We start from the raw sequence: 56963 nt of genomic DNA, 5'->3' as shown, positions 1-56963 counted from the left end.
GAGGTATTGCAGGTCGGTCCAGGCCGTGCCGGGTGCGACCGAGCCGACGCCGAGCCGGCGCACCTGGTGCGCCACGGCCGCGGCGCGCTCGCCGCTGACCACCGCCGGATCGGCCGGATCCCGGCGGGTGTGGGCGAGCTGCGGTCCGGGCAGGCCGTCGACGACGACCACGGGCCCGTCCGCCGCCAGGGCTCTGGCCACGTCCAGGGCGATGACGCTGGTGGTGCGCGCGCAGCCCAGTTCGAGCAGGGACACCGGCTCCGTCGAGCCGCGCACGACGCGGGCCAGCGTCGCGGTGAGCCGCTCGCGTGCCGCGCGGCTGCGGCGGCTGCGCCACAGCCGAGCGGGCCTGCGGCGCTGTTCGGCGATGACCGAGGCGCCCAGGTTCGAGGCGATCTCCCGGCGCAGCACGGGGCGTCCTGCCACCACCGCGCCGACGGCGGCCACCGCGAGCCCCAGGACGAGTCCGAGGATGGACCCGATCGCCGCGTTGGTGACGGCGGCTTTGGGCAGCGAGTGCTCCACCGCGCGGGGCGCGTCCACGATCTGCGTCCCGGCGATGATCTTCGGGGTGCCGGTGCGTGCCTCGGCGGCGCGCTGGTCGAAGTCGGCGATGCGCGAGTTCAGTTCGGCCCGGCGGGCGAAGAGCGACTCGACGCTCGCCGACTCCTTGGGATCGCTGTCCGGAGAGCGGTCACCGATCGCCTGGTTGACCTTGGCGAGCTCGTCCCGCATGCGGTCACGCTGGTCGAGCAGGGCCTTGGACTCGGCTTTCGCGGTCTCCCGCATCCGGCGTACGTGGTCGGCGACGAACGCGTCGGCCAGCGCCTTGGCGCGGGCCACCGCCTCGGCGTCGCTGTCGGCCGTCACGTCGATCTGCAGCAGGTTGTTGGTCAGGCCGGTGCCCCGGAAGTCCTGGAGGAAGTCCTCCGGTTTCTCGGGGGACTTGAGGGCCTTCAGCGCCTTGCCGGCGATGCGCGTGGTGCCCAGCAGTTCGACGTCGGTGCGGATCAGCGTGCCGGTGTCGTTGGCCTGGTCCTCCTGGTGCGTGACCAGGACCTTGGTCGTCGCGGTCGGCGGGGGCGGCATGAGGACCGCCACCGCCGCGCCGGCCAGCAGCCCGAGCAGCGCCAGCGAGGCCCACAGGCGGCGGCGCCTGCGCACCGCCACCACGAGGGCCTGGAGGTCGAGCAGGGGAGCGGTGGTCGAGGACTCGTCGGTCTTGTCGGTCTTGCTCGTGCTCACACCGCACCTCCCCTCGCGTCGCCGCCCACCGTGAGCGGTGTGGCGGTCTGCGGGGCAGGGGCGTCCGTGCGCGCGGGGCGGGTGCGGACCGGGCCGGCGACGACGGCGCCGACGACCTCGTGCCCGGCGTCCGCGCACGCACCGGCGATGCCGGCGAGCTCGTCGGCGGTCCAGCTGCCCGCGCTGAGCACGACCAGGGCGCCGGACTCGGTGTCGCGGTCGGGGACCATCGGCCGGTCCACCGAGACCTGCGCCAGGCTCAGCTGCGGATCGTTCTTGGCCTCGGTGAGCAGCTGTCCGGCCGCCCGGTGGGCGATCTCGTCGCCGTCCGGGACCAGGAGCAGGAGCCGTCGGGGAGCGGGCAGCTTGTTGCGCAGGCGCACGCACACCCGCCGGTAGCGGGTGCGCCGGCTGGCCTCGTCGCCGGAGGCCTGCGGGGCGGGCATGTCCCACCGCGCGTCCAGGGCCAGGAGCCGTCGCAGCCAGGCCCGCAGGCCGCTGCCCTCCTTCTGGTGCGCTCCGCGTTCACCGGGTACGTCGACGGTGCCGATGAGCGTGGAACCCAGCGCCGCGGCGATCTCCCCTTCGGTGCGAAGGCGGCGGTTCATCCGTGCGGCGACGAGATGGCCGATGACCGCGAGCAGGAAGCTCAGCAGCGCCCCGGCGACGACGAGTTGTGTGCGCGTCGGTGGTGCCTCGCCGGTCGGCCGTGCCGCCGACCCCATGACGACCATGTTGGCCTTGTTCGACGCCGGGTCGGCCTGGTCCAGCTTCTTCATCGCCTCGGCCAGCGCGGTGCGCAGCTTCTCCAGTTCGGTCCGGGCCTGCACGCTCTCCACGGTCTGCCCGGGGTCGGCGGCGTTGGCCAGGTCGGTGATCCTGCGGTTGGTCTGCACGACCTTCTGGCGCAGCGACTCGGGCCCGGTGGCCGATTCGGAGTCGGTGTTGTCGCCCGCGATCCGCGCGGCGAAGGTGACGAACTGGTCGGCCACCTCGTCGGCGAGCCGCTGGGCGCGCGCCGGGCTCTCGGCCGTGCCCGCGATCTTGATGATGTTCCCGTCGGCGGCCGTGGCGCTCACCTGATCGCGCAGCTCGGTGCCGTTGACGCCGCTCCAGTGCAGGGTGTCGGCCGCGCGGTCCACCACCTCCGAACTGCTCGCGATCTCCGCCTGGGTCAGCAGTTCGCGCTCTTCCCACTGGCCCGGCAGCAGCACCGAGGCCGTCGTCGTGTAGCTGGGCGGGAACAGCAAGGAGGTGCCGTAGCCCAGCAGCGCGCCCACCAGGGCGAGGGCGGCGAGGAGCCGCCAGCGCCGGCGGAGGATCCGCCCGATGGTGACCAGTCGAATCGTGTCGTCGCTCATGGGCGCGGCCTCCGTCCTGCCCGCGGCGGACGGCGCGGCGAGACCGGAGCCTGGTCCCGGGTGGCGGCGGCATAGGCGGCGAGCAGCGAACGCTGGGAGTTGCGCCAGGACAGCTCCCCGCCGATCCGCTCCTGGCCGACCTCGCCCATCCGGACCCGCTGCTCCGGGTCGTCCAGGAGCAGCGCGATGAGCTTGGCGAACTCGGCCTCGTCGTTGGCGGGCGCGTAGACGGCGGCGTCCCCGGCGGAGACGCGTGCCTCCCGGAGTTCGAAGGAGACGATGGGCCGGCCCATGACCATGTACTCAAGGACCTTGTTCATGGTCGACACGTCGTTGAGCGGGTTGTGCGGGTCGGGCGAGAGGCACACGTCCGCCGTGGAGAGGTAGCGCACCAGGTCGGCGTCCGGAATACGCCCGGTGAACTGCACCTGCTCGGCGAGCCCCAGCTGCCGGGACAGCTCCACCATCGCGTCGAAGGTGTCGCCGGCGCCGACGAACACCGCGTGCCAGTCGGTGCGCCCGACCTCGTCGCGCAGTTTCGCCAGGGCGCGCAGGGCGTAGTCGACGCCGTCCTGCGGGCCCATGACGCCGAGGTAGCACAGCAGATGCGGCTTGCCGCGCTTCAGCTCCGGCTCCGGCGGCACGGGGTGGAAGCGGTCCGTGTCGGGCGCGCTGCGCACGACGAAGACGTCCTCCCGTCTGCGGCCGCCCCGGCGCACCGCGACGTCGCGGTAGCTCTCGTTCGTGGCGAGCACGATGTCCGCGGCCCGGTAGGTGCGCCGTTCCAGCGCGCACACGGCGCGGTACAGCAGGTCCTTGCCGCGGCCGAACCGGGACAGATACAGCTCGGGCACCAGGTCGTGCTGGTCGAAGACGAACCGCGCGCCCTGCCGCTTGAGCCACAGCGCGGGCAGGAACAGCAGGTCGGGCGGGTTGCAGGCGTGGACCACGTCGACCGGACCGACCCTGCGGGCCAGCCGGATGGTGTGCCACAGCGCCGAGCCGTACTCCTTGAGATAGCCGGCCGGGCCCCCGGTGGCCGCGCGTAAGGGGTAGCGGTGGATCCGCACCCCGTCGATCTCCGCCTCTGGTTCGGTGTCCCGCTTCAGCCCCTGGGGGCAGATCACGTGCACTTCCCAGCCCGCGTCGCGCAGTGTCGTGCACTCTTGCCATACCCGCCGGTCGAACGGCACCGACAGGTTCTCCACCAAGATCAGCGCTCGCCGGCTCGGCCGGTCGTCGCTGGTTGCGCTATTACCAAGCAAGGCCTGTGTACCCCGGTTCGGTCCGGCGCGTTTCGGCGTCGGGTAGACGGATGAGATCGACGATCGCCGGGCCGTCGCCATGGGGCAGCGCGGAGAGAACGGCGGGATCCTTGGTTCCGACCAGGCACACCTCGGCGTGCTCGATCACCTCGTCGACGGAGTCCACGAGCAGCTGCGCGATGTGCGGCAGACGGGTCTCGATGTACTCGCGGTTGGCGCCGATCAGCCGGGACAGGCTGACGTTGGCGTCGTAGATCCGCAGGTCGTACCCCTTGCCGAAGAGTCTCTCCGCCAGTTCGACCAGCGGGCTCTCGCGGAGGTCGTCGGTGCCGGGCTTGAAGGACAGCCCGAACAGGCCCACCCGGCGCTTGCCGGTGCGCTCCACCAACTCCACGGCGCGTGCCAGGTGTTCGGAGTTGGAGGGCAGCACGTGCGCGAGGATGGGCACCGACACGTCGGCCCGCCGCGCCGCGTAGAGCAGGCTGCGCAGGTCCTTGGGCAGGCAGGAGCCGCCGAAGGCGAAGCCCGGCCGCAGATAGGCGGGGCTGATGTTCAGCTTGTGGTCGGCCAGGAACACGTCCATGACCTGGTGGGAGTCCACCCCGAGGGCCTGGCACACCGCGCCCAGCTCGTTCGCGAAGCCGATCTTGAGGCCGTGGAACGCGTTGTCCGCGTACTTGATGGCCTCGGCCGTGGGGACCGGCACCCGGAACACCTCGCCGGGCAGTCCCTCGTACAGCGCCGCGACCACGTCGCCGCTGGCCGGGTCGAACTCGCCTATGACGGTCTTGGGCGGGTCGAAGAAGTCCCGCACGCTGGTGCCCTCGCGCAGGAACTCCGGGTTGACCGCGACCCCGAAGTCCACGCCGGCGGTGCCGCCGACGTGCTTCTCCAGGATCGGTACCAGCAGGTTCAGGCAGGTGCCCGGGAGCATGGTGCTGCGGAACACCACGGTGTGCCGCCCGTCCCGCTCGGCCAGCGCGGCACCGATCTGTTCGGTGACCCGCTCCAAGTACGTGGTGCACAGGCTGCCGTTGGGCTCCGAAGGCGTGCCCACGCAGACCAGCGACACGTCACTGCCCATGATCGCTTCGTGGACGTCAGTGGTGGCGCGCAGCGCTCCGGTCTTGACGACCTCGGCGATGAGCTCGCCGATCCGCTCCTCGACCACCGGAGCCTTGCCGTCGTTGACCAGGTCGACCTTCACCTGGTTGACGTCGACGCCGATGACCTCGTGGCCCATGCCTGCCAGGCACGCGGCCGACACGCAGCCCACATAGCCGAGCCCTAAGACGCTGATCCTCATATTCCGTTCCTCCCCCCAGGCAGGCCCTTCCGGCCTGCCTTGCGTTCCCCGGCCCGGCGACGCCCTCCGGGCATCAATAGGCCCCTTGCCCCTGGACCACCGCGCGCAGCGTCTTCCACAAGATCACCGTGTCCAGGGCGAGCGACCAGTCCTCCACGTACCGCAGGTCGAGGCGGACCGCTTCCTCCCACGGCAGGTCGCTGCGCCCGCTGATCTGCCACAGGCCGGTGAGCCCGGGCTTGACCAGGAGCCGCCGCCGGATGTCCGGGCCGTAGGCGGCGGACTCCTCCGGCAGCGGTGGCCGCGGGCCGACGAGCGACATCGAGCCCGTGAGCACGTTGAAGAGCTGCGGGAGTTCGTCGATCGAGTACCGGCGCAGCACCGCACCCACCCGGGTCACCCGCGGGTCCCGGCGCAGTTTGAACAGCAGGCCCGCGCCTTCGTTGCGGTCGGCCAGCTCCGCGCGGGCCCCGTCCGCTCCGGTGACCATGGTGCGGAACTTGAAGATGGTGAACTCGTGGCCGTCCTTGCCGACTCTGCGCTGGCGATACAGCGCCCCGCCCCGGCTGTCCACCAGGACGAGCAGTCCGACGAGCACCATCAGCGGCGCGAACAGCAGCAGCAGGACCGCCGCGCCCAGTCGGTCGACGATTCCCTTGACCACCCGGCGGCCGCCGGTGAACGTCGGCATGCTGACGCGCAGCAGCGGGATCCCCATCACCGCGTCGACGTGCAGCCGCGGTCCTGCCACCTCCATCAGCACCGGGGCCACGACCATCTCGGCCTCGCTGCCTTCGAGGTTCCAGGCAAGGCGCTGCAAGCGGTCGGGTGACCAGTGCGGATCGGGTGTGACGGCGACGACGCGATAGCCGTCGCGGCGGACGTGGTTGGCCACGTCCGTCAGCTGGCCCACGACCGGCACCCCGTCCAGATGGTCGCCCTCCGGTCCGCGCCCGTCGGGTGTGCACACCGCCTCGACCCGCCAGCCGAGGTGGGAGAACTTGCGGGTCCGGGCGATCAGGTCGCGCACGGTGGCCGGGCTCCCGGCGGCGAGCACCGGGCGCAGGCACCGGCCTTCCGTGCGCTGTCGGTGCAGCCACAGCCGCAGCAGGTACCGCTCGGTCATGGTGACGATCGCGATCGCCGGGATCGCGACGAAGATCCAGAGTTTGATGTTGCGCGAGGTGAGCGCGATCCCGCCGAGCGAGAGGACGACGGCCGCCGTGAACAGCGAGCGTCCCAGGCGCCGGAACTCCTCGGCGCCCTGGCCCAGTACGGCCGGAGCCCAGGCCCGGCTCAGTGCGAGTGCTCCCAGCACCAGCAGTTCGGTGCCGAAGGCGAGGATGCGCCACTTCTCGTGCCAGTTGGCCGCGTCCCGTACTCCGAAGAAGCCGCCGATCGCCGCGACCACGAAGGCGGTGACCACGGTGTCACTGGTGATGACGGTACGACGGTAGCGCTGCTCCCAATCGATCGGTGGCCGGCTGATTGCCCCGTTCCCCGGACGCCCGCCCGCCGGTGGAAACGGGCTGACTAATTCCCCCTGCTGCACGGACCCCCCCAGGTCGCCAGTGGGCTCGACATGTTTGCTCCACACGGTTCCTCCCCCCGGGAGGCACCGCCCCCCGCCCTGTTGCTCCCCCGGGAGGCCCCCGCCCCCCGCGCCACGCGGTCATTCCCCGGCAGACTCCGACCCCAGCGGAGACGTCCGGTCATTGCAGCGCTACTTCAACACCCCACCCAAGCGGCAGCGACGCGCACGTCCTGCCGGTCCTTCGAAATGCACGGTGAACCCGACGAATCCCTGGGTGTTCCCCAACACCCACGGACCTTGCTCGGGCCCCAAAAAACCGATCACCCCCAAGATCGGCACGGGGACGCCGATACCGGCTGTCCACGGCGCCAGACCCATAGATCATCTTTTGTCGCCTGGTGTCCACATGTGAAGCACGGTCAATCTAGACCATTGGCGCCGGTCTGAAGAGGGGATGTGTGAGATTTGTGCTCAAGCTTTGAAGCACGTTCAACTGGCGGCCTTTGCACATGGGTGGCCGGAACCGGGGGATACACCGTGTGACCTGTGACGACCGGAGTTTTCCACTCCGCGATGACCGCCAACATTGCTGCTCCCAGGGGGAGTTGGTAAAGATCGTGGCGGAAATGTTTAACCCCTCCCGGAGCGGGATCGGTGACGGTGGGAGGGGTGTGGTCCGCGGGGCCCCGGCCCGGATGGGACGCCGATCGAGCCAATGGCCGAGGGCCGCCGGACGGCGGGATCGGACACCCCGTCAAGAGCAGGATGAGACACCCCGTCAAGAGTCCGAATCGGCCTTCGGGTCTCCCGCCCGCCCACGGGGGCGAGCGTGAGGTGCGCACCCCCACCCCCATCCACTGGCGCAAGGCGTGTCACTCGTGTGAGGGCGAGCGGCCGTTTCGCGTGGTCGCGAGCGCGGTGACGGGACAAGATCACTTGGCGCCCGGAGCGCAGACCCCCCGCCGACCGCCCCCGGAGGTGCACCCTCGTGGTCCTCGTCATCGTCGTCGCCGCACTCGCCCTGCTCATCGGAGTCGCGGCCAACCGATTCCTGCGGCCCCGGCTGCTCAGCGAAGACGACGACAGCGGCATGGCCGTCAAGGACCTCGTGGGGCCCCTGCTCACCCTCACCGTGCTGCTGCTGGCCTTCGTGCTGGTCACCGCCAACGGCTCCTACGGCAAGGCCGAGGTCGCCTCCCGCGGCGAGGCCCGCGCTCTGGACCAGCTGGTGTAAACCGCCGAGTACGCGCCCGAGGCCGCGCGGGCTCGGATCCAGGCCGACGCCGTCTGCTACGCACGTGCCGTCCGCGCCAAGGAATGGCCCGCGATGGCCGACGGCAACGGCTCCGCGGCGCCCAGCGTGTGGTCCACGGATCTGCGGCGCGGCTTCCGCGAGGTGGAGGGAAAGCCGGTGTTCGGCATGCTGGTCGCCGCCGACCACAAGCGCTCCGACGAACGCGAGGAACGCCTCACCCAGGCGACCGCCAGCATCCCGAGCGCCATCTTCTGGTTCCTGCTCGCCACCCTGGTCATCACCGTGGTGGCCCTCGGCATCTGCATGCCCCGCAGGAACAACCGCGGCCAGCTGATCACCCTCACCGTGATCACCGCGCTGCTCACCACCACGCTGTGCATCATCCGCGACGTCGACCGCCCCTTCGGCGGCATGATCGACGTCAAGCCCACGGCCATCACCGAAACCGAACGGCAGGCGACCCGCGACTTCCTCGCCCACCACTCGGCGGCCGAGCTGCCCTGCACCGCGGACGGCGCCCGTCGCGCCACCTGACGTCTCCTGGCGCGGTCGGCTACCAGCGCACCCGCAGTTCTCGCAGGCCGCGCATGAGGCTGGGGCGCCACCGCGGTGTGCCGTCGCCGTCGAAGGCCAGGTCGGGGAAGCGGTCCAGCAGCGCGCCCAGCGCCAAGGTCGCCTCCAGGCGGGCCAGCGGGGCGCCCAGGCAGTGGTGCAGGCCGTGCCCGAAGGCGAGATGGGCGCGGGTGGTGGCCGGATCACGGTGCACGTCGAAGCGGTCGGGGGCGGGGAAGCGTGCGGGGTCGCGGTTGGCGGCGGCGATGGAGAGCACCACGCGTGCGCCCGCCGGTATCCGGACGCCGCCGAGGGTGAGCGCTTCGGCGGCGTAGCGGTACGTGCCCGCCGGCGCCGGGGATTCCAGGCGCAGCGTCTCTTCCACGGCGCCCTTGAGCAGCGCGGGGTCGGCGCGCAGGGCGGCGAGTTGCGCGGGGTGGCCGAGCAGCAGCTGCACGGCGTTCGCGATGAGGTTGACGGTCGTCTCGTGCCCCGCGACGAGCAGCAGGAAGGCCATGCCGAGCAGCTCCTCCGGGGTGAGCCGGTCGGCGCCGTCGCCGTCGTGGCTGCGGACCAAGGCGTGCAGCAGGTCGCTCTCCGGCGCCTCTCGCAGCTGCCGCTTCTCCTCCGCGAGCCCCGCCAGATACACGGCCATCTCCTGTGAGGCGCGCAGGGACTGCTCGGGGTCGTCGAGGGCGACGACCTTGGTGGACCACACCCGAAAGGCGGCCCGGTCCGCCTCCGGCACGCCGAGCAGCTCGCAGATGATGGTGAGCGGCAGCGGATAGGCGTACGCGCTGACCAGATCGGCACGGCCGTCATCGGCCACGGCGTCCAGGAGCGCGTCGGCCGCTTCCTGGACGCGGGGCCGCAGCGCCTGGACGCGGCGGGCGGTGAACTCCCGGGCCACCAGCGTCCGCAGGCGGGTGTGGTCGGGCGGGTCGACCTGGAGCATGTTGCGGCCCACGGCGTACAGCCCGTCGTCCTCGAAGTCGGCGGAGTGCCGTACGTCGTTGCGCAGTCGGGGGTCGGCGAACGCGGCACGGACCTCCTCGTGCCCGATCACCAGCCACGACTCGTCCCCGGTGGGGAATCGCACGTGATGGACGGGCCCGCGGGGGCGCAGCGCGGTGAAGGCGGAGTAGGGATCACCGATGAAGTCCGCGGTGAGATCGGCGAGTTGGACGGTGGGTTGCTGCGTGCGCATGGGTGACTCCGGGAAAGAAGTGGGGAACACTCCCCGTTTACGTGTCAGGGGTGACCGTAACATGAACCGGGGAGGGCTCCCCGGTTTGGGTGGCTCCGTCGATCGATCGGAGGGTGGCCGCCGGCGCACGTGAGCACGTGAGCACGTGAGGATGCGAGGGCGCGCGAGCAGGCGAGCATGCGGGCGCACGAGGCCTGCGTGACGGCGCCGCGTGCGCCGTCACGGGGGCTTGTCCGCCTTAAGGTGAATATGTGTCAGATTCATCCGGCAGGGATCAGCCGCACTCACCCACCGCCGAGGAGCGCCACGCCACCTGGCTGGAACTCTTCTTCGACCTGATCGTCGTGACCGGCACGGCACAGCTCGCGCACGTGCTGCACGGCGAGCCGACCCTGGCCGACGTCGGGCTGTTCACCCTTCTCTACCTGGCGTTCTGGACGATCTGGATGTGCTTCACGGTCTACGGCAACGTCGCCGGCGACCGGGCACGCACCTGGACGATGCTGATCGGCATGCTGGGCATGGCCGTCCTGGCCGCGTCGGTCACCGGCGTCCACGAGGGCGAGCACCAGCAGGCGTTCGCCCTCACCTACGTGGTGCTGCGCTTCGTGGCGAGCGGGGCCTGGCGGCGCCGCCAGGAGATGCTGGTGGACTGGCCCGTCGCGCAGTTCTCCGCGGGCGTGACGCCCTGGATCGTCTCCATCTGGATCGACGGGCCGGCGCGCTACTGGCTGTGGGCGGCGGGTCTGGCCATCGACCTGTGGGCCACGCTCAGCATGTCCGCCGCCAGTCTTCAGGAGAACGCCGAGGCGCGCCGCACCGCGGTCAAGCGCCGTGCCGAACAGCGGGGCGGCCTCAGCGACAAGGACAGCGAGCGGCTCAACTTCACCCTTGCCCACATCGACCCGGTCCACCTGGGCGAGCGGCTCGGCCTGTTCACCATCATCGTGCTCGGCGAGAGCGTCGCCCAACTCGTGACCGTGGGCTCCGGCGCGGGCTGGGACCACACGCTGCGGGGACTGGGACTCGCCGGCTTCCTGCTGCTCGTGTCCATCTGGCGGCTGTCGCTCGTGCACGGGTACGGCGGGGTGCCGAACCTGCGCGAGTCCGCCGTCCCGCCCCGGCTCGTGCTGCTCTTGCACTGCGTCACCAACGGCGCGCTGACCGCCCTGGCCGCGGGCCTCGGCGCGGCGATGGAGCATCGGCACGGCGATTTGCCGCAGAACGTGCGCTGGGTGCTGGGCGGCAGCTTCGCCGCGTACGTCGTCATCGCCGCGATCTCCGCGGTCGTGTCGCGCCGGGCGGCGAACAGTGCGCCCGACTGGAGAGGACTGCTCGGCCATCTGCTGCCGCCGCTCCTGCTGGCACTGGCGATCGGAGCCTTCGGGGGCGGGCTGCCCGCGGTCGCGGTGGTGTGGCTGCTGGTCGCGGGGGCGGGCTGGGGCCTGCTGGGGTACGTGACGGGGTTGCGGCCGAAGAGGGCCGCGCGGAGCGCGTGAGCACGCGGGCCGGGGACTGGTGTCGATAGCCTCCCCCGGATGATGGTGGGCACTGAGAACACGAGACTGATCGTCGTGCGGGGCAACAGCGCTTCGGGCAAGTCGTCCGTCGCGGCCGGTGTCCGGGAGCGGTTCGGCCGCGGCCTGGCCTGGGTGGAGCAGGATCACCTGCGCCGGATCGTCCTGCGCGAGCGCGACCGGCCCGGCGCGGCGAACATCGGCCTGATCGATGCCACTGCCCGCTACGCGCTGGACGCCGGGTATCACGTTCTGGTCGAGGGGATCCTGTACGCCGACCACTACGGTGAGATGCTCGCCCGGCTGCGCGCCGACCACCGGGGTCCGTCCCACGGTTACTACCTTCACGTGCCCTTCGAGCAGACCCTCGCCCGCCATGCCACCAAGCCGATCGCGCACGAGGTCGACGAGCGGCAGTTGAGGGAGTGGTACCGGGACCTCGATCTGCTGCCCGGCGGCCTGGAGACCGTCGTCGAAGCCGGCAGCTCGCTCGCCGAGACGGTCGACCGGGTCATGCGCGACACCGGACTGGCGGACCTCCCCGCGAGGGAGAACTGACCGGGCCCCGCCCCTGGCGGTGCGGGGCCCCGCCGCCGCGTAAATGCGGATGACCTTGGACCGCCCCGCGGCTACGGTAGAGCTCGTTCAGGTGCGCAGGCTGCGGTTCCTTCTCCTGTCAAGAGAGCAACGCGGGTTCGAATCCCGTCGCCGGCTTGTGGCCGGTGTCGTCCAGCGGCCAAGGACGCTATTGTCCGCCGCCGATGGAGATCTCTGAACACCCGACGCGAGCCGTCCGCCCGGAAACCCGGACGGGCGGCTCCCGTCGTCGGCGGGGCATGCGGCGGGGCACCGACGGGACGTCGAACGGGGCCACCGAGGGCCGGTGGAGGGTTACCGTGTGCGCCAGTGACAGTGATCTGCTCTGCATCGGAGACGGCGTTGAAGGAACGGCTGGTCGGGCAGCGTCCGACGTTGGAGGACGTGGCGCGGCGGGCCGGGGTGTCGAAGTCCACGGTGTCGCGGGTGATCAACGGTGAGCCGCGGGTGCGGGCGGCGGTCGCCGAACGCATCCGGGAAGCCGTGGCGGAGCTCGGCTACGTGCCGAACCAGGCCGCCAGACGGCTGGTCACCCGCCGCAACAACGCGGTCGCCGTGGTGGTCACCGAACCGCAGAACCGCCTCTTCGTGGACCCCTACTTCGACTGCCATCTCCGCGGCATCCGCCAAGAGCTCGTGCGGCACGGGGTGCAGCCGGTCCTTCTCTTCATCGAGGAGCAGGACGACTATCCGCGTGTCAGCAATTTCCTGGGCGGCGGTCACGTCGACGGCGCGCTGCTGTTCTCCCTGCGTGCGGACGACCCGCTGCCGGGCATGGTGGAGCAGATGGGGCTGCCCGCCGTCTTCGGCGGACGCCCGGGTCTCGGCGCCGGACATCGCAGCGACGTCTACACGTACGTCGACGCCGACAACCGCGGCGGCGCCCGGGAAGCCGTTCGCCACCTCGTCGCGCTGGGCCGCCGCCGTATCGCGACGATCACGGGCCCGCTCAACCAGCCGTCCGCGATCGACCGCCTCGACGGCTACCGCGACGTTCTGCTCGACGCCCCGCCCCGACTGCTCGCCGAAGGTGACTTCACGCTGCGGGGAGGCGCCGATGCCATGGCCCGGCTCCTTGCTCAGGCACCGGATCTGGACGCGGTGTTCGTCGCCTCGGACCTGATGGCTTCGGGCGCCTTGCGCACGCTGCGGGAGCACGGGCGCACCGTGCCGGAGGACGTGGCCGTCGTCGGTTTCGACGACCTCACGCCCCTCGCCGAGACCACGGACCCGCCGCTGACGACCGTGCACCAGGACATCGAGGAGATGGGCCGGCTGATGGCGCGGCTCCTGTGTGACCGGACGGCGCACCCGCCGCTCGACGCGGACGACACTCGCTCCTTGCCCTCCGTGGTCACGCCCACGCGCCTGGTCCTACGGAAGTCGGCCTGAGTCCCGGCTCCCGTGCGGCGTCCAGACCCCGCTGCCGGGGCGGCCGGGATACGCGGCCGCGAGATGGCCACGCAAGGCGGCCAGGCAGGGGTGGGGGTTGTCGGCACGCCAGACCAGGGAGTGCGGGTAGAGCGGGGTCGGGTCCTTGAGGGGGATGCGGCGCAGGTCGTGCCCGGCGGGCCACACCAGCGGCGTCTGCTCGCTGACGAAGGTGGCCAGGGTCGTGGAGGCGGCGATGGTGTCGAGGAGGGGCTCGATGCCGAAGTCCGGGCCGACCGCGTCGATGGTGATGCCGAAGGCGGCACCGAGCGCGTCGTAGTAGGCGGCCCATTCGGTGCCGGGCAGATTGCCGGGCATCCAGATGCGCCGTCCGGCGAGCTGGGCAGGGGTGAGCGAGGGGGCGTCGGCGAACTCGTGCCGTGCTCCGGTGAACAGGTGCAGGGGCTCGTCGAAGACGGCGGTGGCCTCCACGCCCCGGGGGAGTTCCCGGCCCGGCAGGGTCACGGCACGGAACGTGGCGTCGATCGTCCCGTCCCGGACCGCGGCGAGGGCCGCGTCGGAGTCGAACAACGTCAGGACGTCCAGCTCGACCTCGGGGTGTGCGCGATGGAAGCCGCGCAGCAGCCCGGACAGGGACAGCTGGCGGCCGATCACGTCGACGCGCAGAGCCCGGTGCCCGGGCCGTACGGAGGCGATGGCGCGCTCGGCGGAGTCGAGGAAGGCGCGGGCGTGGGGCAGAAAAGCCTGGCCGTCGATGGTGGGCCGCGCGCCGCGGGCATCCCGGGCGAAGAGCCGCACACCCAGTTCCTTCTCCAGCGAGGCGACGCGCTTGGACACGGCCTGCGGTGTGATCCCCAGATCGGTGGCGGCCTCCTGGAACTGGCCCGCGTCCACGACGGCGACGAAGGTGCGCACGGCCATGACATCCATGCGGCTCATCCTAGGTGGACAACCAATGGTTGCTTCCGGGTGCCCTGTCCGTTGTTTGATTCCCGCGTGGGCCGATCGCTTTGATGAGGGAAGCCAACTCCTGGTTGTTCAGCCGTCGCGCTGCGGCGGACGCCTGCCACCTGACGGCTCCGCCCCGCGCGCCCCACCACGAGGAATTTCCATGCCCGATCAGAACCGTCTCTACGTCCGCACGCCCGAGTTCGCGCGGGTGGCCGAGCGCATCGAGCACGTCACCACACTCACGTCACGGCTCAACGTGCTGCCCTTCGACGACAAGGCCGCCCGCGCGGATCTGCTGGCCGAGATCTTCGGACGGCCGCTCCCGGACTCCGCCACCCTCTACCCGCCCTTCTACACCGATCACGGGCTCCGCACCGAGTTCGGGCAGCACGTCTTCGTCAACCAGGGCTGCACCTTCCTGGACCAAGGCGGTATCCGCCTGGGAAACGGGGTTCTGATCGGCCCCAAGACCAACCTGTTCTCCTCCGACCACCCGCTCCCGGCCGCCGAGCGCAGCGCCTTCATCACCCGGGCACCCGTCACCATCGAGGACAACGCCTGGCTCGGCGCGGCGGTGACCGTTCTGCCCGGCGTCACGATCGGGCGGGGTGCGGTGGTCGGCGCCGGGACCGTCGTCACGAAGGACGTGCCGCCCGACACGCTGGTCACCGGGCCGGCGGCGTCCGTGCGCAAGCAGTGGCAGGAGGGCACGGGCGGCCAGGAGACACGCTGAGCTCGCCGCCCTCCGCGCGCGCGACTGCGTCTACGCGCGCCCGGACAGGCCGTGGCGGGCGGCCAGCCGTTCCATCAGGGCCGCGCTGCGGGCCAGCAACTCCCGCTCGTCTTCGCTGAGTTCGGCCTCGATGGCCAGGGCGAGCCAGCCGGCCCTGCGGCCGCGCTCCGCTTCCAGCGCGGCCCGGCCGGCGTCCGACAGCTCGACCAGGGACTTGCGGCCATCCGTGGGGTGAGCCCTGCGGGTGACCAGGCACTGCTCCAAAAGGAGGCCCACCGCGCGGGCCATCGACTGCGGGCGCACGCGCTGATCCGTGGCGAGGTCACTGGTGGTCATGGCGCCGTCGCGGTCCAGTACGCCGAGCACGGCGACCTGCCCGTGCGGAATGTGGTCCTCGAGCTTCACGCGCCGGGAGAGCTTGCCCATCGCGGTACGGAGTTCGGTGGCGACGGCGGCGGCTTCCGGGGTGGGCATAGGGCACTTTACCCCGGAAGCGCCGCTGTGCAGCAGAACTGCGCAGCGCGACTGAACAGCGGAACTGAACAGCAATGCTGTACAGTTTCGTCGCGTCGGGCCGAGCGCCAGCGCTGCCGCAGCCGGGCCCGGCAAGCGACAACGGGAAGGAACTCCCATGCCCGCAACCACAGTTGAGCCGACCGCCATTCGCGATGTCACCGCCCGCGCCGTCCTCGACAGCCGCGGAAATCCCACCGTCGAGGTCGACGTCGTCCTCGCCGACGGATCCCTGGGCCGTGCCGCCGTCCCCTCGGGCGCGTCCACCGGAGCCCGTGAAGCGGTGGAGCTGCGGGACGGCGACCCCCGGCGCTGGCACGGCAAGGGGGTCGACGGGGCCGTGGCCCACGTGCGGGGCGAGATGGCGCAGGCCGTCACCGGGCGCGACGCCGACGACCAGGCCGGCCTCGACGCCGCGCTCGCGGCCCTGGACGGCACGCCCACCAAGGCGCGGCTCGGCGCCAACGCCTTGCTCGGGGTCTCCCTCGCCGCCGCGAAGGCCGCTGCCGCCTCGCACCGGCAGCCGCTGTACCGCTACCTCGGCGGGGCCGACGCACGCGTCCTTCCGGTGCCCATGATGAACATCGTCAACGGCGGCGCCCACGCCGACAATCCGCTGGACTTCCAGGAGTTCATGATCGCGCCGGTGGGTGCCGGAACCTTCGCGGAAGCCGTCCGGATGGGCTCCGAGGTCTTCCACACGCTCCGCCGCGACCTGCTGACCGCCGGCCACTCCACCGGCGTCGGCGACGAGGGCGGCTTCGCACCCGCGCTCCGTACCGCCGAGGAGGCGCTCGACTTCGTCATGGCGGCGATCGAACGGGCCGGATACCGGCCCGGCACGGACATCGGCCTCGTCATGGACCCGGCGTCGTCGGAGTTCTACCGGGACGGCGCCTACGTGTACACCGGGGAGGGAGTCCGGCGTACGTCCGCCGAACAGGTCGACTACTTCGCCCGGCTGATCGACGCCTACCCGATCGTCTCGGTGGAGGACCCCATGGCCGAGGACGACCTCGACGGATGGCGCGAACTGACGGCACGGATCGGCGGCAGATGCCAGTTGACCGGGGACGACGTGTTCTGCACCAATGAGGCCCTGGTGCGGGACGGCATTCGTACGGGGGTGGGGAACGCGGTCCTGGTCAAGGTCAACCAGATCGGGACGCTCACCGAAGCCCTCGGCACGGTGAACGCCGCGCGCCGGGCCGGATGGGCGGCGGTCATCTCGCACCGCTCCGGGGAGACGGAGGACACGACCATCGCGGACCTGGCCGTCGCCACGGGATGCGGGCAGATCAAGACCGGATCGCTGTCCCGGTCGGATCGCACCGCCAAGTACAACCAACTCATGCGCATCGAGCAGGAGTTGGGCGAGTCGGCGAGGTATGGACACGCCGCCGCATAAGTCCGGGCCCACTGCCGTGGCACACCAAGTCCCCCGTCACGACGAGGACCCGTAGCGCGTGGCGAGGGCGGTGGCGCGCCGGTGCAAGGACGCGCGCAGGGACTGCGGGGTCAGGGCCTCGGCCTCGGTGCCGAGCTGCCACACGGCCCACTCGGCGTGCCGCGCGTCCTGGAAGGTCACCTCGAGGCGCAGCCAGCCGTCGGCGTCCGGTTCTTCCGCGCGGACGGCCAGCGCCGTGCCCATCAACTCCTCACGCCGGGCCGGGCTGACCCGCATCAGGACGGTGAGGTGATCGCTGCCGTCGAGGAACCGCGCGGAGCGTTCACGCCAGATCCGGTCCAGATCGACGCGCTGGGGCCGCTGCGCCGGCTCGGCCAGTTCCTCGGCGGCCTGCATCCGTGACAGCCGGTAGGTGCGGTCCTCTCCGGCTCGCGTGGCCAGCAGATACGCCCGGTCGCGTACGGTGACCAGCCCGACGGGATCCACCGTGCGCCACCGCGGCGCCTCGCCCGTGGCCGCGTAATGGATGCGCAGTTTGTGTCCGCAGAGCACCGCGCGCCTGACTTCGGTCATGGTGGCGTCGGCCACCTGCTCGGTGACCAGCCGGCGGGAGAGCAGATCGCTCTCGGGGTCGATCAGGAAGCGCTGGGCCGCGTCGCCCACGGTGGTCCGGTGGCCGTCGGGCAGGGCGTCGACCACCTTGCGGAGGGCCGAGGCGAGCGCGGGGCCGAGCCCGAAGATCTGCTCGCCGCGCCCCGGCCCCGCGGTCAGCACGGCGAGCGCCTCCTCGTGGTTCAGGCCGGTGAGCTCGGTGCGGAAACCGGGCAGCAGCGCGAAGCCGCCGTGCCGTCCGCGCTCGGCGTGGACCGGGACGCCGGCCGCGGACAGGGCCTCGATGTCGCGGAGCACCGTGCGGGTGGACACCTCCAGTTCGCGGGCCAGCGTGTCCGCGGTCAGCCGACCGCGCTGGCGCAGCAGCAACACGAGAGAGACCAGCCGGTCGGCGCGCATGCCGGAAGTTTATCCAAATACATGACCAAGGATGTCGTGATTCGTTGGCAGGCTCCTGGTGACCGAGGAAGCCGATGGTCTCGATGAACCGAACGGAATGGATGTGGCGATGCAGCGAACGGCGGTCAACCCGGTGACGTGGTCGGTGGAGATGGGGTTCAACCAGGGAGAACTCGTCAGCGGGCACACGCGCACCCTGTACTGCTCGGGGCAGACGGCGATGAGCGCCGAAGGCAAGCCCCGGCACGAGGGTGACATGGCGGCGCAGTTGGCGCTGAGCATCGACAACGTGGAGGCCGTCCTCGAAGAGGCGGGCATGTCCCTCGCCGACCTCGTCCGGCTCAATGTCTATACCACTGACGTCGACCTGCTGTTCCAGCACTACGGCGTGCTGGCCGCGCGGTTGGGCGCCGCGCAGGTGGCCCCGGCCACGACGATGCTCGGCGTGACACGGCTCGCCCTGCCCGGCCAGATGGTCGAGCTGGAGGGAACCGCCGTGGCGTGAGCCTCACCGTCCCTGCTGCCCGCGCCGCGCCGGCCGGCGTCGGCAGCAGGGCAAGGGGGAAGGGAAGGCGCGGGCCGGCTTCGACACGGCAGCAGACCGCTCCCCTCCCACATGACCGGAACTGCGCCCCTCAATACGCCAGGTGACGCATTGACCCCACCATGCCGCCGCGATTGCATGCTTCTGGTCCTCCGGTGGGGAGCTGGAGGCGAACCGCGTTTTTCTTGGGGGGAAAATGACGGGACGTGTGAACCGGCGCGCCACCAGACGGGTGCGGGCCGCTCTGAGCACGGCGGTCGCGGTCTGCGCGATCACGGCAGTGCTGCCCGGGACCGCCTCGGCCGAGCCCGCGGGCGTCGCGGACGGCCTCGGAGCCGGCGTCGAGCGGATCAGCGTCGCCGCCGACGGCACCCAGGGCGACGACAACTCCGGCGGTGCCTCGATCACGCACGACGGCCGCCGCATCGTGTTCTCGTCGTCGGCGAAGAACCTCACGCCCGACACCGCGACCGGAGGCAACCGCGTCTTCGTCCGCGACCAGCGGACGAGCCAGAACCAGCGGATGGGGGATCTCGCCCCGACCCAGCCCCCCGTCATCAGCGGGGACGGGGAGTACATCGGTTACGCGCACCAGTGGATCAACGACATACGGATCCGCCAGTACCAGGTCAGCACGGGACGCACCGCGTCCCTCAACTGCTCCGCCTACACCTGCGACCAGCCGTCCCTGAGCACGGTCGGCCGTTTTACCGCGCACGTCATCCGCTCCGTCCGGCAACCGTCCTTCGGCCAGCGCGTCCTCGTACAGGACTGGGACAACGGCGGTGCCAACGTGACCGTCGCCGCCTTCGACCACACGCAGCCCTCCCGGCCGTCCCTGAGCGGCGACGGCCGCTACGTCGCCTACCAGAACGCCCAGACGAAGGACGTCTTCGTCTGGGACCGGACCGGCGCCACCACCACCGGCCCGCTGGAGGGCCCGGCCCAGGAAGCGACACTCGTCCAGCTCAGCGACGACGGCCGCAAGGTCGTCTACCTCTCGGGCGCCGACACCTACGTCTACGACGTGCAGGCCGGCACCACCCAACTGGTCCCGAACGCCCGGGCAGTGGCCATCGACCCCACCGGCCGGTACCTGCTGTACGCGCCGCAGGACACGAGCGGGCCGGCGCTGGTGCTGCGCGATCTGGCGGCGGGCACCGACGAGGTCGTCTCGAACCAGCCGGCCTCGGCCGGGACCGACGCGGTCAGCGCCGGTGGGCGCGACGTGGTCTTCCAGTCCACGGCCGACGACATCGTGCCCGGCGACACCAACGGCAAGTCGGACGTGTTCGTGCGCCACTTCTTCTGATTGCTTGACGCGCTTGTAACCGCTGCCGGGGCAGTACATGGAGATGCCGCGGTGGTTGCCCGGCCACGGCGGGGCGGGCCGGAAAAGTTACGCAGCGAGCGAGGGGCCGCGTCCCACGGAGGATCGACGTCACGGTCAGCCTTCGCGGTAGCCAGGTAGCCAGGTAGCCAGGTAGCGGGGTATCCAGGCAGCCGGGTAGACCTCGGGCGTAGGCCGGCGCGGTGGCGGCCGCGGTCGGTCGGAGGGGGGCAGTCAGCGCGTACGGCCGGGTGCCTCGTACACCAGGCGGCGGGTCTCGGCCGCGAGGGTCGGTACCGGCTTGTCCGGGGGCAGAACCGGTGCGAGGGCGTCGAAGACGGCCCGGACGTGGGCGGGCGTGTAGCCGTGAATGCGGTCGGTCGCCTTGAGCCAGGCGCCGCCGCCGGCCACCGGCGTCACCTCGGTGAACGCCTCACACGCCCGCAGCGCCGCGATGCCGCCCAAGGCCGCGAGCACGCCGGGGGAGCAGACCGTCAGCCATCCGTACCCGCGCAGCGTGGTCTCCAGTTCGGGCAGGGTGTCGCCCAGGAGCAGGCCTATGCCGTCTTCGAGGGCCGTACGCCCCGAGATGTGTTCGGAGTCGTCGGCCACATACGCGTAAAGGACGTTGCCGTGGCTCTGGACCTGGCTGTGCAGCAAGGACTCCCAGCGCTGCTGTGCCTCGTCCGCCGTGGCGGGATCCTCGAACTCCTCCGACGTGCGCACGGCGACCAGGGACACCACGTCCGGCGCGTCGTGGTCGCGGGTGAGCGAGACGTCGAGCCAGGGCTCACCGGGCTGGCCCTCGGCGTCGAGCAGCGCCAGTTGCAGCTGCGCGTCGAGGGGCCGGTGACCGAGCTGGGCGAGGAACTCCTGCCAGTTGGCGGGGGAGAAGTACGTCTCGACGAGCCGCTGCCGTCGTCGGGTGGTCTCGTAGTAGACGAAGGAGGCCCAGAGCGTTCCGGGTGGCCCGCACGGACCGGTGCCGTTGTTGGCCAGGGCCGGTGCGGTGAGGTCCAGGCCCTGGTGGAAGTCGTTCCCGAGCGGCCCGGCGAGCAGTCCCGTGGCCGCGGTGATCCACGCGTGGGCCAGTCGCCGGTAGGCGTCGCCCTCGGCGGGGCACGGCAGATTGATCTCCGCCCGCAGGGTCGGGTTCAACCGGATGCTCTGCTCAACTGCCATGCCTTGCCTTCCGGTCGATGCGGGAACCGGGGAAGAGTACAGCCCGCTCCCGGCCTCGCCGGAGCTGTGCGCACCGGGAGCGGACTTCGTGCGAGGGTCGGCTGCGTGCCTGCCTGCTTGCGCAACGCCGGTGAAACCCGGGCCACCGCCTGTCCGCTCGCTAGACTCCGCGCGCATGACAGCAGAGACACCGGCCCAGACCGTGCAACGCTTGTTCCCGCTGCTCGCCGAGGGGAAGACCGCGGAGGCGGCGGCCTTGTTCGCCGACGAGGTGTCCTTCTCGATTCCGCACCCCCCGGGTATTCCCTGGGTGCCGGAGGTCGACTCGGCGCAGGGGATGCACACGTTCTTCGAGCTGCTGGGGACCCATGTCCAGCCCAAGGAGTTCGACCTGCGTCAGATCATCGCCGAGGGCGACGATGTGGTGCTGATCGGACGCATGGTCTCCGAGGTCAAGAAGACGGGCCGGGACATCGACACGGCGTTCGCCCTGCACACCACGGTCCAGGCCGGAAAGATCACCCGCTATCACCTCTACGAGGACACGTACGCCGTCAGCAAGGCCTACTTCGGCTGACGACGACCGCAGTCGACCAACCACGACCACAGACGACCGGCCGCCCGGCGGTCCCGGTCATGACGGCCACGTCTCCTGCACCCCTGTGTGGTGGAGCTTCCACACAGAGGCCGGGAGGCGGGTGTCGTGCGCGGGGTTGAGTGGGGTGAGGTGTGGGAGTGCTTCGTGGGTGAGCCCCAGACTCTCGGCCAGGCGGCGAACCGTTGTGTGCGTGATTCCTCGTGTGGCGGCGGCCTGTTCGAAGTTCTTGATCTGGGTCGGGAGGTCGTGCGGGACGGCAGCGGTTGGCCGTTGCTCGCTCCGTCGTTGTGCCTTCGCGCGTTCGTAGTCGATCTCGGAGGTGCCGCAGATGGTGCGGCAGTGTTCCTCGGCTGCGTGGAGCGTGGTCGTGTCGGCCACGGCTTGGGCGAGGCGGTTGTCGGCGAACGCCCCCGCCATGTCGACCTGGTGGACGGTGGGGCCTTCGGCGGTGAGCGGGACCGGGAGACCGGCGTCACGGATCTCGCACAGGCCCCGGGCGCCCCATGCCGTCGCGGTGAGCAGGGCCGTTGCCTCCGAGGGGTGCCAGGCGAGGACCGGGAGGATGACTTGCGCGTGCTCCGGGGTGAAGGTCGTGAGCAGGGGGCCGAGGCGGGGGCGCAGGACGTCCGCGGGGAGTTCGCCGTCGAGACCGGGGCCCGCCACCAGGAGGCGTACGGGCGTCTCGGTGCGGGCGCAGGCGGCCAGGGTGAGGGCGTCGGCCAGGGGGCTGCGCAAGGTGGGTTCGTCGCCGTGGGCCAGGATGTCGCCGCCGACGTCCAGGAGGTCGATCGTCTCCGGGGTGAAGCGGGTGATCAGTTCGTTGAGTTGGCGGGTGATGCCTGCGGCCCCGGCGTACGGGTCGATCACTGCGAAGGTGTGCGGGAGCTCGGCCGCGAGGCGGGGGAGTGTTGCCGCGTGGGGTGGCTTCAGGGTCGCGGTGCCGGGGACTGCCCAGACGTGGGGCGTGAGTTGGCGCAGGCCGGTGAAGTCGGCCGGTGAGCGCGGGCCCGGGACCGGGTCGACGATCAGGCGGTCCCAGGAGTACGTCAGGATCAGCGCCGGCCCGCCGTCGTCCCCGTACAGCGCGGCGTGCAGCATCGCCGCCGCTACTGCGTCGCCGCCGCCTCCGGCTGCCACAATGAGCCGTTTCACGAGAACAGCGTAGGGGTCCGACTCCTGGGCGCGCACCTATAGTGGCTACTGGTATTAGCCAGTCGGTGAAGTCGGTGAAGGGAATGTCGCGTGCCCGAGATCGCTGAGGCCTTGCCCAAGTACCTGCAGATCGCCCAGCACCTGCGTGATCAGATCCTGCGCGGGGATCTGCGGGCAGGTGAAGAGGTGCCCTCCGAGCGGCAGTTGGCCGCCGACTGGAATGTCTCCCGGCCCACCAGTGCCCGCGCCCTGGAGGCGTTGCGGCATCAGGGTCTTGTGGAGAAGCGGCAGGGGTCGGGCACGTATGTACGTGACCAGCAGGTGCACCGGCGGGCCCGCGAGCGCTATGGGCGGGCGCGGCAGACCGGGCGGATCTACGGGCCGGGGGAGTACGCGGTCATCGCCTCGGCCGGGTACGCCGAGGCGCCCGACCATGTGGCCGAGGCCCTCGAACTCGGCAAGGAGCGCCGGGCCGTTCAGCGGCGTCGGGTGACCAACTCGGCCGAGGGGCCCGTCGAGACCTCCACGTCCTGGTTCCCGGCCGAACTGGGGCGCAGGGCGCCCCGCCTTCTGGAGCCCGAGCGGATCCGCGAAGGAACGGTCCTGTACGTCGAGGAGGTCACCGGCCGTCGCGGCAGCTACGGCGAGGATCGTGTCTGCGCCCGGCTGGCCACCGGGGAGGAGGCCGACGAGCTCGGGCTCGAACTGCCCGCTGCGGTCCTGGTGGTTCACCATGTCGTCTACGACCTGCAGGACCGCCCCTTGGAGTTCGCGGAGGCGGTGTATCCGCCGGGGCGCTGGGCGTTCGAGCAGGGCTACCCGTTGGGGTGAGTGGCGGGTGCCGCTTCCCCGAAAGTGCTTGCGGCCCGAAGTGGCCAATGCCACTATCCGGTAAGTGGCCTTAGCCACTTACCGGAAGGGGAAGCGCAATGACGCGCACGGACGACAACTCCGGCGACGACGCCCTACTCCGACCACTCGGCGGGATGGTCCTCTACCCTGTCCCGGAGTCGGTCGGGCGTGCTCGCCGCTGGTTCCGGAAGTTCACCGAGCCGTACCAACTCGGCTGCTCCATCGACGACTGCGAACTGATGGTCTCGGAGCTGGTCACCAACGCCATCCTCTACGGGGCAGCGGACGAGCCCTGGCGGGTGCGCGTCCGCTGGTATCGCTTAGGCGAAGCGCTGCGCGTGGACGTACACAATGCCGGCTGTCCGGCCCACGTCCGCCTGCGCTCGCCCGAGGCCACGGAGGCCCACGGACGCGGCTTGCTTCTGGTCGACGCGCTGGCCGATGAGTGGTGGTCCGGCCCGAGTCGGTACGGCGGGACGGCCGTGGTGTTCCTCATGCACCGCGCCTTCAAGCCTGACTAAAGGGCTGCTAAGGGCCTACCAGCGTGGGGCTCCGGCTTAGTCGCCCTCGCGTCGAGCGGGCCGCGGGCCGGGGTGAGGCGGCTGCCATTGTGTTTCGTCTCGGCGTCTTCGACGTGTGACGGATCTCGGGGATGCGGAATCGGGGCCCGGCGCCTGTGTCGGCCGGTTTGGTCGGTTCGTGGTCGGTTCGATCCGGTTCAAGAGTCGGTTCTGGGACGTTCAAGAGTCGGTTCGCTTCCGTTTGGATGCGGTTCAGCGCACAACCATCGGACGTTTCCACGTGTCTCGCACATGAATCACATTCGTGCGCACGCGTCTCGACATCGCTCGCGCTCTAGAGGAGGAACCGTGGGCATCCGCCGACCCGCCCTTTCGACCGCCGTGGCCGCCGCCCTGATCGGGGGTTTCGCCGTTCCGATCGCAGCGGGCACCGCAGCCGCGCAGGACGCCGCCGCCACCGTGCGCGAGGACTTCGACGGCGACGGCTACCAGGACGTCGCCGTCGCCGCCCCCGGCGCGAAGGTCGGCGGCCATGCGTCGGCCGGCTACGTCACGATCAGCTACGGCTCGGCGCAGGGTCTGGACCTCGCCCGCACCACGGTCATCAGCCAGGACACCCCCGGCGTGCCCGGGGCCTCCGGCGACAGCCAGGTCTTCGGGTACACGATGGTCTCCCGCGACCTCGACGGCGACGGTCTGACCGACCTCGCGGTGGTCGCCCGCGACTACCGGCCGGAGGACAACGTCAACGGATCGGTGATCGTCCTGTGGGGGCGCAAGACCGGCATCTCCGGCCAGGACGCCGTCCGCGTCGGCGCACCGGCGAACGCCCAGGTCGGCGAGGACATCACCGCGGGCGACTTCGACGGTGACGGCCACCAGGACCTGTTCATGAACAACGGTGACGACTACGACTACCACGGCGTGCTCTACGGCCCCTTCCGCCGCGACGGTGCCCCCGCCCGTGAGCAGCAGGTGAAGGTGTACAGCACCGACAACGCCATCAACTCCACCGCCGCGGGCGACTTCAACGGCGACGGCGTCGAGGACCTGGCGACCTTCTACGTCTACGAGAACCACGCCGAGGGCGGCAAGCTGTGGCTCGGCACCAAGGACGGCCTCTCCACCGTCCCGCAGCGCCTGAACTCCGCCGCCAGCACCGCGGTCGCGGACTTCGACCACGACGGTTACGCCGACCTCGCCACCCGGATCTTCGCCAACGGCGACACCGAAGGCACCGAGGAGGACCCCGGCACCGTGAAGATCTACTACGGTTCGTCGTCCGGTCCCAGCCAGACCCGCACGCAGACCATCACGCAGAACACGGCGGACGTGCCCGGCGTGAGCGAGAAGGGCGACCAGTTCGGCGGACGGCTGAGTGCCGGCGACGCGAACGGCGACGGATACCCCGACCTGGCCGTCGGCGTCCCGGGCGAGGCCATCGGCACGAAGAAGAAGGCGGGTGCCGTCGTGCTGCTCAAGGGCGGCAAGAACGGGCTCACCGGCAAGGGATCGCAGGCCTTCCACCAGGACACCGAGGGCGTACCGGGCGTCGCGGAGTCCGGTGACGTGTTCGGCGGGTCGGCGCGGCTGCTCGACACGACGGGTGACGGCAAGGCGGACCTGGTCACGGGCGCGCCCGGCGAGGACCTGGGCACCGTCGTGAACGGCGGCGCGGTGTGGCTGCTGCGCGGCAGCGCTTCCGGCCTGACGGCCTCGAAGTCCCTCGCGCAGAACCCGACGGACATCGGGGCACCGGCGGCGCGCGCCCTGTTCGGCGCGAACCTGAGCGGCGACAACGGCTCCGGAACGGTCATCCCCTAGCGTTCGTCCCCGAGCGGCGCACTGCCTCTCGTCCCAGGTCCGAAGCCCGGGGGCGTGTCCGCCTCGTGAACGAGGCCGGCGCGCCCCCGCGGCGTCGTCACCCACACACCTGCCCCCACGGCGTCGTGTCCCACGCCCAGACCCACGGTCCCAACCCCATGGTGTCGTGCTCCACGCCCAGCCTCGCGGCATCGTGCCCCACGCCCGGCCGCCATCCACCGCACTGCGGCGGAGTCTTCAGGCGGCCCGCTCGGTGCGCCCGGCGTGCCCGGCGTGCTCGGTCCGCTCCGCCAGGAACGCCTCCCAGCTCCGGCCGCCGTGCACGGCGTGCGCCGGGGAAGCGAGGTTCACGCCCTCGCGGTAGGCGCGGCCCGCCTTGCCGGGCATCCGCATCCCCAGGACCGGGCGGCGGCGCCCCGTGGCGCCCAGGTAGGAGCGGACCACGTCATCCATCGTGTACACCGTCGGGCCGGCCAACTCGGCGACCAGGCCCGCCGGTTCGGCGAGGGTCAGCTCGACCAGGCGCTGCGCGACATCACGGACGTCGACCGGCTCCAGGCGCATCCCGGGCGCCGGGACGAGGGGCAGCTTTGCCATCTTGGAGACCATCTCGTGCACCAGGTCGTGGAACTGAGCGGCCCGCAGCAATGTCCACGGGATGCCCGAACCGGTGATCGCTTCCTCCGCGGCGCGCTGGGTGGCGAACCACGCCATCGGCATCCGGTCCGCGCCGATCACCGAGATGTGCACGATGTGCTGCACCCCGGCTTCCCGGGCCGCCGCGACCAGGTGGGTCGCCACCACGTCGTCGCCCTTGGCGCCGCCGGCCAGGTGAAGCACCGTGTCCACGCCGGCCAGGGCGGCAGCGACGCCCTCGCCGGTCATCAGGTCCCCGGTGACGTACGTGACCCCGTCGGCGTCCGGCCGCTCGCTGCGGCTGAGCACCCGCACCGATCGTGTGGGCGCCGCCTGCCGCAGCAGCGGGAGAACGTGGCGGCCGAGCGTTCCGGTGCCACCGGTGACCAGGATCGTGGCGTCAACAGTCATCATGTACTCCTGAGTTGTTCGTCGTCGTGGTGTGCGAGTTGCTGTTCTGCCGCTCTGACACGCGACCGCCGGGGGATGTGACAGATGCACGAAAAGAATCTTGAAAAGAGACTCGGGGCCGAGGATTTCGAGGCCCACCGTCCGCACCTGCGCGCGGTCGCCTACCGCATGCTCGGCTCTCTGGCGGAGGCCGAGGACGCGGTGCAGGAGACCTGGCTGCGGGCCTCCGCCGCCGACACGGCCGAGGTGGTGAACATGGGCGGCTGGCTCACCACCATCGCCACCCGGACCTGCCTCAACGCCCTGCGCTCCCGGGCCACACGGCGCGAGGAAGACCTCCAGACCGCCCACGGGACCGACCGCCCGGACGGCCGCCCCAGCCCCGAGCAGGAGGTGGAGGCCGCCGACGCGGTGGGCATCGCCCTCCTCGTCGTGCTCGACACGCTCAGCCCCGACGAACGCCTGGCTTTCGTCCTGCACGACCTCTTCGCGATCCCCTTCGACGAGATCGCCGTGATCCTGGAACGCACCCCCGCCTCCGCCCGGCAGCTCGCCAGCCGCGCCCGGCGCCGGGTCCGTGGCACCACCCCCGCCGCACCCGACTCCTCGCGCCAGCGCCAGGCCGTGACCGCGTTCCTCGCCGCGACCCGCACCGGTGACTTCGAGGCGCTGGTGGCCCTGCTCCACCCGGAGGTGGTCCTCACCGCCGATCCGGCCGTGATCCCCACCCCGGAGCCGGTCGTCGTCCTGGGTGCCCACACGGTCGCCAAGGGCGCCATGGCGGCCACCGGGCGCGCCCAGTTCACCGGCCCGGCCCTCCTGGACGGCACGCTCGGCCTGGCCATGGCCCCGCAGGGCCGCCTGCGCCTGGTCCTGGCCTTCACCGTCGCACCGGACAGCGGACTGATCACCGCCGTCGACGTGATCGCGGAACCGGACCGCCTTGCGGCGCTGGAACTGGCGGTGGCCTGACGCACGACCCGGTCGGGCTGCCGCGCTTCTACGTCGCCTGACCCGCCCCGCCCCGGTCACGCCGGGGCGGTGGCGGTACCGGGGGCGCGGTCAGTCCGGCGGTGACGAAGGCGATCACGGTCGCCGTGCGGGGATAGGGGGAGGCCGCCGTGGGAGGTCCGGCGAGGGGGCGGCCGTAGGTTTCCAGGACGAGGCTGAACGCCAGGCCGCAGCGTTCCGTGACCTCCTGGACCGACAGCTCGGGCAGTGCCCGGCCGACCATGACCTCGAAGGGCGCGGGCAGGAACTGCGCCGAGACGTTGGGCAGTTGGCCCGTCGGCAGGGTGGCCCGGGCCAGCAGATGGCAGAGCATCCGCCCGTCCCTGCTGCGCGCCAGCTCGGCGAAGGGTTCGACCAGGGCGGCCACCATCTCGTGCACCGATGCCTCCCCGTCCGGGACGTGCAGCCGCTCGGCCATCCGGTCCACCCACAGCGGGCGCAACTCCTCTTCGAGCAGCGCCGCGATCAGGCCCTCGCGGGATCCGAAGTGGTAGTGCGCCGCCCCCGGGTTGAGTCCGGCCTCCGCGTTGACGGCGCGTACTGACACTCGGTCAGGACCCTGCTCCAGAAAGAGTTTCCTGGCCGCGGCGAGAAGCCGCTCCCGGGTGGAGGCATCGGACTGCTGGCTCATGCGCACATTGCAGCACAGCTCTTGGCGACAGCGTCCAATCGCTGATTGAATTCCGATGGGACGAGTGGGAGCAGACGCGTGAAGGGCAGAGCTGAGGTGGAGAGCGGCTTCCTGGACCTTCCCGCCCAAAACCCTCTGCAGAGGAGCATCGTCATGGGCAACGTCGTCGTCACCGGGTCCGCGTCGGGCATCGGCGCCGCCAGCGCGGAGCGGCTGCGCGCGGCCGGGAACCGGGTCATCGGGGTGGACGTGGGCTCGGCCGACGTCGTCGCCGACCTGGGCGCCCCCGAAGGAAGACAGCACGCCATCCGTGCGGTGCTCGACCTCTGCGGCGGCACCCTCGACGGCGTGGCCGCCGTCGCCGGAGTCGGCCCGGACACGCGGGACCCCGCCGCCGTCGCCTCGATCAACTACTTCGGTTGCGTCGAGCTGTTGACCGGACTGCACCCGGCGCTGCGGCGTTCGGGCGCGGGGCGGGCCGTCGTGATCAGCTCCAACTCCGCAAGCACCGTCCCGCTGATCGACGGCACACTCGTGGAACTGCTGCTCGCCGGGGACGAGGACGGCGCGCGCAAACAGGCAGTCGCCGCCCGGAACGCCCTGCCCGACCGGGCCCTCGCCACCAGCCCCAGCGTCTGCGCCTACGCCACCTCGAAACTGGCGCTCGCCCGCTGGGTGCGCCGCACGGCCGTCACCCCCGAGTGGGCCCGCCGGAACATCCTGCTCAACGCCATCGCGCCCGGGGCGGTCCTGACGCCGTTGATGACCCGCTCCACGGGCACCGACGCGGACGGAGACCCGGACGCCTTCCCGACGCCCATGCCTCTGGGGGCCTTCGGCGAACCGGCGGACATCGCCTTCTGGGTGGAACAGTTCCTGCACCCCCAAGCGCGCTTCACCACCGGCGCGATCCTGTACGTCGACGGCGGTACGGACGCCGCGATGCGCCCCGACTCCCAGCCTGCGCCCCTGGAGGGCTCATGACGCCCACCGTGCGGCGGTCCCTCTTCGAACCCGCCCGGCTGGGGCCGCTGACCTTACGCAATCGCTTCCTCAAAGCCGCGACCTTCGAGGGCATGACCAAGGGTGCCGTGGCCGGCGACGACCTGATCGCCTTCCACCGCCGGCACGCCGCCGGAGGCGTGGCGATGACCACCGTCGCCTACTGTGCCGTGGCGCCGGAGGGGCGCACCGAACGCCACCAGATCTGGATGCGACCCGAGGCGGTGGCGGGGCTGCGCCGCCTCACCGCCGCCGTCCACGACGAGGGAGCGGCAGCCTCCGCCCAGTTGGGTCACGCCGGGCCCGTCGCGAACGGCACGTCCAACGGCCTGCCCGCGCTCGCCCCCTCGCCGATGGTCAGCGCACAGGCCCTGGCGCGCGTCCGGGCGGCGAGCCGTCAGGACATCGCACGGATCGCCACGGCGCACGGCGAAGCGGCGCTGCTGGCCGTCGAGAGCGGCTTCGACGCCGTGGAGATCCACCTGGGCCACAACTACTTCGCCAGCTCGTTCCTGAGCCCCAGGCTCAACAAGCGCAAGGACGAGTACGGCGGCTGTCTCGCGAACCGCGCCAAGGTCGCACGGGCGGCGGCCCGCGCGGTGCGCGACGCCGTCGGTGACCGCGTCGCGATCCTGGCCAAGCTGAACATGGACGACGGGGTGCCCGGCGGCCTCTGGCTGGACGAGAGCCTGAAAGTCGCCCGGTGGCTGGAGGCGGACGGCAGCGTGGACGCGCTCGAACTCACCGCGGGCAGCTCGCTGTTGAACCCGATGTACCTTTTCCGCGGAGATGCCCCGCTCCAGGAGTTCGCCGCGGCCATGCGCAACCCGCTGGTGCGCCTGGGCGTGCGGATGGTCGGCAAACGGTTCATCCGCAGTTACCCCTATCAAGAGGCCTACCTCCTGGACAGCGCACGGCAGTTCCGCTCCGCTCTGCGCCTGCCACTGGTGCTGCTCGGCGGCATCGCGCAGCGGGAGACGGCGGAAGCGGCGATGGCGGAGGGCTTTGAGTTCGTCGCCATGGCCCGCGCGCTGCTGCGCGAGCCCGACCTGATCAACCGCATGCGGCGGGAGCCCGGCACCCGCTCCTTGTGCGTGCACTGCAACAAGTGCATGCCGACCATCTTCAGCGGCACGCACTGCGTCCTCGCCGAGGCGACCGACGTCTGACCGGTCACCACGAGCCGGGCGACCGACGCCTGAGCGGTCACCACGAGCCGGGCGGAATCACCGGAGGACGCACCGCACCGGTGAGCGTGCGGACCTCCAGAAGCTCGATCGGACGCGACCACACCTCCCGCTTTGTCCTCTGGCACCGACGCGCGGATGCGGGCACCATCGCTGTACTCCACCTGCACCACAGCCGTCCCATCCTCCGCACGGTCACCAGCAGGAAGGAACCACCATGCGCATCGGCTCCGCGCTCACCGCGCTCGCGCTCACCACCGGCGCCCTGATCGCCCCCGGCTTCGGCGTCCTGACCACGGCCACCGACGCCTTCGCCGCCACCAAGATCAGCCACGCCACCGCCACCTCGATGTTCCGCGACGTCGGCATCACCTGGTCGTCCTCCGGCGGCTGTTCGGACCGCAACCGGCCCACGTGCACGTCGTTCGACCAACTCAACCTGGCCACCGCCCAGGGCGCCCAGACCCTCAAGCGCGCCAGCGGGTGCGCCCTGAACATCACGGGTGGCACGGAGACGGGCCACGCGAGCGGCACGTACTCGCACTGGAACGGATACAAGCTCGACTACGGCAAGAACACCTGCGTCACCAACTACGTGAAGAACACCTTCACGTACATCGGCCCCCGCGGAGACGGCGCCGCGCAGTACAAGTCGGGCTCCGGCAACATCTACGCGGACGAGGGCAACCACTGGGACGTCCTCTACTACAACTGCGGCGGCTGCTGACGTTCACCGGCCGCACCAGGCAAGCTGGACAGCACGAACCGCACGGCACACATGAACGGTCCTCGATGAGTCTTCGTCAGTACGAGTACGCCCTGGCCGTCGCCGAGCAGGGCTCGGTGACGGCCGCGGCGGAGATGTTGCACGTCGCCCAGCCGTCGGTGTCCCAGCAGATCCGGGGCCTGGAGAGGGAACTGGGCGTGCAGCTGTTCGCCCGTACGCCGAGCGGCCTGGTGCCCACCGTGGTCGGGCGCGCGTTCCTGCGGGAGGCGGAGGTCGCGGTGAGTGCCTCGCGGCGGGCGCGGGCCACGGCGCGGGCCGGCGCCGATGACCTGGTCGGCGAGCTGGTGGTCTCGGTGCAGATGGGCTTCGGCACCCACCAGCTGCCGAGCGCCCTGGGCGCGTTGCGGCGCCGCTTCCCGCGCCTGGAGGTCACCGTCTTCGAGGAGCCGAGCTCCGCCGAGCTGGAACAGCTGGGGCGCAGGGGTGTGCTGGATTTGGCCCTGATGGCGCAGTGCGAGCAGAGCCCCGCCGACGCCCACCACCTCGGCGACGAACAGTTCGTGGTGGTGCTGGGCGCCGGACACCGGCTCCTTGCCGCGGACCGGGTCGAGCTGCGGGACCTGGCGGGAGAGGCCTGGGTGCGCTTCGACCGCGACAGCGCGCTCGACGCCGTCCTCCTGGACGTGCTGCGGGGCGGTGAACTGGCCCCGACCACGGCCGCCCGCGTCTCCCAGACGGCCACGGCCGTGCGGTGGGCCGCCCAGGGCCTCGGAGTCACGCTCGTCCCCGCCTCCGCGGTGCCCGGCGATCACGAGCACCTCGCTCGGCCGGTGTCCCCGGCCGTGTCCCAGCCCGTCATCGCCGTGCTCCGGCAAGGTGCCGGTCCGGCGGAGACGACTCTGCTCGAACTCCTGCGGAAAGAGACCTGGTCGAAAACGGCCGTCTCTCCGCGGCATTCCTGACGCACGTCCACTCTTCGCTTTCCCCCGGACTCCTGCGGATCCCATGGACTTGCGCGAATTCCCGCGGACCTGCGGAATTTCTCTGCTCAGCCCCTGGGGAATTCCCCGCCGTCCACCACGAGATTGCTGCCGGTCAGCCAGCTCGCCCGGTCCGACATCAAGAACAGCACCGCGTCGGCGATGTCATCGGGCAGGCCGTCGCGTCCCAGCGGGGGAGTGGTGGTGTCCTGGCCGGGGCCCGAGTCCAGGCGCGCCCACTGCTCACGGGTCGTCTCGCCCCCGGGCGTGGCGGTCCTGCCCGGCGACACGGTGTTGACCCGGACCCCGAACGGAGCCAGCTCGGCGGCCAGACCCCGGCTGTAAGCCTCCAGCGCCGCCTTCGCCGTCACGTAGTGCAGGAACGGCGGTGCCACGGTGGGCACCGCGGCCGACGAGACATGCACGATCACCCCCGAACGCCGTTCCCGCATCCCCGGCGCCAGCAGCGCGTCCAGCCGCACCGACGCCAGGAAGTTCAGGTCCAGCGCGTCCTGCCACTTCTCGTCGGGGATGGCCAGCGCCCCCTTGTACGGCTGGGCGCCACCGGCGTTGTGGACCAGGACGTCCACCCCGTCGAGCACCTCCGCCACGGCCTCGGCCAGCGCCTCCGCCCCGGTCCGCGTCCGCACGTCGGCCGCCACGAACGTGGCCCCCTCCGGTGTCACGCCACTCGCCGACCGGGCGATCGTGAGCACCTGGGCGCCCGCGTCCAGCAGCTGGCGCACGATGGCCGCCCCGATGCCGCGCGAGCCGCCGGTGACCAGGGCCCGCTTTCCCGTGAGGTCCCGCGTTTCCGTCTTTTTCTCGTTCGTGGTCATGCCACCGACTTTCTCGTTCGCCTATTCCTCTGCCAGCTCGTCGACCGTATGTAGGGAATGAAGCGCGGGGCAAAGACGAAAAGGCAGCAGCCGCCATAGGAGACTCCTATGGCCAGGAATGTGCGAAACTGGCGTGGTGACGGAAAGCGAGCGCGCCATGGACCGGCGCCTGGAGCGAGCCATCCTGGACCTCCTGGAGCGGCGCGATCCGGCCTCGACCATCTGCCCGTCCGACGCGGCGCGGGCGGTGTACGAAGGGGACGACGACGGCTGGCGCGAGCTGATGGAACCGGCCCGCCGCGCGGCCCGCCGCCTGGTCACCGCCGGCGAAGTGGAGATCACCCAGGGCGGCCACCGGGTCGAACCGGCCACGGCCCGCGGCCCGATCCGCATCCGCCGCCTCACCTAGTCCACCGCCTTGGGCGGCCGCGGACGGCGCCCATTGCTAGGCTGGCGCCCATGCGGATGGGTGTGAACGTCCCCAACTTCGGTCCCGGAGCGCATCCGGAGCACCTCGGCCGGTGGGCCGGGACCGTGGAAGGCCTCGGGTTCGATCTGCTGATGATGTCCGACCACGTCGCGATCACGCCGGACGTGGCCGAGCAGTACCCCGCACCCTTCTACGAGCCCTTCACCACGCTCGCCTGGATGGCCGGCATCACGACCAGGATCAAGCTGGGCACGACCGTCCTCATCACCCCCTACCGCCACCCCCTTCTCGTCGCCCGCATGGCCGCCAACCTGCACGAGCTCAGCGGCGGCCGACTGGTGCTCGGGGTGGGCGTCGGCTGGGCCCGGGAGGAGTTCGCGGCCCTCGGCGTGCCCTTCGAACGGCGTGGCGCGCTGACCGACGAGCATCTGCGGACGCTGCGCGCCGCCTGGGACGACGAAGCCGACTACCGATCCGGCCAGGTCCCGCTCTGGATCGGTGGGAACAGCGACGCGGCCATGCGCCGGGCCGTGCGGTTCCAGGCCCCCTGGCATCCGCTGCGGTTCACGATGCCCTGGTTCAGGGACGCGCTGGTCCGGCTGAAGGCCATCGCCGCCCAGCTGGAGCGGCCCCTGCCCGGCTTGGCGCCGCGGATCCGCCTGGCGCTCACGGAAAAGCCGGTGGACCACCCGGAGCGCCGGGCCGGAGAAGGAACCATCGAGCAGTTCCTCGAAGACGTCGAGGAACTGCGCCTGGCCGGGGCCGACACCGTGCTGCTCGACCCGTACCACGGGGATCCGAACGAGACCCTGCGGCCCGAGCCGGCCTGGCAGGCGCTGGCCACCGTGGCCGCACACCGGGCCTAGCCGAGAAAGGGAGCAACCGTGGCACCTCACGATCACGACGACCCTCCGGGGACCGACGCGTCCCCTGCCGCGTCCGTCACCGACACCGATCTGGTGCATCTGCGGCGCTGCGTGGAGCTGGCGGCCGAGGCGCTCGACGCGGGTGATCTGCCGTTCGGTTCGGTGCTCGTGGACGCCGACGGCCGGGTCAGGGCCGAGGACCGCAACCGCGAGACCACCGCCAAAGACCCCACGGCGCACCCGGAGCTGGCGCTCGCCCAGTGGGCCGCGGCGAACATGGCCCCCGAGGAACGGGCCACGGCGATCGTGTACACCTCGGGTGAGCACTGCCCGATGTGCGCGGCCGCGCACGGGTGGGTCGGTCTGGGGCGCATCGTGTACGCGAGTTCGTCCCGGCAGGCCCGGGAGTGGAAGGCCGAGTGGGGCGTTCCCCTCACCTCGCCGCTGAGTCCGCTGACCATCCAGGACGTCGTGCCCGGCCTGGACGTGGCCGGACCGGTGCCCGAACTCGCCGCTGAAGTCAGGGCGTTGCAGTGGCGCCTGCGTACGGGCGAGAGCGCGGGCGACTGACGGCGGGCCACAAGGCGACCCGCACGGGTACGGACGGTTCCGGGGCCCGGCAGCTGGTGCGCTGCCGGGCCCCGGCGTGTTCCCGTACCTGTGCGTGTGATGTGGCCGAGCGGATCGGACCGTGTGGCGGCAGGGCCTGCGACGGCATGCCGTGTCAGACCATGAACTGGTCGTACTTCGCCATGTGTTCGCGCAGCTCTTCCATGCTGGGGTTGCGGCCGCCCGCCGTGAGACGACCCAGGCCGCGGAAGTAGTCCTCGCGGTCGTAGATCGGGTAGAACATGATCAGCAGGGTGGCGTCCTCGGTTCCCCGGTTCGTGAAGCCGTGCGGCTCACCCTTGGGAATGTAGGCGAACGCGCCCGGCTCACCCACCACCTTGCGGTCGCCGATGGTGAACTCGATCTCGCCCTTGACCACGTAGAACATCTCGGTGGACTGCTTGTGGATGTGCGGGGACGCGCCCTTGGCCTCCGGTGCCATGTGGTGCTCGAAGAAGCCGAATTCCCCGTTGGAGTCGGGGGTGGTGAGCTTCAGATAGGTCCTCTTCGTGTCCCGGATGTCGACGTATTCGCCTTCACCGGCGGGGACGTACAGCGGTACGGACATTCTTTCCTCCTGGAGTGGTGTTCGTGTCGTGCGGTGTGGTGACGTGCGGGCCGCCGGCCCATCCCTCGGGCCGGCGGGCGGAGGTGATCACGTGGCCTCGGCCAGGGCCGGGTCCTGCCGCGGCCTGCTGTCCGCCTGGGCCTGCGCCCACCGGCCGATCGCCGGTGCCGCGAGACCGCAGAGGGCGAACAGCGCGGCCAGGACGGCCCATCCGGTGCTGCCGGCCGTGATGACCAGGCCGACGACGAGAGGTGCCGCGATCTGCTGGACGGCGACCCCGAGCCAGAAGACCGAGAGGTAGACGCCCTCCTGTCCGGGCGCCGCGAGCAGATACGACCCGCCCCAGCCGCCCGCGGACTGGAACAGCTCGCCGGCGGTCAGCGCGACCATGGCGAGGAGCAGCACGCCGACGGCCATGACGACGGGCGGCTTCGGCGCGGCGACGAGCAGCAGGCAGCAGACCGCGAGGGAGACCCCGGCCCGCACCAGGGCCCGCGCCGAGCCGGCGATGGTCTCGGTGCCCCGGCTCGCGCGCACCTGCAAGGTGACCGCGAGCACGGTGTTGACCGCCACCAGCGGTGAGATGACCGCCGCGGGGACTTTGGTGTGCTCGACGATCCACAGCGGGACGCCGATGCTCAGCAGGGTCATGTGCATGGTGAGGATGGCGTTGATGCCGGTGAACGACAGGAACGGTTTGTCGCGCAGGGCGTCGACGGAGAAGCGGCGCCGCAGGCTCTTCGCCGGCTTGCTGAGCACCGGCAGCCGGTGGGCCAAGAGCGCGAGTATGGCGAACGAGGCGGCGTTGAGCAGCAGGATGGCGCCGTAGCCGGCCCGGGTGTCGATCAGCAGCCCGACACCGCCGAGCAGGGCGCCGACGGTGAAGCCGACGTTGCGCAGCGACCGCAGGACCGCGACCACCCGGACCCGGTCGTCGGTCGCCGTCACCTGTCCGACCAAGGCCTGTTCCATCGGTGCCGCCGCCTTGTCGACCAGGCCGAGCAGGCACACCACCGTCAGGAACTGCCACAGGTTCTGGACGAACGGGTAGAGGACGAAGCAGGCGCAGCGCCACAGGCTCACCCCGACCAGGACCTTCTTCGGGCCGATCCGGTCGGCGAGAACGCCGATCGGCACCGCCGTGGCCAGCGCGATCGCGGCCGACAGGGTCAGGCCCAGGCTCAGTTCGCCCACCGACAGATGGACGGACCGGGTGATGAAGGGCACGGAGACGGCCAGGAAGGCACCGGTGCCGACGGCGTCGATCATCGCCATCACCGACAGCCGCATGCCGACCCGTCCGCCGGGGATGGACCGGGGCCACCCGCGGGCGCGCTGCCAGAGTCCAGACATCTGCTTCCTCATTCCGTGGTGATCCGGACGGTGGCCTCGGCGTCCAGGGCGCGTCGCCGCGCGGATGCCGCGTCAGGGCCGGTCGCGATGACGTGCCCGGCACGGTCCCAGGAGGACGTCCACGGCAAGACCTCCTGGCCGGCCTCGACGTCGACCTCCACGTCCCGGACACCGGGCAGGGCCCGTGCCGCGTGCGTCCCGGCGACCTTCGTGACGGTGCCCGGCTCGGCGGCCAGGAAGCGGATCGCGGCTACCGCGCGCGCGGAGCGCGGCAGGGTGACCGGGCGCCCGGCCAGCAGGTCGATCAGGGCCAGCCTGATCCGGGTGCCGTAGGCCAGGTCGTTGAGGTCGATCAAGTAGTCGCCGGGGCAGCGTCCCGCGCATTCCACCAGGGCGGGGCCGGAGTCGGTCAGGATCCACTCGGCGTGCAGGATGCCGGTGCGGTAGCCGGTCGCCCCGATGAGCGCGCGCATCGCGGTCTCGAACGCGGTCTGCGTGGCCCGGTCCAGCGGAGCGGGCAGCAGATGACCCAGCTCCACCGGGTAGGGCCCCGGAATCACGGTTTTGGCCGTGACGTTATGGAAGATGATCTCGCCGTCCCGCACCAGCGCCTCGACGCTGTACTCGGGTCCGCGCAGGCGTTCCTCGGCCAAGAAGCGCCACGTCAGGGCGCGGTCGGGTACCTGCTCGTACTCGTCGGCGGACGAGGTGCGCTCCCAGGCCCGCGCCGCCGACGCGGCGTCGACCGAGTCGAGGAGCTGTACGCCGACGCTGGCCTGCCGGTTGGCCGGCTTGACCACCACGGGGCCGTCGCCCGCGAAGTCGAGGATGTCCTCGGGCCCGTACACCTCGCGCCAGCGCGGGCCGCGGACACCGGCGGCGTCGCACACCTCGCGCAGCCGGGCCTTGTCCCGCAGGGCCTGCGCGGCGTGTTCGGTCGCGCCCGGCAGGCCGAGTTTCTCGGCGAGCGCGGCCGCCGCGGGCACCGCGTACTCCAGTCCGGGCACGACCGCGACGACCGGGCGCCGGGCCTCCAGTTCGGCGGCCAGATCGAGGGCGCCGGCCGACTGCTGGTAGCTCGTGGGCACGATGCGCTCCAGGCAGCCGAAGCGTCCTGCCGCGTCCCGCAGGTCCCGCTTGCGGATGATGTCGGGCTCTTCGAGCACCACGACGGACCCGTCGGGCACACTCCCGTCGATGGCCCGTAAGTAGGCCGCGTTGTAGCCGACGAACACCACCTGCGCGTCGGTGCGGTGGGTGGTCATGGCCACCTCCTGGTGGGTCATGACGACCTCCTGGCGGGTGAGGCGGAGCCCTGCACGGTCGTTGCCTTTCTGCGGGTGGGCAGGTTCGGATGGGTCGAGGGGTGCGGGGGCGCGCCGGGTGACGGCGCGCGTGGGGGTGTCGGACGCTCCAGGGCCAGCCCGTCGGCCCGTACGGGCGTCCCGTCGATGACCAGCTCGATGGTGGCCAGGACCTCGGCGCACCGGCTGCGCGCTTGGGCGGGCGTGGCGCCCGAGACGATGACGTGCCCGTGGCGGCCCTTGGAGTCGCGGACTTCCCGCACCCGGTCGCCGGGGCGCGGCCGCAGGGCCAGCTCGTCGACGTAGGGCAGCCGGCGGGCCCTTTCCAGGCCGCGGATCGCGTCGAGCCGGCCGGGCGGGAAGGTGAAGAACCGGACGGCTGCCGTCGCCGTCGGTGCGGGCACGTCGGCCGGTGTGCCCGCCAGGCCGGTGAAGATCGCCTGTTCGATGTCGAGGCCGCAGGCCAGTTCGACGAGCCGGGGTATCCGGTCGCCGCCGAGGCGGGCCTGTGACTCGACGATGCGCGGGCCGCGGGCCGTCCAGATCACCTCGGTGTGCGCGGGGCCGGAGCGGTATCCGCACACGGTGAGGAAACGGACGGTCAGCTCCTCGACGGCACGCCGGCGCTCGGGGGGCAGGGGCGCCGGGTGGACGTGTCCCACCTCCACGAACAGCGGCGGTGGCCCCAGCAACTTCTCGGTGATGCCGACGACTTGGTGGTCGCCCTCGTGGCTGAGTGTCTCCACGCTGTACTCGGGACCGCGCAGATACTCCTCCACGAGGAAGGGACCGTCATAGCCGTAGGTGTCGACGAGTGCCGTCCAGGCCGTCAGGTCTCCCGGCTCCTGCCACAGGAACACGCCCCGGCTGCCGGCGAGCGCGACCGGTTTGACGACGGCCGGGGTGCCGATCCGCCGGACCGCGCCCGGCACGTCCTGCCGCGTCGGAGCCGCGGCGAAGGAGACCGGGGACACATCGTGCCGGGCGAGCAGGTCGCGCATCGCGTGCTTGTCGGCGAGGAAGCCGATCGCCGCGGCGGAGTTGACCTCGGCGTGCAGGGACTCGGCCACCTCGTGGGCGAGGACCATCGTCTCCTCCCGGCCGATGTGATAGATCACCGAGGCGTGGTGCTGCCGGGCCACCGATCCGATGGTGCGGCGCAGCAGGTCCCGGTCGCTGAAGTCGGCCGTCACGAACAGGTCCGCCAAGTCCCGTACGTCGGAGAGGTAGTCCGGTGTCTCCAGTCGCGGATCCCAGATCGCGCCGACCCAGAACCCGGCGGCCCGTGCCTTGCGCACGAACTGGCGGTAGGGCATGACCATCAGCAGGCGCGGCCGGTCGTCGGCCAGGAGCGCCCGGGGCGCGGGCGCCGTCATCGCGCACCGCCAGGGACGGTCGCCGTCGCGGGCGCCGGGGCGGCCTCGCGGCCGAGCAGGCTCAGATACCGCTCGCCGGTGTCGGGCAGGAGGGTCACGATGCGCCGGCCCCGGTACTGGGGGCGGGCGGCCAGGACGCCGGAGGCGTGGACGACCGCGCCGCCCGAGACACCGGCCATCAGCCCGGCGTGCACCGCGAGCCGCCGGGTGGTGTCCATGGCATCCGCGTCGGACACCGTGATCACCTCGTCGATGAGGCTCTGTTGCGTGGTCGACGCGATGAAGCCGCCGTTGAAGCCCGGGATGCCGTGCGTGCCTGGCCTACCGCCGGACAGCAGCGGCGATCCCGCGGGCTCCACCGCCACGATCCGCACCGCGGGGTGGCTCTCGCGCAGATACCGCCCCGCGCCACTGAGCGTACCGCCGGTGCCCACGCCGCAGACGAACACGTCGATTCGTCCGTCGGCGTCCTTCCAGATCTCGGGGCCGGTCGTCTCGTAGTGCGCCCGTGTGTTGTCGGGATTTTCGTGCTGGCGGCAGAACCACGATCCGGGGGTCTGCCGGTGGAGTTCCTCGGCCTTGTCGACCGCCGCCCGGTAGCCGCCGGAGTGCGGGGTGGTCACCACTTCGGCGCCCAGCGAGCGCAGCATCGCCACGCGCTCCCGGGTCGCGTTGTCCGGCAGCACGATGACGCAGCCGTAACCGCGGTGTGCCGCCAGCGCGGCCAGCGAGATCCCGGTGTTGCCCGAGGTCGCCTCGATCACGGTGCCCGAGCCCGGGGCGAGCAGGCCCCGCTCCTCGGCGCCGCGCAGCATCGCCAGGGCGGCCCGGTCCTTGCTGCTGGACCAGGGGTTGAACAGCTCCAGTTTTGCCAGCACGTCGGCGTCGGCCGGGGCGCCCTCCACGATGCGGTCCATCGGCAGCCTCAGCAGCGGGGTGTTGCCGATCAGGTCGACCAGGGAGGCGGCCACCGGGCGCCGGGAGACCGGCTCGGTGCGGATGGCGATCTCCTGGACGGCGGCCTCCGCGGTGCGCGCCGCCAGCTGCGCGGTCTCGGCCACCACGAGCACGTGCCCGGCGCGGTCGCCGTTGCGGCGCAACTCCCGCACCACGGCGCCCGGCGTGGGTTTGACGACGACCTCTTCGACGCCGGGCAGCGCGGCGGCCCGCTGCCGGCCGGTGACCGACACCACCCGGCCGGGCTGCGCGGTCAGATAGCGGATGGCGGCCCCGGCCACCGGCCGGGGCGGCAGTGCGGGCACCGGCAGCGGCTGGCCGAGGTACTGACGGGCCACCAGCTCCAGGGACTTGACGCCGAGCGCCCGGTCGACCAGGTGGGTGATCTTCCCGCCGGCGGGCCGGGGGTTGATCTCGATGAGGCGGGGGCCCGAGGAGGTCACCTTGACCTCGACGTGGGCCATGCCCAGGTCGAACCCGACCGCGCGCAGCGCCTGGACGGCCAGCTCGCCGCAGGCGGTCACGAGGGGCTCGGGCAGAGCGGAGGGGAAGGTGTGGGCCAGTTCGACGAAGTAGCCCAGGCCCACGACCGACTTGTCGGTCACGCCGAACACCTCGTATCGGTCGCCGTCGGCCAGCACCTCCACGCTGACCTCGGGGCCGGTGAGGTACTCCTCGACCATCAGCTCGTGGTGGCGGGCCTGGCCTCGGGTGTTCTGTGCGCGGGAGCGGATCAGGGCGACGTGCTCGGCGGCCTGTTGCGAGGTGTCGACCAGGCGCACGTCGGCGCTGCTGGTCTCGTCGGCGGGCTTCACCACGCAGGGCAGGCCGATCTCGGTCGCGGCCGTGGCCGCCTCGTCGGGGGTGAGCACCGTGCGGAACGCCGGTATCGGTACGCCGCGTTCGGCGCAGCGGCGGCGCATCAGCGCTTTGTTGCGTGCGGTGGCCACGCCGTCGACGCTGACGGTGGGCAGGCCGAGGTGGACGGCGACCTCGGCGGCCACGACCACGTCGTACTCGGCCAGGGTGAGGAAGGCGTCGAAGGGGTGCTCGGCGCCGGCCGCGTGGACGTGCGGCAAAAGTTCGTCGAAGACGTTGGTCTCGCACCGGACGATGTCGTCGACGTAGCGGTCGAAGTAGTCCGGGCCGCCCGGGACCGCGAGGTAGCGCTCCAGGTCGCGGGTGAAGAAGGTGACGCGGCAGTCGAGTTCCTTGATGATCTGCAGGCCCTCGAAGCCGGAACCGGAGAGATTGCTCTCCAGGACTCCGACGTGAATCATCTGTGCCTCCGTTGGCGTGCCGGCGCATGGCCGGGCGTCGAGAGAAAAAGGGTGGGGACGGTTTGCGGGCAGGACGGTGGGCGCTCACCAGCACCCGGCGGTGGCCAGGGTGCGCAGCAGCTGCTCGGACTCCGCGCGTTCCGCGTCCGACAGCGGTACGACGGTGGTGGCCGCGGGGGCCGTCACCCGGGCCCGGGGCGGCACGTCGCCCAGGACCAGGGAGCCGGCGCCGATCAGTGCGTCGTCGCCGACGGTGACCGGGCCGAGCACGAGCGCGTTGGTGCCGAGCACCACGCGGTCGCCGACGACCGGGTGCCGCCGTGCGCCGGGCTCGCGCCGTGCGTCGCGCCACCAGCCGACCGCGCCCAGCGTGACCTGGTGGTAGATCGTGACGTCGTCGCCGATCTCGGCGGTCTCCCCGATGACGACCGCGGCCCCGTGGTCGATGAACACGCGCCGGCCGAGCCGCGCACCGGGGTGGATCTCGATGCCGCCGGTCGCCGCGCGCGCCCCGTAGGCGATGAGTCGCGCGAGGTGGCGGTGCCCTCGGGTGTAGAGGACGTGTGCCGTGCGGTGGGCCCACAGGGCCGGCAGGGCGGGATGCAGCAGCGCTTCGGCGCGGGTGCGGATCGACGGGTCCCGGGCCACGATCATGGCGAGGTCCTGCCGCATCCTGGTGACTGTCTTGCGCATGCGGTCCTCCGCCTCAGTAGTCGGGACTCTTGACGAGATGGCCGGGGTCTTCGACGATCTCCGGGATGTAGACCCGCTCGTTCCACACGTCCTGGGCCACCGGTTCCAGGGCGATGGAGACGACGCCTTCGTCGACCGAGAAGGCGGTCCTGACCGCGCTGGTGATCGCGTCCACCAGGGTCGATATCTGGGTCTCCTCGAGGTTGTTCGGGAAGTGCTTGATGTTGACGTGGGGCACGGGAATGACCTTTCGGGTGAGTCGTGCGGCCCGCACGGCGGCGACGAGTTCGTCCACCCCGTGCGCACGCAGCAGTGCGTAGTGATCGCCCCGCAGCCGTTTGGTCCGGGGCGGCGCGCTCGTCAGGGCGTGGCCGTGTTCGATGAAGGAGTCCTGGTCGCCCGCGGCCCGCAACACCGTGACCGGTGCCGTGACCCGGCGGCCGGCTTGCTGGTGCGGGGCGTACTCGAACAGGAAGGTCTGGCGCACCACGCCGACGATCCTGCGGACCAGTTCGCGGTCCAGGTGCTCGAACCGGCCGCAGACGAAGCGAATGAAGGATTCCTCGTCGTGCGTCGATGCCAGGCATTCGGCGACCGCCGCGCGCCGGATGTTCCCGGCGAACACGGAGTAGAGGATCGAGACGAAGGTGGGATCGGTGAAGTGCGTCGTCGCCTCGGTGGGCACGTGTGCGCCGGCCTCCACGGGCGGCTTGCCGGGCGCCAGGAGCAGCACCTCGTCGACGCGCTCTCCGGAGGCTTCGAGCTGGCGGGCCACCGCGAAGGCCAGCCGCGCGCCGAAGGAGTACCCCCACACCGTGTAGGGGCCGGTCGGCTGGACCTGCCGGATGAGCTCGATGTCCTTGGCGACCATCTCCTCGAACGTCGGGTAGGCGCGCTCGCCGGGGTTGATGCCGTGGGCTTGGACGCCCAGGAAGGGCCGGTCGAGATCCAGCCGCCCGGCCAGCAGGCGCAGGCTCATGGGGTAGCCGCCGAGGCCGGGCCAGCAGAAGACGGGCCGCCCGCCGTCGGCGCCGCGCAGCCGCACCAGCCGCGACAGTGCGGTGGCCGGCGTGCGGTCCACGAGGCGCGCGAGTCCGGCGACCGTCGGGGCGTCGAACAGCACTTGCAGCGGCAGGGAACTGCCCAGCTCCCGGTTGATCCGGCCGACCAGGTTGACCGCGGTCAGCGAATGGCCGCCGACGGCGAAGAAGTTGTCCCGGATCGACACCCGCTCCTGGCGCAGCACCTGGCCCCACAGTGCGGCGATGGCCTCCTCGGTGGGCGTGCGCGGGGGGACGACCGGAGCGTCGGCGTCGTCGACGGCGGCCTTGTCCAGGGCGCGCAGGGCGTGCTGGTCGACCTTGCCGTTGGGCGTCAGCGGAAAGGCGTTCAGGACGGTGACCCGGTTGGGCACCATGTACGGCGGCAGGGATTCGGCGAGGTTGTCCTTGATGATCTCGGCCGGGCCCCGCATGTGCACGGAGTCCTCCTTCATGCCCTCGCTGAGCCGCTGCTCGGTGCTGACCCGGCCGCCCACGGCGAAGTAGGAGGCCGTGTCCGGGCCGGTGCCCAGGAGGTCCGCGATGCGGCGGGCCGAGGCCAGGGGGTTGCCGGTCTGCGAGCTGTAGCCCGAGGACATCAGGCCCAGACCGAGGTCGTTCAGCTGGAGGCGCTGCAACTCCCGGCCCAGGTCGACATAGCGCTGCCAGGGTGCGGTCGCGCTGCCGAGCATGCTGATCCCGAAGCTCGACCGGGCGTAGACCTCCTGGTTGATCGCGATGACGTCCTGCTTGCGGATCAGACCGTCCGACACCCGCACCAGATCCCCGGCGTGGTACCGGTATTGGCCCTCGGCGAGATCGGCGATCCGGCCGGGGTGAGCCTGGACGTACAGCTCGACCGGGTGCGGTCCGGCCGGGTCGGTGGCCGTCCGCACCTCGTAGGTGCCCAGGTGGAAGTCCTCCTGCGGGCAGCGCAGCACGTCCTTGACGCCGGGGCTGTCCGCGAGGGGGCCGACGCGCAGCCCGTACTCGGGGAGCACCTGGTCGAACAGGCCGAGCATGTGGCCCGCTTCGAACCGGAGGACTTCTTGGATGTTGTTCTGGTAGACCGGCTCGATGGCCGAGCGGCGCCCGATGAAGTGGAGGCGCAGCCCGGGCGGGCCTGCGGCGGGGGCGGGGCGGATCAGTGTGAGGTGGTGCTCGACGGGGTGGTAGTAGTAGTGGCCCGCTTCCAGGCCGGCGACGCCGGACAGCTCCAGGTAGAGCTGGGTGGCGTACAGGGAGCCGGGCGAGGCGTACCCGTACTTGGGCAGCAGGCGCTCGCCGCTGGGGAATTGGCCGAAGTAGCGCAGCAGGGAGCCGAGTTCGGCCAGGGTGAGGCTGCTCGGGTCGCGGGGTGCCAAGGAGCGGCGGGCGGGCGGGGCGAGCAGGGCCAGGACGTCGTCGCGGGTGACGGGGCCGCCCTCGTAGAACCGGTAGGTCTTGCGGCCGAACACCGTGCGCCGCTGGCGGGCCGTGGGGGTGCGTCCGGGCAGCTCGACGAAGGGCAGCCCTGCGTCCTGCCGGGTGCCCAGGTTGCCCAGCTGTGCCTTGAGCTGGAGCCTGCTCTGCTTGGATTGGTGGTGGGCGCCGTGGTTGCCCTGGTCCATCAGCGCGGCCCGTTCGGGGTCGAGTTCGACGAAGGCCACGAGGTTGGCGCCGGTCCGCGGGTCGTCGCGGACCAGGACGGCGGCGGACTTGACCCAGTCGTGCTTCTCGACGGTCACCTTGATCTCGTCCAGCTCGACCCGGAAGCCGCGCAGCTTGACCTGGCTGTCGGTGCGGCCGAGGAACTGCACGGTGCCGTCGTCGTTCCACCGGGCCAGGTCGCCGGTGCGGTAGAGCCGGGTGGGGCCCTGACCGCCGGGGAGCGAGGCCGTGACGAAGCGGTCGGCGGTCATCTCGGGGTTGTGCAGGTAGCCGCGGGCCAACTGCGGTCCGCCTATGTACAGTTCACCCGATGCGCCGGATACGACCGGCCGGCGGGCGGCGTCGAGGACATGGAAGGTCGTGCCGCGCACCGGCCGGCCGATGGAGAGGTGGTCGGGGCCGTGGTGCACGGCCGTCCGGTCCACGCGGTGGGACGACGCGTTGATGGTGCATTCGCTCGGGCCGTACAGGTTGACCAGTCCGGCGTGCGGCAGCGCGTCGAGCAGCTCGATCGCCAGGCTCTTGGTGAGGGCCTCGCCGCCGCTGAAGACCTGGGTGAGCGAGGTGCAGTCGGCCAGCCTGCCGGTGTCGGCGAGGGCCTGCAGCAGGGTCGGTACGCCCTGGAGGGTGGTCACGCCGTTGGCCTGGATGAGGTCGATGAGCCCGCCGGGGTCGGCGTAGACGCCTGGTTGGCTCATCACCACGCCGGCGCCGCACGCCGGGGCGAGGATTTCCCACTGGGCGGCGTCGAAGCTCAGCGGGGTCTTCTGGAGCACCGTCTTCCCCGGCCCGAGACCTTGCTCGTCGGCCAGCCAGCGCAGCTGATGCACGATGCTGCGGTGCTCGATCCCGATGCCTTTCGGATTGCCCGTGCTGCCGGAGGTGTAGATGACGTACGCGAGGTGGTCGCCGCGTACGCGCGCCACGGGCGGACAGGCCTGGGGCCTGGCGTGGGTGTGTGCCCGGGACAGGGTGAGGATCGTCGTGTCCGGGGGCGCCAGCGCGGTCACTCGCGTGACCAGGGACTCGTCCGTGAGGATGACCTTGGTGCGGGAGTTCGCGATCATGTGGCGCACGCGCTCGTCCGGATACTCGGGCGACAGCGGCAGGTAGGCCGCGCCCGCCCGCAGCACGCTCCAGACGCCCACCATGAGGTCGACGGAAGGCTGCATGAAGATGCCGACCGGTTCGTCCGCCGCCGCACCGAGGTGCCGCAGGCGGTCCGCCGTGGTGGCGCTGTGCTCACCGAGCTGCTGGAACGTCAGTCTGTCCGGTCCGCACGAGACGGCGGTCCGCTCCGGTCGGGCGTGTACGGCCGCGCACAGCATGTCTGGCAGGGACAATTCCTTGGGACCCGTGGGGTTCGTCATCATTCTCTGACCTAGAATCCGTCAACTTTTGGGTGCGTCATGGGAATGGATTCGCTCAATCACGTGGAAGTCGCGGCGGAAATGGCCATGCTGAATAGGCAGCCGGAATCGACCGCCGGCCGTTGCGCGTAGACCGTCGTGCGAGAGCAGCCGGGGAGGCTGGAGGTGAAAAGGGATCGACGAGGGACCGGGTGCGGTCCCGTCTCATCCGGAAGGCGCCCGGGTGGGCGGTGGCCTGCGATGGAAGGACGGTCCGCGGCTGCGCGCGTCCTGCACCGTCAGGGTGTGGAAGGCCTCAGCACCGCGGAACGATGCGTCGATCGACCTCAAAATACTTCTCGAACATACCTTTACACTCTCCCCCGTTTTGACTGGCCGGTCTGCGATCAATGCGATCGAGCGAAACGCATCATCGGTCTGATCGTGAATTCCATACCGGCGAGTCTCTCTTGCTGAGGCGCTCACCTTAATTCCTGAGAAGACGCCTTGTAAAACATTAACTTTGTTACAGAGCAGGGGAGTTGGCCTGACTGCGCGAGGTGGGCGCGGTCGATCGGCATCCGCTTTGCGCTGTCCTGACGACCGACGCGGGCGCGCCTGCTGGCGAAACGGAGCGCCCGCTTTACAGGCGCCGGGTTCCGGCAAGGAGGGGCCAGTTGGCCGAAAATGAGGGTTGACCTGCCGCGTGGGATCGTTCACCGCGGTCACCTCTCACCCAAAGGCCATCAGAGCGCCCACCCGTTCCAGACCCGGGAGGGGCCCTATGAGGGGAGGCGGGCGGGTGCAAGAGACCGCGGGAGCCGTCCGGCGGCGTGGCACGGGCAGACCGTACGCGCCGGGCCCGCCCACCGGGCCGACCGGTGGACAGAGGGCCACTGACCTCGCCGAACAGGGTGTGTCGTGCAGTTCGCTTGTCGGGCGCGGCAGTTGGGCGGACAGTGGAGCGCAAGGCCTGCTCCCCTCGCCCGCCCCCGGCCCGCCGAGGGCCGGGCGGTCGCTCCCCGCCTCGCACCGGCTGGGGCCGCCTGATCGAGCCAGCCCGAATCAGGTACCGGGCAGGCCCGAACCAGGTACAGATTCGGCCCGAACCGGGTATCGGGCGGCTCTTGCACGCTCCGTGCTCCGCCCTCCGTGCCCCGATCTGCTGGATGAGGCCCGAACGCCGTACACCAGCGCCGGCCGCACGCCACGATGCCCCTGTGTCAGAAGCGATCTATGGACTCATCGGCGCCCTGGGCGGCGCCGTCCTGGGCGGCGCGGCCACGATCACGGCCCCCGCGCTCACCGGCCGCCATGTGCGGCGCCAAGAGCAACGCGTGCGCAACGAAGTCGAGTTCGACCGGATGATGGACCTGCGGGTCGCCACCCGCGACCTCCTGCTGATCCTCGACGAGGCACGGGAGGCGGTAGGCCGGGGCGAGCCCGCCGACCTCAGCGGATTCCGTGACGCGGTACAGGCGACGCGCAAGGCCGCGGACCGCTGCGCGATGTACGGGCTGCACTTCTCCCACACCCCCAGCACTCCGGAGATGCGCGGTTGGCAGCGGCCGTCACCGGAAACCGTGGCCCTGCGTGAATGCATCGACCTGGTGCGACGCGTGCTGCGCCTCATCCGTGACGACGTCCCGCGGGCCCGTGGAGCGGTGGACCCACAACTGCTGCGGCGGATCGACATCACCTTCGAAGGGGCCGAAGACTGCCGGCGCCAGGTCCTCGGGGTGCTGATGGACCGGATGGAAGAGCTGAGAGCGGAGATGGAAGGGGCGCGCCCCTGAGCAGCCCTGCCGGTCAGGTCCGTCCGCTGCGTACGGCGTCGGCCAGCGCCCGGCCATAGGCGCGGGAGCCCGCGGCGGTGGGATGCAGCGGGAATGCGTCGCGGGCGGAGAGGGCGCCTTCGATGTAGCGGTCGGCCGGTTCGGCGCAGGAGTCGTGGCCGGCGCCCAGGGCCCCGGTGTCGACGAAGGTGGCCCCGTGGCGTGCGGCAGCGGTGCGCAGCGCCGTGCCGAGCTGGTCGACCTTGGCCTGGATGTAGTCGGCGTCCTGGCCCCAGTAGGGCTGGCGGGGGAAGCAGCCCCCGGCGCGGAAGTACTGGCCGTACCCGACGACGTACACCCGTGCGTTCGGGGCGCGCCGGTGGATGGCGTCGAGGACGGCGTCGAACGTGGGCGCCCAGGTGTCGATGGCGGTGCCGTACCGGTCCGTGCCGCCTTCGGTGCCGGCCGCCGCACAGCTCTTGCCCAGGGGCTGCGGCAACGCGTTGAGACAGTCGACGGTCAGGCGGGACAGGGCCACGTCGTTGGCGCCGATGGTGACGCTGACGAGGTCGGTCTCGGCGGACAGCGCGTCGTACTGGGGCGCGGTGCCGGAGTGCTGCGGGGCGGTGAAGTCGTCGGCGGTGGCGCCCGAGCAGCTCACGTCGGTCAGCGTGGCGCCCAGCGCTCCGGCCGCGACATGCGGGTAGTCGGCGAGGGAGCGGACGCACTTGGGGTCGGCGGGATCGGCGGGGCGGACCAGCGGGGCAGCGGCAAAGGAGTCGCCGAGCGCGACGTAGTGGAGGCGGTCGCCTTCCGCCGCGACGGCGGGCGGCGCCGCGAGGGCGGTGGCGCAGAGCAGGCCGGTGACCAGCAGGGTACGCAGAGGCGTTCTCATGGGTGTCCCTTTCGTGGCGGTGCGGATTCGGCCCGGGCGCGCGGACATGCGGGGGAGCACGGGCAGGGGCGTGCCCTCAGGACCAGAGGCGGCGTTCGCGTTCCCGGGGTGCGTGCACGACGCGGGCGCCGTCGGCCCCGTACGTCATGACGGGCCGCTCGGTGTTCCACCGGGGCCAGCCGGGGTCGCCGCCGGATGCGAAGGCGACCCATGCCCGGTGCATGGCCTCGGCCAGGCTCCGCGGCGCCGCCGGGCCCGTCAGGAGCAGGCTGTCCGGGGTGCCGAGATTGTCGAAGACGAAGCCGATCTCCAGGGCGTGGCAGGCGCGGAGATCGTGCTGCGGGGACGGCCAGGCGAACTCGTAGACGAAGGTCCGGCCGGGCCGGTCCGCGCGGGCGTCGGCCAGCCGGTTGAGGGGGACACGCAGCACCTTGTCGGTGACCATGGCGCCGAGGATCTCGCCGGGTGACGCGCCGGGTCTGGCGGCGCGGTAGACGCCCGGAGCCCTCCAGGGCGCCCGGCCCTTGAGGACGGCGGCCCACAGCGCGGCGTTGCCGATGCGGTCGACGAGGCCGCCGGGCACGAACCAGAGCCGGTACTCGTCGGTGTTCCCGCCCAGCAGGACGTCGATGCCGTCGGAGGATCCCTGGGCCAGCGCGGCGGCAGGCGCCTGCGGCAGGATGTCGCCGTCGACGACGAGGTGGAAGCCGCGCCCACCGGTCAGCGGAGTGCCGCCCGCGGTGGCAGCCCGCTGGGCGGCCAGCAACTGGGCGCGGTCGACGCGGGCGAAGTCCCGTGCGGTGGCCGGGACTCGAAGATGCCGGGCGATGGCGGTCGTGGTGCGCGCCGCTTCGGTCCTGGTGACGGCGGTGGGGGCGCCGCTTTGGAGGATCGCCCGCCGGAACAGGCCCTTGGCCCGCGGGCTGGCCAGCAGGGCCGCGATGCTGAGGGCTCCGGCGGACTCGCCGAAGACGGTGACGTTGTCCGGATCGCCGCCGAAGGCGCGGATGTTGGCGCGCACCCAGGCGAGCGCGGCGATCTGGTCGCGCAGCCCGAGGTTGGCCGGGGCGTCGGGAAAGACGCCGAACCCTTCGATGCCGAGGCGATAGTTGAGGGAGACGAGGACGACGCCGTCGCGGGCGAAGGCCCGGCCGTCGTAACTGCCCACGGCGGACGAGCCGCCCCGCAGGGCACCGCCGTGGATCCACACCATCACGGGGCGGGCGCCCTCGCCGGGCGTCGCGGTCCACACATTGAGGTTCAGGCAGGCGTCGCCGGGGATCTCCGGGTCGGGCAGGAGCGCGTCCAGGGGAGGCGGGTAGGGGTTCTTGGGAGCGGTGGGCCCGAACGCCGCGGTTTCCAGGACGCCGTCCCAGGGCGGTACGGGCGCCGGGGGAGCGAACCGCAGCGGGCCCACGGGCGCCGCGGCGTAGGGGATGCCCCGGAAGGCGGCGATGCCGCCCTCGACCGTGCCGCGCACCGGACCGCACGCCGTGTCGATGACGCTCACGCGCACACCTCCTTCAGCTCCCGCTTGAGGATCTTGCCGCTGGGGCCGAGCGGCAGCTCGTCCAACAGCCGCACCACACGCGGGTACTTGTGCTTGCCGAGGTGCGCGCGTGCCCACGCCACGATCTCCTCGGGCGTGGCGGCGGCGCCGGGCCGCAGGACGACGGCGGCGCAGATCTCCTCGCCTCTGGCCTCGTCGGGCAGGCCGAGGACGCTGACCTGGGCGACGGAAGGGTGGCGGGCCAAGATCTCCTCGACCTCGCGCGGATAGACGTTGAAGCCGCCGCGGATGATGAGGTCCTTCTTGCGGTCGACGATGCTCAAGTAGCCGTCGGCGTCATGGACGCCCAGATCGCCGGTGCGGAACCAGCCGTCGACGACGGCGGCCGCAGTCGCCGCGGGGTCGTCGAGGTATCCGGCGAAGACGTTGTGGCCGCGCAGCACGACTTCGCCCACCTCCCCGGCCGCAAGCAGCACGATCCGGTCCTCGGTCTCCGGGTCGGCGACGGCTGCCTCCACGCCCCAGATGGGGTGGCCGACGGTGCCGGGCCGGCGGCCGGTGGCGAGCTGGTTGAACAGGGCGGCCGGTGAGGTCTCGGTGAGCCCGTAGCCCTCCAGTACGACGGTGCCGAAGGCGGCCTCGAAGCGCTCAAGGAGTGCGGTGGGCAGGGCCGCGCCGCCCGAGACGGCCATGCGCAGGCGGCCGGGACGCTGACCGCCGTCCTCGAGCGTCTCGGTCAGGGCGTGGTACATGGTGGGCACGCCCATGAAGACGCTCACGCCTTCGCTGGCCATCAGTTCAAGTGCGCCGGGGCCGGTGAAACGTGCGCTCAGGACGAGGGCCGCACCGGCACGCAGGGCGGCGTTCATGGCACAGGACTGGCCGAAGCTGTGGAAGAGCGGCAGACAGCCGAGGACGACGTCGTCAGGGGTGAGGGCGAACAGATCTTGGGCGCAGACGGTCGCGTTCATCACCAGGTTGGCGTGGGTGAGCAGGGCGCCTTTGGGCCTGCCGGTGGTGCCGCTGGTGTACAGGATCACGGCGGTGTCCTTTGCCTCGCGCGGCTCGGCGGCCGCCAGAGGCTCGCCGTCGGTGGTCACGTGCAGCACCTCGACACCGGTCTTCGTCGCCGCGGCCTGCGCGATCGCTTCGAGGGGCCCCGCGGTGACGATCGCGCGGCATGCGCTGTGCCGCAGGACGTGGGCCACTTCGTCGGTGACGAGCAGCGCGTGGACGGGCACGGCCGTGCCGCCGGCCGCGAGCACCGCGTAATAGGCGCGCGGGAAGTCGGCGGTGTTGGGCAGCAGCAGCGCGACCCGGACGCCCGGTCCGACGCCGTGGGCGCGCAGCCGGGCCGCGAAGCGCAGGACGTCGAGCCACAGCGTGCGGTAGGAGACGCGGACGTCGCCGTCGACGACCGCGATGCGGTCGGGATGGCGGACGGCGGATTCCTTGAGGATGGTGGCGACGCTCAACTGCACGGTTGCTCCCTTGCGCGTACGAACGGTGGTGTCCGACGGCCTCAGCTTCCGGCACCCTGCCGTCGCGGAACCATGTGCAAGAGCCCAACGTCGCAGCGTGCGGGGTGGGCAGGCGCCCCGTGCCCCGGCCGGGGCGGAGGGCCGGGGCACGCGCCCGCGCGTCCTCAGTGTTCGAGCTCCAGGGCCCGCAGAGCGAGGGCCCAGCCCAGGCGGGCCTCGCCGGACTCGGCGGGCCAGCCGGTGAGTTCGGCGACGCGGCCGATGCGGTTGAGGATCGTGTTGCGGTGGCAGAAGAGGCGTGTGGCCGCGCCGGACGCCGAGCAGCCGGAGTCGAGCCAGATGCGCAACGTCTCCAGGAGCACGGGGCGTTCGACGCCGCTGCGCAGGACTCCGCCGAGGTAGCGGATCGCCAGCCTCTCGGCGATCTCCGGCTCGGCGCCGAGAGCGGCGTGCACCAGGCGCTCGTCCAGCGAGGCGACCTCGCCGCCGGTCGGCGGCAGGGTGTCCAGGGCGCGGCGGGCCAGCCGTAGCCCCTGTGCGGCGGCGGACAGCTCCTCGAAGGGCGGCGATATCCCGGCCCGGCAGACGCCCTGGGCGCGCAGCACGTCGCCGAGCGGGGCGCCGTCGCTCGCCTTGACCCGTACCAGGCCGGCGACCGTCTCCGCGCGCGGCCGCCAGAACGACCACATGCCCACGGCCTTGAGGGCGGGGCCCGGATCGGGCGGGGACGCCGGGTCATGGGCGTCCTGGGCAATGACCACGACCACGTACCGGCCGTGCCGGGGCACGCCCAGGGCGGTGGCCGCCGCGGAGGCGACGGCGGGCTCGTCGCCCCGGCCGTCCAAGAGGGCCTCGAACAGGGCGCCGCGCCGGGACGCCTCGCGGTGTTCGAGCTCCAGGGTGCGCAGCCGGTAGGCGTCCGCCATCGCGGAGGAGAACCGGTCGATGGTCTCCCACACCGCTCCTGCCATGTCTCCCACCAGGCGCTGCTGGGCGGGCGAGCGGTCCCGCATCCAGTCGGCCATCGCCTGCCACAGGACCCGCCCGCCGCGACGGTAGGCCTGGAGGACCGTGGCCAGCGGCATGCCCTGCTCGGCGCGCAGCCGTCCGTTCTCGGCGGCGACCGCCTCGAAGCGGTGATCGGTGGTGGCCATTCCGCCGAACTCGTACAGGGCCAGCTCCATGTTGCCGCGCAGGACCAGTCGCAGGTCCTCGCGTGAGACCGGGCTGCCGCTGGCGTAGCTCGTGCTGTGGGCGCAGATGTCGGCCGCCAGTCTGTCGACGAGCCCCTCGATGTCGTCGATCAGTGTCACGGCCAGCTCATGGCGCAGCGCCAGCTCCTCGTCCATGGCCGAAGGATAAGCACGCGCGGCGGTGGCTGAAATCGTGCGACTGCCCACGCCGCGCGACGGGGCGGTGGGCAGTTGCACAGCGGGCGCGGTCAGTCGGCGATCGCCGGGACCCGGCCCGGCAGTTTCTCGTCCTCGCGGCCGACGGTGTGCTTGAGCAGGCAGGCCAGGGCGATGCCGGCCAGGCCGGCGACGAGGATGAAGACGAACGGGGTGTGGTCGCTGCCGGTGCGGTCCTCGATGAGGCCGAAGACCATGGGGCCGAAGAAGCCGCCGAGCAGTCCGACGGTGTTGATGAAGGCCAGTCCCACGGCGGCCATCAGACCCGACATCCGCGACATCGCCACGGACCAGAACAGCGGCAGCGTGCCGGTCAGGAAGAAGTTGGCGACGAAGAGCAGCGCATAGCGGGCCCCCGCGGACCCGGCGGGCAGATAGGCGCCCATGGCCGCGGTCCCGGCGACGGCACAGAGCACGATCAGCCCGGTGTCGTTGCCGATGCGGCCGTGCAGCCAGGGGAAGAACAGCACCCCGGCGAGGATGGCCACGCCCATGCTGCCGGTGACGAGCCCGATCGTCATCGAGCCCTTGACGCCGAGGCCTTCCACGATGGACGGCAGATTGAAGCCGACGGCGGAGGCGACGAGCTGGTTGACGAAGTACGTGCCGGCCAGCAGCAGTACCACCGGGCGCCCGAAGGCCGACCCGAGGTTGCCGCGCAGCCGGTGCGGCGAGGGCTCGCCGCCTGCGGCGGCGTGCTCCGACAGGGCGGCGGCCTCCTCGGGCGAGAGCCACCGGGCATCCTGCGGGCGGCTGGGCAGCGCGACCCAGACCAGGGCGCCGACGGCGACCGTCACCAGGCCCTCGACCAGGAACATCCACTGCCATCCCTGGAGTCCGGCGACGCCGTCGAGGGTCATGAGCCCACCGCCGGCCGGGGCGCCCAGGATGGTCGCTGCCGCGGGCGCGGTGTAGATGAGGCCGACGACGGTGACGCGGTGCCGCTGGGAGAACCAGAGCGTGACCGTGTACATCAGGGCCGGATACAGACCGGCCTCGGCGGCGCCGAGGGCGAACCGCAGGGCATAGAAGGACCTCTCGCCCTCGACGAACATCATGGCGGCCGAGACCAGACCCCAGGTCACCGCGATGCGCGCGATCCAGGCGCGGGCGCCCACCCGGTACAGCACCAGATTGCTGGGGACCTCCAGGAGTGCGTAACTGACGAAGAAGACGCCCGCGCCGAGCCCGTACGCGGCGGCGCTGACGCCGATGTCGGCTTCCAGCTGCGTCTTGGCCAGTGCGACGTTCGTGCGGTCCACGTACGACATGAAGTACGCCAGACCGAGCAGGGGCAGCAGCCGACGCATTGCCCTGCGGGTCGCGGTCGCGTGGACCACTTCGGAGGGAGTGGGCATGGGAGTCCTTCCCGCGGGCGCGGGTGCGCGCAGCAGGCCGTGGTGGAGGGGGAGCGGACCGCACCGCACCGCTCAGCGGTTGCGGGGGCGCGTTGCTCGTGGACGTTCAGCTTCGGTGACGGGCGCGCGACCCTGCCATGTGCAGACGCCCACCATGCACGGCATGCGGCTGGGCACCGGCCCGCCGCCGTCGGCACAGGAAGGGGTCAGAACGGTGTTCCCGGATACCGGCGGCGCAGCGCGTCGACGTGGGGCCGGAGGAACTGGCCGGGACACTCGGTGCGATTCACCGTTCCCGCCTGCTTCTTGCGCTCCTGATGGGACCAGACGCTGCGGCAGCCGAATCGGACGGCCAGGACGTCCACGAGGTCGTCGAGGCTCTGGAGCTGTGCGGGCGTCGCGGCGCCGTCGTAGCGGATCCACCCGTTCTCCGGGCGCCGTTCGAAGTCACCGGTCAGCAGGATGCCCAGATTGGCGGCGTTGAAGAGTTCCGAGTGGTCGCCCTCGATGCCCAGCGGCCGGCCCTCGTAGATGGTGCCGGTGCCGTCGATGACGTAGTGGTAGCCGATGTCGGACTTGCTCCTGGCGATCTGGTCCCGCTGGACCTCGCGCACGCCCTCGGGCGTGAACGTCATGGGGTCGGCCGAGTGATGGACGGTGATCCAGCGGTAGACGGAGGCGAGAGGCCGGTTCTCGCTCAGCGGCACGGGGGCGTCGCGGTAGGGCGGCGGCGCGGACGGCCCGGACGCGGCCTGATGGAACTCCCAGGCCCGCAGCGGGGGTTCGATGCGCAGGGGGGCCGCTCCCCAGGTGGTCCGGCCGACGATCGACACGGACAGCGGGCCCCGGGGTGTGGCGGCCCACAGCTCGTAGTCGCCGCGCGCCGGGTGCAGGAAGCGTGACTCGTCCCAGCAGGCGGCCACGGTGCCGTGCGCGGTCTGGATCGGCCGGGTGCCGCAGGACCTCAGGTCCAAAGGAGTGCGCTCCGGGCGCTGCCCCGCGACCGGAGCGGTGAACCGGCCGATGTCGTCGAGGACGGTGGTGCGCAGATCCGACAGGTCGTAGCCGTCGTGGGGGCAGGCCAGGGAGAGGGGAGGCGGCTCCACGACCCTGATCGCCGCGTCGCACCGCGGGCAGACGAGGACGAGCACCTCGCGGGCCACCAGCTCCGTCGTCGTGCCGGGCGGGAGCCGGTGGTGGAAACCGGGATCGGGCGGCGTGCGGCCGGGCCGCAGTTCGGCCACGGCCAGGGGGGTGGTGGCATCGGCGGCGGGCACCAGCTCGTGGTCGGCGCACGCGACGGTCCAGGCCCGCGTCCCGGCGTCGGGGACCGCGACCGTGCCCAGCAGGTCGCTCGTCGCAGGGACGCCCTCGTGCCGTCCCTGCGAGGGGTGGATGAGCCGCACGGCGACGTGCGGGAGCGCGGTGCCGTCGCGGCGCAGGATCACCAGGGAGGTGTCCGCGGGCGGCGAGAGCTCGGCGGCCAGCCCCTCTTGGACGAAGTCCATCAAGTGGTGGGCGAGTTGGCGCACTTCGGGGGAGTTCGGCGCGAGGACGTCGCCGGCGCGGTCGCGCACCCGCTCGTACGCGCCGCCGAGCGCGAAGCGCAGGAAGTCCTCGGCGAAGGCGACGATCTGTCCGGCGACGAAGTCGACCGCGGCGGGGGCGAAGCGAGGCGCCCCGAAGCCGGGTGCCAGGGGCAGCGCCGGAGCCCCGGACCGGGTCTTGGTCGCGGCGACGAAGGCGGTGCACCGCCGGGTCACCGCGTCGCCGTAGTACGCGCGCA

At 71.6% G+C, this 56963-nt stretch carries 49 protein-coding genes and 1 pseudogene (2 of these 50 only partly in view); 22 read left to right on the top strand and 28 right to left on the bottom strand.

Annotated features, from left to right (window positions below; all coding sequences use genetic code 11):
• The 5 genes from QBL25_RS02900 to QBL25_RS02880 all read right to left on the bottom strand — a co-directional run.
• A protein-coding gene (locus tag QBL25_RS02900) for a Wzz/FepE/Etk N-terminal domain-containing protein (RefSeq protein WP_409055361.1) crosses the window boundary here: on the bottom strand, nt 1–1245 show its 5' portion. The gene continues 285 nt to the left of window position 1, outside the view; 1245 of the gene's 1530 nt are visible here — the first part of the coding sequence; the start codon lies at nt 1243–1245; the stop codon falls past the left edge of the window.
• On the bottom strand, nt 1242–2606 hold the full coding sequence (locus QBL25_RS02895) for a Wzz/FepE/Etk N-terminal domain-containing protein (protein ID WP_409055360.1): 1365 nt from the start codon (nt 2604–2606) through the stop codon (nt 1242–1244). Before QBL25_RS02895 ends, QBL25_RS02900 begins: the two co-directional genes overlap by 4 nt.
• Nucleotides 2603–3871 (bottom strand): glycosyltransferase family 4 protein, encoded by a 1269-nt coding sequence (locus QBL25_RS02890; protein ID WP_409055359.1) that lies wholly within the window; start codon nt 3869–3871, stop codon nt 2603–2605. Before QBL25_RS02890 ends, QBL25_RS02895 begins: the two co-directional genes overlap by 4 nt.
• Complete coding sequence (locus tag QBL25_RS02885; protein WP_409055358.1) at nt 3861–5177, bottom strand: nucleotide sugar dehydrogenase; 1317 nt, start codon at nt 5175–5177, stop codon at nt 3861–3863. Before QBL25_RS02885 ends, QBL25_RS02890 begins: the two co-directional genes overlap by 11 nt.
• A gap of 73 nt (nt 5178–5250) precedes the next feature.
• Complete coding sequence (locus QBL25_RS02880; RefSeq protein ID WP_409062529.1) at nt 5251–6729, bottom strand: sugar transferase; 1479 nt, start codon at nt 6727–6729, stop codon at nt 5251–5253.
• Between the two features lie 970 nt (nt 6730–7699).
• On the opposite strand from QBL25_RS02880, the gene QBL25_RS02875 reads away from it, so the two are divergent.
• Together QBL25_RS02875 and QBL25_RS02870 are read left to right on the top strand one after the other, a co-directional pair.
• Nucleotides 7700–7945, top strand: coding sequence for a hypothetical protein (locus QBL25_RS02875; RefSeq protein WP_409055357.1), 246 nt, complete (start codon nt 7700–7702; stop codon nt 7943–7945).
• Nucleotides 7946–8038: 93 nt separating this feature from the next.
• A complete protein-coding gene (locus QBL25_RS02870; protein WP_409055356.1) occupies nt 8039–8500 on the top strand; it encodes a hypothetical protein in 462 nt (153 codons plus the stop codon).
• A 19-nt stretch (nt 8501–8519) separates the two neighbouring features.
• Here the strand turns inward: QBL25_RS02870 and QBL25_RS02865 are convergent, their stop codons facing one another.
• The gene (locus QBL25_RS02865) at nt 8520–9725 is read right to left on the bottom strand and encodes a cytochrome P450 family protein (protein WP_409055355.1); all 1206 of its coding nucleotides are present in this window, start codon (nt 9723–9725) and stop codon (nt 8520–8522) included.
• A 251-nt stretch (nt 9726–9976) separates the two neighbouring features.
• On the opposite strand from QBL25_RS02865, the gene QBL25_RS02860 reads away from it, so the two are divergent.
• The 3 genes from QBL25_RS02860 to QBL25_RS02850 all read left to right on the top strand — a co-directional run bounded on the left by QBL25_RS02860 (nt 9977) and on the right by QBL25_RS02850 (nt 13231).
• Nucleotides 9977–11224 (top strand): low temperature requirement protein A, encoded by a 1248-nt coding sequence (locus QBL25_RS02860; RefSeq protein ID WP_409055354.1) that lies wholly within the window; start codon nt 9977–9979, stop codon nt 11222–11224.
• Between the two features lie 42 nt (nt 11225–11266).
• Nucleotides 11267–11800 (top strand): kinase, encoded by a 534-nt coding sequence (locus tag QBL25_RS02855; protein ID WP_409062528.1) that lies wholly within the window; start codon nt 11267–11269, stop codon nt 11798–11800.
• Between the two features lie 381 nt (nt 11801–12181).
• A complete protein-coding gene (locus QBL25_RS02850) occupies nt 12182–13231 on the top strand; it encodes a LacI family DNA-binding transcriptional regulator (protein WP_409055353.1) in 1050 nt (349 codons plus the stop codon).
• On the opposite strand, the gene QBL25_RS02845 is transcribed toward QBL25_RS02850, so the two are convergent.
• Nucleotides 13214–14161 (bottom strand): LysR family transcriptional regulator, encoded by a 948-nt coding sequence (locus QBL25_RS02845; protein ID WP_409055352.1) that lies wholly within the window; start codon nt 14159–14161, stop codon nt 13214–13216. The genes QBL25_RS02850 and QBL25_RS02845 overlap by 18 nt on opposite strands.
• A 181-nt stretch (nt 14162–14342) precedes the next feature.
• On the opposite strand from QBL25_RS02845, the gene QBL25_RS02840 reads away from it, so the two are divergent.
• Nucleotides 14343–14915, top strand: a complete 573-nt coding sequence (locus tag QBL25_RS02840) for a sugar O-acetyltransferase (protein ID WP_409055351.1) — start codon at nt 14343–14345, stop codon at nt 14913–14915.
• A 30-nt stretch (nt 14916–14945) separates the two neighbouring features.
• On the opposite strand, the gene QBL25_RS02835 is transcribed toward QBL25_RS02840, so the two are convergent.
• Nucleotides 14946–15389, bottom strand: coding sequence for a MarR family winged helix-turn-helix transcriptional regulator (locus QBL25_RS02835; RefSeq protein ID WP_409055350.1), 444 nt, complete (start codon nt 15387–15389; stop codon nt 14946–14948).
• 157 nt (nt 15390–15546) lie between these two features.
• On the opposite strand from QBL25_RS02835, the gene eno reads away from it, so the two are divergent.
• Nucleotides 15547–16836: a phosphopyruvate hydratase gene (eno, locus tag QBL25_RS02830; RefSeq protein ID WP_409055349.1), complete on the top strand. Its 1290-nt coding sequence runs from the start codon at nt 15547–15549 to the stop codon at nt 16834–16836.
• A gap of 36 nt (nt 16837–16872) precedes the next feature.
• Here the strand turns inward: eno and QBL25_RS02825 are convergent, their stop codons facing one another.
• On the bottom strand, nt 16873–17847 hold the full coding sequence (locus QBL25_RS02825; RefSeq protein ID WP_409055348.1) for a helix-turn-helix transcriptional regulator: 975 nt from the start codon (nt 17845–17847) through the stop codon (nt 16873–16875).
• Nucleotides 17848–17956: 109 nt separating this feature from the next.
• On the opposite strand from QBL25_RS02825, the gene QBL25_RS02820 reads away from it, so the two are divergent.
• Together QBL25_RS02820 and QBL25_RS02815 are read left to right on the top strand one after the other, a co-directional pair.
• Nucleotides 17957–18352 carry a RidA family protein gene (locus QBL25_RS02820; RefSeq protein ID WP_409055347.1) on the top strand — a complete coding sequence of 132 codons (396 nt, stop codon included), beginning with the start codon at nt 17957–17959 and terminating at the stop codon, nt 18350–18352.
• Between the two features lie 235 nt (nt 18353–18587).
• The gene (locus QBL25_RS02815; RefSeq protein ID WP_409055346.1) at nt 18588–19703 is read left to right on the top strand and encodes a hypothetical protein; all 1116 of its coding nucleotides are present in this window, start codon (nt 18588–18590) and stop codon (nt 19701–19703) included.
• 252 nt (nt 19704–19955) lie between these two features.
• Here the strand turns inward: QBL25_RS02815 and QBL25_RS02810 are convergent, their stop codons facing one another.
• Complete coding sequence (locus tag QBL25_RS02810; protein WP_409055345.1) at nt 19956–20903, bottom strand: hypothetical protein; 948 nt, start codon at nt 20901–20903, stop codon at nt 19956–19958.
• Between the two features lie 175 nt (nt 20904–21078).
• On the opposite strand from QBL25_RS02810, the gene QBL25_RS02805 reads away from it, so the two are divergent.
• A complete protein-coding gene (locus QBL25_RS02805) occupies nt 21079–21480 on the top strand; it encodes a nuclear transport factor 2 family protein (RefSeq protein WP_409055344.1) in 402 nt (133 codons plus the stop codon).
• 57 nt (nt 21481–21537) lie between these two features.
• Here QBL25_RS02805 and QBL25_RS02800 read toward each other — a convergent pair whose 3' ends face one another.
• The gene (locus tag QBL25_RS02800) at nt 21538–22653 is read right to left on the bottom strand and encodes a DUF1152 domain-containing protein (RefSeq protein WP_409055343.1); all 1116 of its coding nucleotides are present in this window, start codon (nt 22651–22653) and stop codon (nt 21538–21540) included.
• Between the two features lie 90 nt (nt 22654–22743).
• Here QBL25_RS02800 and QBL25_RS02795 point away from each other — a divergent pair, with 90 nt between their 5' ends.
• The 3 genes from QBL25_RS02795 (at nt 22744) to QBL25_RS02785 (ending at nt 25850) form a co-directional block, all read left to right on the top strand.
• Nucleotides 22744–23484, top strand: a complete 741-nt coding sequence (locus QBL25_RS02795) for a GntR family transcriptional regulator (RefSeq protein ID WP_409055342.1) — start codon at nt 22744–22746, stop codon at nt 23482–23484.
• A 98-nt stretch (nt 23485–23582) separates the two neighbouring features.
• Nucleotides 23583–24026, top strand: coding sequence for an ATP-binding protein (locus QBL25_RS02790; RefSeq protein WP_409055341.1), 444 nt, complete (start codon nt 23583–23585; stop codon nt 24024–24026).
• A gap of 348 nt (nt 24027–24374) precedes the next feature.
• Nucleotides 24375–25850: an FG-GAP and VCBS repeat-containing protein gene (locus QBL25_RS02785; protein WP_409055340.1), complete on the top strand. Its 1476-nt coding sequence runs from the start codon at nt 24375–24377 to the stop codon at nt 25848–25850.
• A 237-nt stretch (nt 25851–26087) separates the two neighbouring features.
• Here QBL25_RS02785 and QBL25_RS02780 read toward each other — a convergent pair whose 3' ends face one another.
• Complete coding sequence (locus tag QBL25_RS02780; protein WP_409055339.1) at nt 26088–26900, bottom strand: SDR family oxidoreductase; 813 nt, start codon at nt 26898–26900, stop codon at nt 26088–26090.
• A gap of 81 nt (nt 26901–26981) precedes the next feature.
• Here QBL25_RS02780 and QBL25_RS02775 point away from each other — a divergent pair, with 81 nt between their 5' ends.
• A complete protein-coding gene (locus QBL25_RS02775; protein WP_409055338.1) occupies nt 26982–27869 on the top strand; it encodes a sigma-70 family RNA polymerase sigma factor in 888 nt (295 codons plus the stop codon).
• 28 nt (nt 27870–27897) lie between these two features.
• Here the strand turns inward: QBL25_RS02775 and QBL25_RS02770 are convergent, their stop codons facing one another.
• Entirely contained in the window at nt 27898–28539 is a 642-nt protein-coding gene (locus tag QBL25_RS02770; RefSeq protein WP_409055337.1) for a TetR/AcrR family transcriptional regulator, read from the bottom strand.
• Between the two features lie 153 nt (nt 28540–28692).
• On the opposite strand from QBL25_RS02770, the gene QBL25_RS02765 reads away from it, so the two are divergent.
• From QBL25_RS02765 to QBL25_RS02750, 4 genes are all read left to right on the top strand, one after another.
• A complete protein-coding gene (locus QBL25_RS02765; protein WP_409055336.1) occupies nt 28693–29523 on the top strand; it encodes an SDR family oxidoreductase in 831 nt (276 codons plus the stop codon).
• A complete protein-coding gene (locus QBL25_RS02760) occupies nt 29520–30710 on the top strand; it encodes an NADH:flavin oxidoreductase (protein ID WP_409055335.1) in 1191 nt (396 codons plus the stop codon). The genes QBL25_RS02765 and QBL25_RS02760 overlap by 4 nt, the downstream gene beginning before the upstream one ends.
• A gap of 235 nt (nt 30711–30945) precedes the next feature.
• Nucleotides 30946–31455: a hypothetical protein gene (locus QBL25_RS02755; protein ID WP_409055334.1), complete on the top strand. Its 510-nt coding sequence runs from the start codon at nt 30946–30948 to the stop codon at nt 31453–31455.
• 65 nt (nt 31456–31520) lie between these two features.
• Nucleotides 31521–32417 (top strand): LysR family transcriptional regulator, encoded by an 897-nt coding sequence (locus QBL25_RS02750; RefSeq protein ID WP_409055333.1) that lies wholly within the window; start codon nt 31521–31523, stop codon nt 32415–32417.
• Between the two features lie 86 nt (nt 32418–32503).
• Here the strand turns inward: QBL25_RS02750 and QBL25_RS02745 are convergent, their stop codons facing one another.
• On the bottom strand, nt 32504–33274 hold the full coding sequence (locus QBL25_RS02745) for an oxidoreductase (protein WP_409055332.1): 771 nt from the start codon (nt 33272–33274) through the stop codon (nt 32504–32506).
• Nucleotides 33275–33431: 157 nt separating this feature from the next.
• Between QBL25_RS02745 and QBL25_RS02740 the strand changes: the two genes are divergently transcribed.
• The 3 genes from QBL25_RS02740 to QBL25_RS02730 all read left to right on the top strand — a co-directional run bounded on the left by QBL25_RS02740 (nt 33432) and on the right by QBL25_RS02730 (nt 35140).
• A complete protein-coding gene (locus QBL25_RS02740; RefSeq protein WP_409062527.1) occupies nt 33432–33683 on the top strand; it encodes a DUF3253 domain-containing protein in 252 nt (83 codons plus the stop codon).
• Between the two features lie 50 nt (nt 33684–33733).
• Nucleotides 33734–34570 carry an LLM class flavin-dependent oxidoreductase gene (locus QBL25_RS02735; protein ID WP_409055331.1) on the top strand — a complete coding sequence of 279 codons (837 nt, stop codon included), beginning with the start codon at nt 33734–33736 and terminating at the stop codon, nt 34568–34570.
• Nucleotides 34571–34660: 90 nt separating this feature from the next.
• Nucleotides 34661–35140, top strand: a complete 480-nt coding sequence (locus tag QBL25_RS02730; protein WP_409062526.1) for a nucleoside deaminase — start codon at nt 34661–34663, stop codon at nt 35138–35140.
• A gap of 154 nt (nt 35141–35294) precedes the next feature.
• Here the strand turns inward: QBL25_RS02730 and QBL25_RS02725 are convergent, their stop codons facing one another.
• From QBL25_RS02725 to QBL25_RS02690, 8 genes and pseudogenes are all read right to left on the bottom strand, one after another.
• Nucleotides 35295–35747 carry a cupin domain-containing protein gene (locus tag QBL25_RS02725; protein WP_365853761.1) on the bottom strand — a complete coding sequence of 151 codons (453 nt, stop codon included), beginning with the start codon at nt 35745–35747 and terminating at the stop codon, nt 35295–35297.
• 87 nt (nt 35748–35834) lie between these two features.
• A complete protein-coding gene (locus QBL25_RS02720; protein WP_409055330.1) occupies nt 35835–37100 on the bottom strand; it encodes an MFS transporter in 1266 nt (421 codons plus the stop codon).
• An 8-nt stretch (nt 37101–37108) separates the two neighbouring features.
• Nucleotides 37109–38386: an ATP-grasp domain-containing protein gene (locus QBL25_RS02715; protein WP_409055329.1), complete on the bottom strand. Its 1278-nt coding sequence runs from the start codon at nt 38384–38386 to the stop codon at nt 37109–37111.
• Nucleotides 38383–39780, bottom strand: coding sequence for an ATP-grasp domain-containing protein (locus QBL25_RS02710; RefSeq protein WP_409055328.1), 1398 nt, complete (start codon nt 39778–39780; stop codon nt 38383–38385). The genes QBL25_RS02715 and QBL25_RS02710 overlap by 4 nt, the downstream gene beginning before the upstream one ends.
• On the bottom strand, nt 39777–41018 hold the full coding sequence (locus QBL25_RS02705; protein WP_409062525.1) for a cysteine synthase: 1242 nt from the start codon (nt 41016–41018) through the stop codon (nt 39777–39779). The genes QBL25_RS02710 and QBL25_RS02705 overlap by 4 nt, the downstream gene beginning before the upstream one ends.
• A gap of 111 nt (nt 41019–41129) precedes the next feature.
• Nucleotides 41130–42017, bottom strand: a pseudogene (locus QBL25_RS02700) (acetyl-CoA carboxylase biotin carboxylase subunit family protein); the annotation flags it as partial.
• Nucleotides 42018–42101: 84 nt separating this feature from the next.
• Nucleotides 42102–42710: a serine O-acetyltransferase EpsC gene (gene epsC / locus QBL25_RS02695; protein WP_409055327.1), complete on the bottom strand. Its 609-nt coding sequence runs from the start codon at nt 42708–42710 to the stop codon at nt 42102–42104.
• A 13-nt stretch (nt 42711–42723) separates the two neighbouring features.
• A complete protein-coding gene (locus QBL25_RS02690; RefSeq protein WP_409055326.1) occupies nt 42724–46743 on the bottom strand; it encodes an amino acid adenylation domain-containing protein in 4020 nt (1339 codons plus the stop codon).
• A 1226-nt stretch (nt 46744–47969) separates the two neighbouring features.
• On the opposite strand from QBL25_RS02690, the gene QBL25_RS02685 reads away from it, so the two are divergent.
• Nucleotides 47970–48545 (top strand): hypothetical protein, encoded by a 576-nt coding sequence (locus QBL25_RS02685; RefSeq protein WP_409055325.1) that lies wholly within the window; start codon nt 47970–47972, stop codon nt 48543–48545.
• 13 nt (nt 48546–48558) lie between these two features.
• On the opposite strand, the gene QBL25_RS02680 is transcribed toward QBL25_RS02685, so the two are convergent.
• From QBL25_RS02680 to QBL25_RS02655, 6 genes are all read right to left on the bottom strand, one after another.
• Nucleotides 48559–49419: an SGNH/GDSL hydrolase family protein gene (locus QBL25_RS02680; protein ID WP_409055324.1), complete on the bottom strand. Its 861-nt coding sequence runs from the start codon at nt 49417–49419 to the stop codon at nt 48559–48561.
• Between the two features lie 76 nt (nt 49420–49495).
• Nucleotides 49496–50929 carry a carboxylesterase/lipase family protein gene (locus QBL25_RS02675; RefSeq protein WP_409055323.1) on the bottom strand — a complete coding sequence of 478 codons (1434 nt, stop codon included), beginning with the start codon at nt 50927–50929 and terminating at the stop codon, nt 49496–49498.
• Entirely contained in the window at nt 50926–52410 is a 1485-nt protein-coding gene (locus QBL25_RS02670) for a long-chain-fatty-acid--CoA ligase (RefSeq protein WP_409055322.1), read from the bottom strand. The genes QBL25_RS02675 and QBL25_RS02670 overlap by 4 nt, the downstream gene beginning before the upstream one ends.
• A 164-nt stretch (nt 52411–52574) precedes the next feature.
• Nucleotides 52575–53759 carry a PucR family transcriptional regulator gene (locus tag QBL25_RS02665; protein WP_409055321.1) on the bottom strand — a complete coding sequence of 395 codons (1185 nt, stop codon included), beginning with the start codon at nt 53757–53759 and terminating at the stop codon, nt 52575–52577.
• A gap of 92 nt (nt 53760–53851) precedes the next feature.
• A complete protein-coding gene (locus QBL25_RS02660) occupies nt 53852–55177 on the bottom strand; it encodes an MFS transporter (RefSeq protein ID WP_409055320.1) in 1326 nt (441 codons plus the stop codon).
• A 206-nt stretch (nt 55178–55383) separates the two neighbouring features.
• A protein-coding gene (locus QBL25_RS02655; RefSeq protein ID WP_409055319.1) for a peptidoglycan recognition family protein crosses the window boundary here: on the bottom strand, nt 55384–56963 show its 3' portion. It continues 1000 nt past the right edge of the window; 1580 of the gene's 2580 nt are visible here — the last part of the coding sequence; the start codon falls outside the window, past its right edge; the stop codon is at nt 55384–55386.

The organism is Streptomyces sp. SYP-A7185 (assembly GCF_046103685.1).
In the GTDB taxonomy this organism is placed as follows: Bacteria; Actinomycetota; Actinomycetes; order Streptomycetales; family Streptomycetaceae; genus Streptomyces.
Note: the sequence above shows the minus strand (reverse complement) of the source record. Positions and strands in the feature narration are given on the sequence as shown.

What these genes read in the sequence shown, in the direction of transcription:
- QBL25_RS02885 (WP_409055358.1), bottom strand. Translation starts at nt 5,177, where the DNA reads ATGAGGATCAGCGTCTTAGGGCTCGGCTATGTGGGCTGCGTGTCGGCC.
- QBL25_RS02660 (WP_409055320.1), bottom strand. Translation starts at nt 55,177, where the DNA reads ATGCCCACTCCCTCCGAAGTGGTCCACGCGACCGCGACCCGCAGGGCA.
- QBL25_RS02735 (WP_409055331.1), top strand. Translation starts at nt 33,734, where the DNA reads ATGCGGATGGGTGTGAACGTCCCCAACTTCGGTCCCGGAGCGCATCCG.
- QBL25_RS02815 (WP_409055346.1), top strand. Translation starts at nt 18,588, where the DNA reads ATGACGGGACGTGTGAACCGGCGCGCCACCAGACGGGTGCGGGCCGCT.
- QBL25_RS02835 (WP_409055350.1), bottom strand. Translation starts at nt 15,389, where the DNA reads ATGCCCACCCCGGAAGCCGCCGCCGTCGCCACCGAACTCCGTACCGCG.
- QBL25_RS02740 (WP_409062527.1), top strand. Translation starts at nt 33,432, where the DNA reads ATGGACCGGCGCCTGGAGCGAGCCATCCTGGACCTCCTGGAGCGGCGC.
- QBL25_RS02680 (WP_409055324.1), bottom strand. Translation starts at nt 49,419, where the DNA reads ATGAGAACGCCTCTGCGTACCCTGCTGGTCACCGGCCTGCTCTGCGCC.
- QBL25_RS02865 (WP_409055355.1), bottom strand. Translation starts at nt 9,725, where the DNA reads ATGCGCACGCAGCAACCCACCGTCCAACTCGCCGATCTCACCGCGGAC.
- QBL25_RS02805 (WP_409055344.1), top strand. Translation starts at nt 21,079, where the DNA reads ATGACAGCAGAGACACCGGCCCAGACCGTGCAACGCTTGTTCCCGCTG.
- QBL25_RS02810 (WP_409055345.1), bottom strand. Translation starts at nt 20,903, where the DNA reads ATGGCAGTTGAGCAGAGCATCCGGTTGAACCCGACCCTGCGGGCGGAG.
- QBL25_RS02840 (WP_409055351.1), top strand. Translation starts at nt 14,343, where the DNA reads ATGCCCGATCAGAACCGTCTCTACGTCCGCACGCCCGAGTTCGCGCGG.
- QBL25_RS02870 (WP_409055356.1), top strand. Translation starts at nt 8,039, where the DNA reads ATGGCCGACGGCAACGGCTCCGCGGCGCCCAGCGTGTGGTCCACGGAT.
- epsC (WP_409055327.1), bottom strand. Translation starts at nt 42,710, where the DNA reads ATGCGCAAGACAGTCACCAGGATGCGGCAGGACCTCGCCATGATCGTG.
- QBL25_RS02825 (WP_409055348.1), bottom strand. Translation starts at nt 17,847, where the DNA reads ATGCGCGCCGACCGGCTGGTCTCTCTCGTGTTGCTGCTGCGCCAGCGC.
- QBL25_RS02780 (WP_409055339.1), bottom strand. Translation starts at nt 26,900, where the DNA reads ATGATGACTGTTGACGCCACGATCCTGGTCACCGGTGGCACCGGAACG.
- eno (WP_409055349.1), top strand. Translation starts at nt 15,547, where the DNA reads ATGCCCGCAACCACAGTTGAGCCGACCGCCATTCGCGATGTCACCGCC.
- QBL25_RS02720 (WP_409055330.1), bottom strand. Translation starts at nt 37,100, where the DNA reads ATGTCTGGACTCTGGCAGCGCGCCCGCGGGTGGCCCCGGTCCATCCCC.
- QBL25_RS02855 (WP_409062528.1), top strand. Translation starts at nt 11,267, where the DNA reads ATGGTGGGCACTGAGAACACGAGACTGATCGTCGTGCGGGGCAACAGC.
- QBL25_RS02770 (WP_409055337.1), bottom strand. Translation starts at nt 28,539, where the DNA reads ATGAGCCAGCAGTCCGATGCCTCCACCCGGGAGCGGCTTCTCGCCGCG.
- QBL25_RS02790 (WP_409055341.1), top strand. Translation starts at nt 23,583, where the DNA reads ATGACGCGCACGGACGACAACTCCGGCGACGACGCCCTACTCCGACCA.
- QBL25_RS02725 (WP_365853761.1), bottom strand. Translation starts at nt 35,747, where the DNA reads ATGTCCGTACCGCTGTACGTCCCCGCCGGTGAAGGCGAATACGTCGAC.
- QBL25_RS02760 (WP_409055335.1), top strand. Translation starts at nt 29,520, where the DNA reads ATGACGCCCACCGTGCGGCGGTCCCTCTTCGAACCCGCCCGGCTGGGG.
- QBL25_RS02895 (WP_409055360.1), bottom strand. Translation starts at nt 2,606, where the DNA reads ATGAGCGACGACACGATTCGACTGGTCACCATCGGGCGGATCCTCCGC.
- QBL25_RS02820 (WP_409055347.1), top strand. Translation starts at nt 17,957, where the DNA reads ATGCAGCGAACGGCGGTCAACCCGGTGACGTGGTCGGTGGAGATGGGG.
- QBL25_RS02845 (WP_409055352.1), bottom strand. Translation starts at nt 14,161, where the DNA reads ATGGATGTCATGGCCGTGCGCACCTTCGTCGCCGTCGTGGACGCGGGC.
- QBL25_RS02665 (WP_409055321.1), bottom strand. Translation starts at nt 53,759, where the DNA reads ATGGACGAGGAGCTGGCGCTGCGCCATGAGCTGGCCGTGACACTGATC.
- QBL25_RS02775 (WP_409055338.1), top strand. Translation starts at nt 26,982, where the DNA reads ATGCACGAAAAGAATCTTGAAAAGAGACTCGGGGCCGAGGATTTCGAG.
- QBL25_RS02715 (WP_409055329.1), bottom strand. Translation starts at nt 38,386, where the DNA reads ATGACCCACCAGGAGGTGGCCATGACCACCCACCGCACCGACGCGCAG.
- QBL25_RS02755 (WP_409055334.1), top strand. Translation starts at nt 30,946, where the DNA reads ATGCGCATCGGCTCCGCGCTCACCGCGCTCGCGCTCACCACCGGCGCC.
- QBL25_RS02745 (WP_409055332.1), bottom strand. Translation starts at nt 33,274, where the DNA reads ATGACCACGAACGAGAAAAAGACGGAAACGCGGGACCTCACGGGAAAG.
- QBL25_RS02765 (WP_409055336.1), top strand. Translation starts at nt 28,693, where the DNA reads ATGGGCAACGTCGTCGTCACCGGGTCCGCGTCGGGCATCGGCGCCGCC.
- QBL25_RS02710 (WP_409055328.1), bottom strand. Translation starts at nt 39,780, where the DNA reads ATGACGGCGCCCGCGCCCCGGGCGCTCCTGGCCGACGACCGGCCGCGC.
- QBL25_RS02750 (WP_409055333.1), top strand. Translation starts at nt 31,521, where the DNA reads ATGAGTCTTCGTCAGTACGAGTACGCCCTGGCCGTCGCCGAGCAGGGC.